At 59.1% G+C, this 51,846-nt stretch carries 66 protein-coding genes, 1 tRNA gene and 1 pseudogene; 28 read left to right on the top strand and 40 right to left on the bottom strand.

Annotated elements, in window-relative coordinates; all coding sequences use genetic code 11:
- The first annotated feature begins 98 nt into the window (after positions 1-98).
- Entirely contained in the window at positions 99-1,217 is a 1,119-nt protein-coding gene (gene ald / locus AC1DF8_RS26795; protein WP_112545185.1) for an alanine dehydrogenase, read from the top strand.
- Between the two features lie 16 nt (positions 1,218-1,233).
- On the opposite strand, the gene AC1DF8_RS26790 is transcribed toward ald, so the two are convergent.
- The 5 genes from AC1DF8_RS26790 to AC1DF8_RS26770 form a co-directional block, all read right to left on the bottom strand.
- The gene (locus AC1DF8_RS26790; protein WP_018115456.1) at positions 1,234-1,743 is read right to left on the bottom strand and encodes a DUF1203 domain-containing protein; all 510 of its coding nucleotides are present in this window, start codon (positions 1,741-1,743) and stop codon (positions 1,234-1,236) included.
- Positions 1,744-1,842: 99 nt separating this feature from the next.
- Positions 1,843-2,403, bottom strand: coding sequence for a GNAT family N-acetyltransferase (locus AC1DF8_RS26785; RefSeq protein ID WP_112968609.1), 561 nt, complete (start codon positions 2,401-2,403; stop codon positions 1,843-1,845).
- 4 nt (positions 2,404-2,407) lie between these two features.
- Positions 2,408-3,277 carry a 3-mercaptopyruvate sulfurtransferase gene (sseA, locus tag AC1DF8_RS26780; RefSeq protein WP_478155691.1) on the bottom strand — a complete coding sequence of 290 codons (870 nt, stop codon included), beginning with the start codon at positions 3,275-3,277 and terminating at the stop codon, positions 2,408-2,410.
- A gap of 26 nt (positions 3,278-3,303) precedes the next feature.
- On the bottom strand, positions 3,304-4,041 hold the full coding sequence (locus AC1DF8_RS26775; protein WP_113117181.1) for an alanyl-tRNA editing protein: 738 nt from the start codon (positions 4,039-4,041) through the stop codon (positions 3,304-3,306).
- A gap of 6 nt (positions 4,042-4,047) precedes the next feature.
- Positions 4,048-5,088, bottom strand: a complete 1,041-nt coding sequence (locus tag AC1DF8_RS26770) for a cysteine synthase A (protein WP_112545180.1) — start codon at positions 5,086-5,088, stop codon at positions 4,048-4,050.
- Between the two features lie 211 nt (positions 5,089-5,299).
- Here AC1DF8_RS26770 and AC1DF8_RS26765 point away from each other — a divergent pair, with 211 nt between their 5' ends.
- On the top strand, positions 5,300-5,959 hold the full coding sequence (locus tag AC1DF8_RS26765) for a ChrR family anti-sigma-E factor (RefSeq protein WP_478155690.1): 660 nt from the start codon (positions 5,300-5,302) through the stop codon (positions 5,957-5,959).
- A 98-nt stretch (positions 5,960-6,057) separates the two neighbouring features.
- Positions 6,058-6,891: an SDR family NAD(P)-dependent oxidoreductase gene (locus tag AC1DF8_RS26760; RefSeq protein WP_478155689.1), complete on the top strand. Its 834-nt coding sequence runs from the start codon at positions 6,058-6,060 to the stop codon at positions 6,889-6,891.
- Here the strand turns inward: AC1DF8_RS26760 and AC1DF8_RS26755 are convergent, their stop codons facing one another.
- From AC1DF8_RS26755 to AC1DF8_RS26735, 5 genes are all read right to left on the bottom strand, one after another.
- Positions 6,892-8,151, bottom strand: a complete 1,260-nt coding sequence (locus AC1DF8_RS26755) for a class I SAM-dependent methyltransferase (RefSeq protein ID WP_478155688.1) — start codon at positions 8,149-8,151, stop codon at positions 6,892-6,894.
- A 78-nt stretch (positions 8,152-8,229) separates the two neighbouring features.
- Positions 8,230-9,090, bottom strand: a complete 861-nt coding sequence (locus tag AC1DF8_RS26750) for a DUF1365 domain-containing protein (RefSeq protein WP_478155687.1) — start codon at positions 9,088-9,090, stop codon at positions 8,230-8,232.
- On the bottom strand, positions 9,087-10,424 hold the full coding sequence (locus AC1DF8_RS26745) for an NAD(P)/FAD-dependent oxidoreductase (protein WP_478155686.1): 1,338 nt from the start codon (positions 10,422-10,424) through the stop codon (positions 9,087-9,089). Before AC1DF8_RS26745 ends, AC1DF8_RS26750 begins: the two co-directional genes overlap by 4 nt.
- Positions 10,421-11,875 (bottom strand): cryptochrome/photolyase family protein, encoded by a 1,455-nt coding sequence (locus tag AC1DF8_RS26740; protein WP_478155685.1) that lies wholly within the window; start codon positions 11,873-11,875, stop codon positions 10,421-10,423. The genes AC1DF8_RS26745 and AC1DF8_RS26740 overlap by 4 nt, the downstream gene beginning before the upstream one ends.
- Before the next feature lie 129 nt (positions 11,876-12,004).
- Positions 12,005-12,328: a hypothetical protein gene (locus AC1DF8_RS26735; RefSeq protein ID WP_112545174.1), complete on the bottom strand. Its 324-nt coding sequence runs from the start codon at positions 12,326-12,328 to the stop codon at positions 12,005-12,007.
- A 198-nt stretch (positions 12,329-12,526) separates the two neighbouring features.
- Here AC1DF8_RS26735 and AC1DF8_RS26730 point away from each other — a divergent pair, with 198 nt between their 5' ends.
- The 4 genes from AC1DF8_RS26730 (at position 12,527) to AC1DF8_RS26715 (ending at position 14,655) form a co-directional block, all read left to right on the top strand.
- The gene (locus AC1DF8_RS26730) at positions 12,527-12,823 is read left to right on the top strand and encodes a hypothetical protein (protein WP_478155684.1); all 297 of its coding nucleotides are present in this window, start codon (positions 12,527-12,529) and stop codon (positions 12,821-12,823) included.
- Between the two features lie 127 nt (positions 12,824-12,950).
- A complete protein-coding gene (locus AC1DF8_RS26725; RefSeq protein WP_478155683.1) occupies positions 12,951-13,538 on the top strand; it encodes an RBBP9/YdeN family alpha/beta hydrolase in 588 nt (195 codons plus the stop codon).
- A gap of 88 nt (positions 13,539-13,626) precedes the next feature.
- On the top strand, positions 13,627-14,190 hold the full coding sequence (locus AC1DF8_RS26720; RefSeq protein WP_478155682.1) for a methylated-DNA--[protein]-cysteine S-methyltransferase: 564 nt from the start codon (positions 13,627-13,629) through the stop codon (positions 14,188-14,190).
- A 75-nt stretch (positions 14,191-14,265) separates the two neighbouring features.
- The gene (locus AC1DF8_RS26715; protein ID WP_112545171.1) at positions 14,266-14,655 is read left to right on the top strand and encodes a RidA family protein; all 390 of its coding nucleotides are present in this window, start codon (positions 14,266-14,268) and stop codon (positions 14,653-14,655) included.
- 155 nt (positions 14,656-14,810) lie between these two features.
- Here AC1DF8_RS26715 and AC1DF8_RS26710 read toward each other — a convergent pair whose 3' ends face one another.
- From AC1DF8_RS26710 to AC1DF8_RS26685, 6 genes are all read right to left on the bottom strand, one after another.
- On the bottom strand, positions 14,811-15,392 hold the full coding sequence (locus AC1DF8_RS26710; RefSeq protein ID WP_112545170.1) for an NAD(P)H-dependent oxidoreductase: 582 nt from the start codon (positions 15,390-15,392) through the stop codon (positions 14,811-14,813).
- Entirely contained in the window at positions 15,389-16,798 is a 1,410-nt protein-coding gene (locus tag AC1DF8_RS26705) for an FAD-binding oxidoreductase (protein ID WP_478155681.1), read from the bottom strand. Before AC1DF8_RS26705 ends, AC1DF8_RS26710 begins: the two co-directional genes overlap by 4 nt.
- 1 nt (position 16,799) lies before the next feature.
- The gene (locus AC1DF8_RS26700; RefSeq protein ID WP_478155680.1) at positions 16,800-18,113 is read right to left on the bottom strand and encodes a cytosine deaminase; all 1,314 of its coding nucleotides are present in this window, start codon (positions 18,111-18,113) and stop codon (positions 16,800-16,802) included.
- Positions 18,113-18,967 (bottom strand): ABC transporter permease, encoded by an 855-nt coding sequence (locus tag AC1DF8_RS26695; RefSeq protein WP_478155679.1) that lies wholly within the window; start codon positions 18,965-18,967, stop codon positions 18,113-18,115. The genes AC1DF8_RS26700 and AC1DF8_RS26695 overlap by 1 nt, the downstream gene beginning before the upstream one ends.
- Positions 18,967-19,791 carry an ABC transporter ATP-binding protein gene (locus tag AC1DF8_RS26690; protein WP_112545166.1) on the bottom strand — a complete coding sequence of 275 codons (825 nt, stop codon included), beginning with the start codon at positions 19,789-19,791 and terminating at the stop codon, positions 18,967-18,969. Before AC1DF8_RS26690 ends, AC1DF8_RS26695 begins: the two co-directional genes overlap by 1 nt.
- 67 nt (positions 19,792-19,858) lie before the next feature.
- On the bottom strand, positions 19,859-20,875 hold the full coding sequence (locus AC1DF8_RS26685; protein ID WP_112968593.1) for an ABC transporter substrate-binding protein: 1,017 nt from the start codon (positions 20,873-20,875) through the stop codon (positions 19,859-19,861).
- A gap of 183 nt (positions 20,876-21,058) precedes the next feature.
- On the opposite strand from AC1DF8_RS26685, the gene AC1DF8_RS26680 reads away from it, so the two are divergent.
- The gene (locus tag AC1DF8_RS26680) at positions 21,059-22,009 is read left to right on the top strand and encodes a LysR family transcriptional regulator (RefSeq protein ID WP_112545164.1); all 951 of its coding nucleotides are present in this window, start codon (positions 21,059-21,061) and stop codon (positions 22,007-22,009) included.
- Here the strand turns inward: AC1DF8_RS26680 and AC1DF8_RS26675 are convergent, their stop codons facing one another.
- On the bottom strand, positions 22,010-22,807 hold the full coding sequence (locus AC1DF8_RS26675; protein ID WP_478155678.1) for a creatininase family protein: 798 nt from the start codon (positions 22,805-22,807) through the stop codon (positions 22,010-22,012).
- Between the two features lie 277 nt (positions 22,808-23,084).
- On the opposite strand from AC1DF8_RS26675, the gene AC1DF8_RS26670 reads away from it, so the two are divergent.
- The 3 genes from AC1DF8_RS26670 (at position 23,085) to AC1DF8_RS26660 (ending at position 27,468) form a co-directional block, all read left to right on the top strand.
- Positions 23,085-23,744, top strand: a complete 660-nt coding sequence (locus AC1DF8_RS26670; protein WP_018114238.1) for a peroxiredoxin — start codon at positions 23,085-23,087, stop codon at positions 23,742-23,744.
- A 289-nt stretch (positions 23,745-24,033) separates the two neighbouring features.
- Entirely contained in the window at positions 24,034-24,549 is a 516-nt protein-coding gene (locus AC1DF8_RS26665; RefSeq protein ID WP_478155677.1) for a hypothetical protein, read from the top strand.
- A gap of 84 nt (positions 24,550-24,633) precedes the next feature.
- Positions 24,634-27,468, top strand: coding sequence for an AAA domain-containing protein (locus AC1DF8_RS26660; protein ID WP_478155676.1), 2,835 nt, complete (start codon positions 24,634-24,636; stop codon positions 27,466-27,468).
- A gap of 183 nt (positions 27,469-27,651) precedes the next feature.
- Here the strand turns inward: AC1DF8_RS26660 and AC1DF8_RS26655 are convergent, their stop codons facing one another.
- From AC1DF8_RS26655 to AC1DF8_RS26635, 5 genes are all read right to left on the bottom strand, one after another.
- Entirely contained in the window at positions 27,652-28,200 is a 549-nt protein-coding gene (locus AC1DF8_RS26655) for a nuclear transport factor 2 family protein (protein ID WP_478155675.1), read from the bottom strand.
- A gap of 78 nt (positions 28,201-28,278) precedes the next feature.
- Positions 28,279-29,088 carry an SDR family oxidoreductase gene (locus AC1DF8_RS26650; RefSeq protein WP_478155674.1) on the bottom strand — a complete coding sequence of 270 codons (810 nt, stop codon included), beginning with the start codon at positions 29,086-29,088 and terminating at the stop codon, positions 28,279-28,281.
- A 37-nt stretch (positions 29,089-29,125) separates the two neighbouring features.
- Positions 29,126-29,527, bottom strand: coding sequence for a GlcG/HbpS family heme-binding protein (locus AC1DF8_RS26645; RefSeq protein ID WP_478155673.1), 402 nt, complete (start codon positions 29,525-29,527; stop codon positions 29,126-29,128).
- A gap of 166 nt (positions 29,528-29,693) precedes the next feature.
- Positions 29,694-30,581: a helix-turn-helix domain-containing protein gene (locus AC1DF8_RS26640; protein ID WP_478155672.1), complete on the bottom strand. Its 888-nt coding sequence runs from the start codon at positions 30,579-30,581 to the stop codon at positions 29,694-29,696.
- A gap of 334 nt (positions 30,582-30,915) precedes the next feature.
- Positions 30,916-30,990 (bottom strand) — tRNA-Asn (locus tag AC1DF8_RS26635).
- A gap of 118 nt (positions 30,991-31,108) precedes the next feature.
- Between AC1DF8_RS26635 and AC1DF8_RS26630 the strand changes: the two genes are divergently transcribed.
- Complete coding sequence (locus AC1DF8_RS26630) at positions 31,109-31,402, top strand: hypothetical protein (RefSeq protein ID WP_478155704.1); 294 nt, start codon at positions 31,109-31,111, stop codon at positions 31,400-31,402.
- A 54-nt stretch (positions 31,403-31,456) separates the two neighbouring features.
- Here the strand turns inward: AC1DF8_RS26630 and AC1DF8_RS26625 are convergent, their stop codons facing one another.
- Both AC1DF8_RS26625 and AC1DF8_RS26620 read right to left on the bottom strand, forming a co-directional pair.
- Entirely contained in the window at positions 31,457-31,843 is a 387-nt protein-coding gene (locus tag AC1DF8_RS26625) for a KTSC domain-containing protein (RefSeq protein WP_478155671.1), read from the bottom strand.
- 550 nt (positions 31,844-32,393) lie between these two features.
- Entirely contained in the window at positions 32,394-33,659 is a 1,266-nt protein-coding gene (locus AC1DF8_RS26620) for a hypothetical protein (RefSeq protein WP_478155670.1), read from the bottom strand.
- Positions 33,660-34,044: 385 nt separating this feature from the next.
- Here AC1DF8_RS26620 and AC1DF8_RS26615 point away from each other — a divergent pair, with 385 nt between their 5' ends.
- Positions 34,045-34,326, top strand: a complete 282-nt coding sequence (locus AC1DF8_RS26615; RefSeq protein ID WP_478155669.1) for a hypothetical protein — start codon at positions 34,045-34,047, stop codon at positions 34,324-34,326.
- 233 nt (positions 34,327-34,559) lie between these two features.
- Here AC1DF8_RS26615 and AC1DF8_RS26610 read toward each other — a convergent pair whose 3' ends face one another.
- Genes AC1DF8_RS26610 through AC1DF8_RS26565 form a run of 10 tightly spaced genes read right to left on the bottom strand, consistent with a single transcriptional unit; the run spans position 34,560 to position 38,825 of the window.
- Positions 34,560-34,964 (bottom strand): hypothetical protein, encoded by a 405-nt coding sequence (locus AC1DF8_RS26610; RefSeq protein WP_478155668.1) that lies wholly within the window; start codon positions 34,962-34,964, stop codon positions 34,560-34,562.
- Entirely contained in the window at positions 34,961-35,254 is a 294-nt protein-coding gene (locus tag AC1DF8_RS26605; protein ID WP_478155667.1) for a hypothetical protein, read from the bottom strand. Before AC1DF8_RS26605 ends, AC1DF8_RS26610 begins: the two co-directional genes overlap by 4 nt.
- Positions 35,251-35,523, bottom strand: a complete 273-nt coding sequence (locus tag AC1DF8_RS26600) for a hypothetical protein (protein WP_478155666.1) — start codon at positions 35,521-35,523, stop codon at positions 35,251-35,253. Before AC1DF8_RS26600 ends, AC1DF8_RS26605 begins: the two co-directional genes overlap by 4 nt.
- A complete protein-coding gene (locus AC1DF8_RS26595) occupies positions 35,520-35,930 on the bottom strand; it encodes a recombination protein NinB (protein ID WP_478155665.1) in 411 nt (136 codons plus the stop codon). The genes AC1DF8_RS26600 and AC1DF8_RS26595 overlap by 4 nt, the downstream gene beginning before the upstream one ends.
- Position 35,931: 1 nt before the next feature.
- Positions 35,932-36,906 carry a recombinase family protein gene (locus AC1DF8_RS26590; protein WP_478155664.1) on the bottom strand — a complete coding sequence of 325 codons (975 nt, stop codon included), beginning with the start codon at positions 36,904-36,906 and terminating at the stop codon, positions 35,932-35,934.
- Positions 36,903-37,145: a primosomal protein N' family DNA-binding protein gene (locus tag AC1DF8_RS26585; RefSeq protein ID WP_478155663.1), complete on the bottom strand. Its 243-nt coding sequence runs from the start codon at positions 37,143-37,145 to the stop codon at positions 36,903-36,905. The genes AC1DF8_RS26590 and AC1DF8_RS26585 overlap by 4 nt, the downstream gene beginning before the upstream one ends.
- Positions 37,142-38,164: a hypothetical protein gene (locus tag AC1DF8_RS26580; protein ID WP_478155662.1), complete on the bottom strand. Its 1,023-nt coding sequence runs from the start codon at positions 38,162-38,164 to the stop codon at positions 37,142-37,144. Before AC1DF8_RS26580 ends, AC1DF8_RS26585 begins: the two co-directional genes overlap by 4 nt.
- Positions 38,148-38,360, bottom strand: a complete 213-nt coding sequence (locus tag AC1DF8_RS26575) for a hypothetical protein (RefSeq protein WP_478155661.1) — start codon at positions 38,358-38,360, stop codon at positions 38,148-38,150. The genes AC1DF8_RS26580 and AC1DF8_RS26575 overlap by 17 nt, the downstream gene beginning before the upstream one ends.
- A complete protein-coding gene (locus AC1DF8_RS26570; RefSeq protein WP_478155660.1) occupies positions 38,357-38,575 on the bottom strand; it encodes a hypothetical protein in 219 nt (72 codons plus the stop codon). Before AC1DF8_RS26570 ends, AC1DF8_RS26575 begins: the two co-directional genes overlap by 4 nt.
- Positions 38,568-38,825, bottom strand: coding sequence for a hypothetical protein (locus AC1DF8_RS26565; protein ID WP_478155659.1), 258 nt, complete (start codon positions 38,823-38,825; stop codon positions 38,568-38,570). Before AC1DF8_RS26565 ends, AC1DF8_RS26570 begins: the two co-directional genes overlap by 8 nt.
- 399 nt (positions 38,826-39,224) lie before the next feature.
- Between AC1DF8_RS26565 and AC1DF8_RS26560 the strand changes: the two genes are divergently transcribed.
- Positions 39,225-39,533, top strand: coding sequence for a hypothetical protein (locus AC1DF8_RS26560; RefSeq protein WP_478155658.1), 309 nt, complete (start codon positions 39,225-39,227; stop codon positions 39,531-39,533).
- Between the two features lie 7 nt (positions 39,534-39,540).
- Here AC1DF8_RS26560 and AC1DF8_RS26555 read toward each other — a convergent pair whose 3' ends face one another.
- On the bottom strand, positions 39,541-41,400 hold the full coding sequence (locus AC1DF8_RS26555; RefSeq protein ID WP_478155657.1) for an ATP-binding protein: 1,860 nt from the start codon (positions 41,398-41,400) through the stop codon (positions 39,541-39,543).
- A 1-nt stretch (position 41,401) separates the two neighbouring features.
- Positions 41,402-42,136, bottom strand: coding sequence for a peptidase S24 (locus AC1DF8_RS26550; protein WP_478155656.1), 735 nt, complete (start codon positions 42,134-42,136; stop codon positions 41,402-41,404).
- Positions 42,137-42,219: 83 nt separating this feature from the next.
- Between AC1DF8_RS26550 and AC1DF8_RS26545 the strand changes: the two genes are divergently transcribed.
- The 8 genes and pseudogenes from AC1DF8_RS26545 to AC1DF8_RS26510 all read left to right on the top strand — a co-directional run bounded on the left by AC1DF8_RS26545 (position 42,220) and on the right by AC1DF8_RS26510 (position 47,099).
- Positions 42,220-42,459: a hypothetical protein gene (locus AC1DF8_RS26545; protein WP_478155655.1), complete on the top strand. Its 240-nt coding sequence runs from the start codon at positions 42,220-42,222 to the stop codon at positions 42,457-42,459.
- Positions 42,456-42,707: pseudogene (locus tag AC1DF8_RS26540) on the top strand (DUF2312 domain-containing protein); the annotation flags it as partial. The gene AC1DF8_RS26545 and the pseudogene AC1DF8_RS26540, both read left to right, overlap by 4 nt.
- 644 nt (positions 42,708-43,351) lie before the next feature.
- Positions 43,352-43,672 carry a hypothetical protein gene (locus tag AC1DF8_RS26535; RefSeq protein ID WP_478155654.1) on the top strand — a complete coding sequence of 107 codons (321 nt, stop codon included), beginning with the start codon at positions 43,352-43,354 and terminating at the stop codon, positions 43,670-43,672.
- Between the two features lie 106 nt (positions 43,673-43,778).
- Positions 43,779-44,087: a hypothetical protein gene (locus AC1DF8_RS26530; RefSeq protein WP_478155653.1), complete on the top strand. Its 309-nt coding sequence runs from the start codon at positions 43,779-43,781 to the stop codon at positions 44,085-44,087.
- Between the two features lie 293 nt (positions 44,088-44,380).
- Positions 44,381-44,986, top strand: coding sequence for a hypothetical protein (locus AC1DF8_RS26525; protein ID WP_478155652.1), 606 nt, complete (start codon positions 44,381-44,383; stop codon positions 44,984-44,986).
- Between the two features lie 54 nt (positions 44,987-45,040).
- A complete protein-coding gene (locus tag AC1DF8_RS26520; RefSeq protein WP_478155703.1) occupies positions 45,041-45,775 on the top strand; it encodes a hypothetical protein in 735 nt (244 codons plus the stop codon).
- The gene (locus AC1DF8_RS26515; RefSeq protein WP_478155651.1) at positions 45,772-45,972 is read left to right on the top strand and encodes a hypothetical protein; all 201 of its coding nucleotides are present in this window, start codon (positions 45,772-45,774) and stop codon (positions 45,970-45,972) included. The genes AC1DF8_RS26520 and AC1DF8_RS26515 overlap by 4 nt, the downstream gene beginning before the upstream one ends.
- Entirely contained in the window at positions 45,969-47,099 is a 1,131-nt protein-coding gene (locus AC1DF8_RS26510) for a DNA-methyltransferase (RefSeq protein WP_478155650.1), read from the top strand. Before AC1DF8_RS26515 ends, AC1DF8_RS26510 begins: the two co-directional genes overlap by 4 nt.
- Before the next feature lie 20 nt (positions 47,100-47,119).
- On the opposite strand, the gene AC1DF8_RS26505 is transcribed toward AC1DF8_RS26510, so the two are convergent.
- The gene (locus AC1DF8_RS26505) at positions 47,120-47,365 is read right to left on the bottom strand and encodes a DUF982 domain-containing protein (protein ID WP_478155649.1); all 246 of its coding nucleotides are present in this window, start codon (positions 47,363-47,365) and stop codon (positions 47,120-47,122) included.
- A gap of 183 nt (positions 47,366-47,548) precedes the next feature.
- Positions 47,549-47,848: a DUF982 domain-containing protein gene (locus AC1DF8_RS26500; RefSeq protein ID WP_478155702.1), complete on the bottom strand. Its 300-nt coding sequence runs from the start codon at positions 47,846-47,848 to the stop codon at positions 47,549-47,551.
- Between the two features lie 128 nt (positions 47,849-47,976).
- Here AC1DF8_RS26500 and AC1DF8_RS26495 point away from each other — a divergent pair, with 128 nt between their 5' ends.
- The 6 genes from AC1DF8_RS26495 to AC1DF8_RS26470 are packed head-to-tail and all read left to right on the top strand — an operon-like array spanning position 47,977 to position 50,627.
- Entirely contained in the window at positions 47,977-48,132 is a 156-nt protein-coding gene (locus tag AC1DF8_RS26495) for a helix-turn-helix domain-containing protein (protein WP_478155648.1), read from the top strand.
- Positions 48,129-48,503, top strand: a complete 375-nt coding sequence (locus AC1DF8_RS26490) for a DUF1064 domain-containing protein (protein ID WP_478155647.1) — start codon at positions 48,129-48,131, stop codon at positions 48,501-48,503. Before AC1DF8_RS26495 ends, AC1DF8_RS26490 begins: the two co-directional genes overlap by 4 nt.
- On the top strand, positions 48,500-49,246 hold the full coding sequence (locus tag AC1DF8_RS26485; protein WP_478155646.1) for a YdaU family protein: 747 nt from the start codon (positions 48,500-48,502) through the stop codon (positions 49,244-49,246). The genes AC1DF8_RS26490 and AC1DF8_RS26485 overlap by 4 nt, the downstream gene beginning before the upstream one ends.
- Positions 49,243-49,698, top strand: coding sequence for a helix-turn-helix domain-containing protein (locus AC1DF8_RS26480; protein WP_478155645.1), 456 nt, complete (start codon positions 49,243-49,245; stop codon positions 49,696-49,698). The genes AC1DF8_RS26485 and AC1DF8_RS26480 overlap by 4 nt, the downstream gene beginning before the upstream one ends.
- Positions 49,695-49,997 (top strand): hypothetical protein, encoded by a 303-nt coding sequence (locus tag AC1DF8_RS26475; RefSeq protein WP_478155644.1) that lies wholly within the window; start codon positions 49,695-49,697, stop codon positions 49,995-49,997. Before AC1DF8_RS26480 ends, AC1DF8_RS26475 begins: the two co-directional genes overlap by 4 nt.
- Before the next feature lie 15 nt (positions 49,998-50,012).
- Positions 50,013-50,627 carry a hypothetical protein gene (locus AC1DF8_RS26470; RefSeq protein WP_478155643.1) on the top strand — a complete coding sequence of 205 codons (615 nt, stop codon included), beginning with the start codon at positions 50,013-50,015 and terminating at the stop codon, positions 50,625-50,627.
- A gap of 89 nt (positions 50,628-50,716) precedes the next feature.
- Here AC1DF8_RS26470 and AC1DF8_RS26465 read toward each other — a convergent pair whose 3' ends face one another.
- Together AC1DF8_RS26465 and AC1DF8_RS26460 are read right to left on the bottom strand one after the other, a co-directional pair.
- On the bottom strand, positions 50,717-51,208 hold the full coding sequence (locus AC1DF8_RS26465) for a helix-turn-helix domain-containing protein (RefSeq protein WP_478155642.1): 492 nt from the start codon (positions 51,206-51,208) through the stop codon (positions 50,717-50,719).
- A gap of 296 nt (positions 51,209-51,504) precedes the next feature.
- Positions 51,505-51,633, bottom strand: coding sequence for a hypothetical protein (locus tag AC1DF8_RS26460; RefSeq protein WP_478155641.1), 129 nt, complete (start codon positions 51,631-51,633; stop codon positions 51,505-51,507).
- Positions 51,634-51,846 lie beyond the last annotated feature (213 nt).

Below are 51,846 nucleotides of genomic sequence, written 5' to 3'. Positions count from 1 at the left end.
CAAATCCTCTTTGCAAGGACATTTCGTTGCAGCGGTGGGAGGATTTATCAGCAAGAAAACGCTCTGCGAAATGCAGACATAAAATGAGAGGAACGCGTATGCGTGTCGGTTGCCCGAAGGAAATCAAGAACCATGAATATCGCGTCGGCCTGACGCCGGCTTCGGTCAGAGAATATGTCGCCCATGGCCACGAGGTCTGGGTGGAAACGAAGGCAGGTGCCGGCATTGGTGCCGATGATGCCGCCTATGTGGCCGCTGGCGCGAAGATCGCCGCCTCCGCCAAGGATATTTTCGAAAAGTGCGACATGATCGTCAAGGTCAAGGAGCCGCAGCCCTCGGAATGGGCGCAACTCCGCGACGGTCAGCTCCTCTACACCTATCTGCATCTCGCGCCCGATCCGGAACAGACCAAGGGTCTGCTCGCATCCGGCGTTACGGCAATCGCCTATGAGACGGTGACCGACGATCGCGGTGGCCTGCCGCTCCTGGCGCCGATGTCCGAGGTCGCCGGTCGACTTTCCATCCAGGCCGGCGCCACCGCGCTGCAAAAGGCCAATGGCGGCCTTGGCATCCTGCTCGGCGGCGTTCCCGGCGTTCTCCCGGCCAAGGTTGCGATCATCGGCGGCGGCGTCGTCGGCCTGCATGCCGCCAAGATGGCTGCCGGTCTCGGCGCCGATGTCAGCATTCTCGACAAGTCGCTGCCGCGCCTGCGCCAGCTCGACGATATCTTCAATGGCCGTATTCACACGCGCTATTCCAGCATCCAGGCACTGGAAGAGGAAGTCTTTACTGCTGATCTGGTCATCGGTGCCGTGCTGATCCCCGGCGCTGCCGCACCAAAGCTTGTGACCCGCGAAATGCTCTCCGGCATGAAGAAGGGCTCCGTCATCGTCGACGTCGCCATCGACCAGGGTGGCTGCTTCGAAACCTCGCACGCAACGACGCATTCCGAACCGACCTATGTCGTCGACGGCGTCGTGCATTATTGCGTCGCCAACATGCCGGGCGCGGTTCCCGTCACATCAGCCCATGCGCTGAACAATGCGACGCTCGTCCACGGCCTCGCACTCGCCGATCGCGGCCTGCGCGCCATTGCCGAGGACAAGCACCTGCGCAACGGATTGAACGTCCACCGGGGCCGCATCACCAACAAGCCGGTCGCGGATGCGCTTGGTTACGAGGCAGTGGCTCCTGAAAGCGCACTGAACGTAGCGTAAACCAGCTGACTCAAGGTCAGGTAAGGGCGCCAGCTTCCGCAAGGGCTGGCGCCTTTATTTTGTCGATCCGGCACTGATAGCAATTGTTGCGCGCGGAGCGCACATGCACGTAGGCGATGTCAGGCCGTGCGAGCAATTCGGCCGCATAGGAAGGAATTCTGTCGATCGGCGTCACCGCGCCGGTGCCGTAGACGATCCTGTCGCTCTCGCCGTAGCCGCGGACAATGAAATCCGGGCTCGTAGTCAGGACGGGAGGCAGGACCTCGTCGGAAGAATAGCGCTGACAGGGCTGCTTGTGCAGGAAGACCGGCCCGGTTTCGGCATAGGGCTGCAGTTCCGGAAAGGGGCGATAGGCAAAGACGAACAGCTCTTCGCCAGCGCCAATATTGCGCAGGCAATGCCGGCACGGGTGGCCCGGACCATCGGAGATCATTGTTTCCGGCAGACGTCCGTAGGCATCGCGACCGCCGCTCCACAGCGCTTCTGCATCAGCTGTCGGCATGGCTGAAAATTGAATGTTGTTCATGGCAAATCTCCTCATGAGCTTTGCCATAGTGTCTGCCCTTGCGGCCGTCCAAACCACCCGATTCTTGCCTGAAACCGGGAAGCTTTGGGCGCTGCTCGATCAGCCGCGTCGGGCTATTTCCAGCAGTTCCTTGTCGCTCAATGGTCTGACGATCCCGGTGCCGGTGGAGACGGGAGAAAAACCGAACATCTGGTAGAGCTGCAATGCCCGCGGATGGTCGAGATTGTTGGTGGTCGTCGTGACCTTTTGCGGGTTCAGCGTCCAGATCGCGTAGAGAGCCTGGAGCAGGAACCATTTGCCGATGCCGAGGCCGAGCGCGTGCTCGAAGAGCCCGAAATGGCTGAGCTCGATCGTATCCTCGTCCTCGCAGAGATATTCATAGAAGCCGGCCGGCGCGCCATTGACGTAGAGCACGCTGATATTGTTGCGCTTGTCATGCAGGGCGACGGTCAATTCCTCGTCGCTCATCCGCAGACGGTCGACCCACTGCCAGCGCGCCCCGACCTGTCGATAGAGATAGCGATAGAAGGGTAGTGGAATGGCCGGTGCGCGCATGATCGCCGTCTGGATGTTGACGGGCACGGGCAGGCTTGCCTTCGGCGGCGCGACCATTTCAAGCCGCGTGATATGGGCCTTAAGCGAGGCGGGCGTCTTTCCCATGGCGTCAGGCTTTGACCGCTGCAGGAGGACCGGTAACGACAGGCGTATCCTCGCGGCTGCCCCATTCGCTCCAGGAGCCGTCATAGAGCTTGTTGTCGGTATGTCCGAGCGATTCCAGCGCCAGCGTGATGATTGCTGCGGTAATACCCGATCCGCAGGAGGTAACGACCGGCTTCGAAAGATCGATGCCGGCATCCTCGATCGTCTGCTTCAGTTCCGGCAGCGATTTGAAACGGCCCTGGTTTGCGAAAACGCCTGATGGCAGGCTGCGGGCACCTGGCATATGGCCGGAGCGCATGCCGGCGCGCGGTTCCGGTTCGCTGGCCGCGAAACGGCCGGCGCTGCGGGCATCGGCGATCTGCAGGGCGCCGCTTGAAACGATATCGCGCATCTGCTCGAGGTGAACGACGCGGTTGGAATCGTAATTCGTCTTGAAACTCGCCGGCGCATATTGTGGCGTTTCGGTTTCGAGTGGCCGGCCTTCAGCCTTCCATCCGTCCAGTCCGCCGTCGAGGACGAAGACATTCTTTGCGCCCATGACACGGAACAGCCACCACACGCGCGGCGAGGCGAACATGCCGATGCCGTCATAGACGACAATACGGTCATTCTCGCTGATGCCGAGTTTGCCGACTTCGGCGGCGAAATGATTGGGCGAGGGGATCGTGTGCGGCAGGTTCGTCGAGTGATCGGCGATTTTGTCCTGATCGAAGCGGATCGCACCCGGAATATGGCCGGCGGCATATTCTGCATCGGCATCGCGCTTCTGCGCCGGCAGATAGAAGGATGCGTCGAGCACGCGCAGATCGGATTTGCCGAGTTCAGCCTGTAGCCAGTCGGCCGAAACGACGAAACGGCTCTTGGTGTCGCTCATGATGATCTCCCCAAAAATATCGTCTATCAGGCTTCGTCGCCGGGCGTGCCGAAGCGAATGCGGAAGCGCCTGTTCTCTTTGCCCTTCTTCTCGATCTTGGCAATATGAATCTGGCCGACTTCCTGAGTTTCCGAAACATGCGTGCCGCCGCAGGGCTGGCTGTCAATAGCTGAATTCTCTCCGATACAGACGAGGCTGACACGGCCAAGACCAACAGGAGGACGCACATTCTTCGACTTGACGATGCCGGGATTGGCGGCGAGCTCCTCATCCGTGATCCACTGAACATAGACAGGATGGTTCTGGTTGACGAGGTCCATCAGCCTGGCCGTCACCTCGTCCTTGTCGATCGTGTCGCTCATGTCGAAATCGACGCGGCTTTCATCCTCGCCGACAGCAGCACCGGTAATCGGATAGGAGCAGACGACTGAAAGAAGATGGCAGGCCGTATGCATGCGCATCAGCCTGTAACGGCGCGGCCAGTCGATGTGCACAACCAGCTTTTCGCCGACCTCCGGCCGCGGCTCGCCCTCCTGCGGCACATGAATGACGATGTCTTTGGTGGCACCATGTTTCGCCTGGCCAAGCCCTATCCTGGAGCCGTCAGCCCGTTCGAAGAAGCCTGTGTCGCCCGGCTGCCCGCCAGACGTCGCGTAAAAGCAGGTCTGGTCCAGCTCGATGCCCCCGTCCTCGTGGACGGCCGTGACGACCGCTTCGCATGTGGAAAGGTAGAAGTCGTCACGGTAGAGGGCATTGACTGGCATGGAGGCTCACGCTGCGGGTTCGTAGGGTATTCTGATATCCGTCGAGCCGACCATCCAGGCAGGAATGGGAAGACCCTTGGACGAAAGGAAGTCCGGATTGAAAAGCTTGGACTGATAGCGGTTGCCATAATCGCAGAGGATTGTCACGACCGTATGGCCGGGACCGAGATCTTGGGCGAGGCGAACCGCACCGGCAATGTTGATCGCCGTGGAGCCGCCAAGGCAAAGCCCCTCATGTTCCACCAGATCGAAGAGGTAGGGGAGCGATTCGGCATCGGTGACGTGATAAGAGAAATCGGGCGTGAAGCCTTCAAGGTTGGCGGTGATGCGCCCCTGGCCGATACCTTCCGTGATCGACGATCCCTCCGACTTCAGCGCGCCGTTCGCGTAGAATTCGTAGAGCGCGGCACCCTCGGGATCTGCGATGCCGATCTTGATATCCCTGTTGAAGCCCCTGAGGCCTGCGGCAACACCGGCCAGCGTTCCGCCCGAACCGACCGAGCAGATGAAGCCGTCGACCTTGCCATCCGTATCTTTCCAGATCTCGGGTGCGGTGGTTTCGATATGAGCCTGGCGGTTGGCGACATTGTCGAACTGGTTCGCCCAGATCGCGCCGTTCGGCTCGCTCTTGGCAAGCTGTTCGGCAAGGCGACCCGAAACCTTCACATAGTTGTTCGGGTTCTTGTAGGGAACGGCCGGAACTTCGACGAGCTCGGCGCCGAGCAGGCGCAGCGCGTCCTTCTTTTCCTGGCTCTGCGTTTCCGGGATGACGATCACGGTACGATAGCCGAGCGCCTTGGCAACGAGCGTCAGGCCAATTCCGGTATTGCCCGCCGTACCCTCGACGATGACACCGCCGGGCTTCAGCAGGCCCTTCCTCTCGGCGTCGCGGATGATATAGAGCGCCGCTCGGTCCTTCACCGACTGGCCGGGATTGAGGAATTCGGCCTTGCCGAGAATGGTGCAGCCGGTTGCCTCGGAAACACCCTTGAGCTTGATGAGGGGCGTATTGCCGATAGCCTCGATTACGGAGGGGTGGAAGGTCATGGAATCTGCCTCGTTTACGCATAGTTTAGGAACGGTCTTTTCCCTTCACAAGGCGGCGTTGGCAAGAAATCCTATTCCATGCCTTTGAGGCGGGCGATAAAATTAGTCTTCGCGTTCCAGCCCATTGCCGTCTCCAGGCGCGCCGGTGATCCGAAGATTGACTTTCGGCGTATGGATGACGACAAAGCAAGCACGGGCGCAGGAACAAGGCGTGACCGAATCTGACATGGTTCACGAGCATATCGACACGATCGATGCATTGATGGCGCATTATGTTGCCGGCTCCCTCCCGGAGCCGGCCCGCGTACTCGTGGAATCCCATCTCGAAATGAAGGCGGACAATCGCGGCCTTGTGGCCGACCTTGAACGGCTGGCCGGAGACGCTCTGGAAAGCACGCCGGCAAGCCCGATCAGCGACCGGGATGCGAAGCTTGCGGCAATCTTCGGCTCGAAGGCTCCTGCGTCCCCTGCGAAGCCCCCGTCACGTCCGCGGGGCGCTCTTTTTCCGCGTGCCTTGCGCAATCTCGTCGGTTTCGAAGCCGACGACGTGCCGTGGCGCAAGCGCCTTCCGGGCTTCAAGGAATATGCGACCGATATCGACGGCTGCGAAGTCAGCCTGATGTGGATAAGGCCTGGCCGAGCGCTGCCTGCCCACACGCATGCGGGCATGGAACTAATCCTCATCCTCGATGGCGCCTTCCACGACGAGCGCGGCCGCTTTGGGCCGGGAGATATCTCGGTTGCGGATGCCACGATCGACCATCGCCCCGTCGCAGAAAAGGATCGGCCCTGCATCGCTTTCGCCGTTTCGGAGGGCCCGATCAAGCTCACCGGCTCCTTCCGGCAGATCATTGGCGATCTCATCGGCTGAAAGCAGCCACAATGCTGTGATAGAGCCATTGTCCCGGGAGAGATGGGGGAGCTTCCGGACTGTGTTCGTATTCAAATCGGCAGACCGGAGGAAGTGTCATGCGTAATTTCATCGCCCGCCCGGAGCATGGTATCGTCTGGATTTCCGGCGCGAGTTCCGGAATAGGCCGAGCGCTGGCGCTGAAGCTCGCAGGCGAGGGATACGGGGTTGCCGTCACCGCCCGCAATCACGAAAAACTGGTGGAATTGCAGGCCGAGGCATCCGGATTGCCCGGCAGCATCATCGTGCTCGACGGCGATGTGACCGATGCCGAAGACATGGAACATGTCATGGCCTCGATCGAATACGAGCATGGCGCGCTCGCCATGGCGATCCTCTGCGCAGGCGTCTATCAGCCCGTTCACGGCGAGGATCTAAACAGAGCCGATTTCGAGGAGACTTTTGCCGTCAACCTGTCAGGCGTCGTCAATTGCCTCCTGCCGGCGATCCGCCACATGAAGGCGAAGGGGCAGGGACAGGTCGCCATCGTTTCCTCGGTGACCGGCTACACGGGATTGCCGACCAGCGCCGCCTACGGCGCGACCAAGGCTGCCCTGATCAACATGGCCGAAAGCCTGAAATTCGACCTCGACAAGATCGGGATCCGTATCCAGCTCATCAATCCGGGTTTCGTTGACACGCCGGCAACGCGCAAGAATGCTTTTCCGATGCCGGCACTTATTTCGCCCGAGGCCGCTGCGGAGCGCATTGCGGCAGGCCTCAAGATGCAGGCTTTCGAGATCACTTTCCCGCGGCATTTCACCTATATGCTGAAGTTCCTGCGGATACTGCCTTACGGTCTCTATTTCCCTCTGGTCAACCGCTTCACAGGCTGGCGAGAGCGGCCTCTCGATAGAGGTCACCGGCCGGCGACACCGCATCCGGCTGAATGATCAGCGGCGCGAAAAAACCACCTGCCGCACATCGATATTGCGGGCGCGGAAGCCGGCCTCACAATAGAACAGGTAGAATTCCCAGAGCCGCTTGAACCGGTCGTCGAAACCCATCGGCCGGAGCTTATGCCACACGGACCAGAAGCGCTCGCGCCATTCCGCGAGCGTGCGGGCATAATCGAGGCCGAAGCCGAAGTCCCGGACCAGTGACAGGTCCATCTTCTTGCCGAGTTCGGCAAGGTGATGACGCGTCGGCAACATGCCGCCGGGGAAGACATATTTCTGGATGAAGTCCGGATTGCTGCGATATTGCTCGAAAGATTCGGGCCGGATAGTGATGATCTGCAGCCCTGCCTTGCCGCCCGGCTTCAGGCATTGTCTGAGTTTGGAAAAATAGGCCGGCCAGTATTTCTCGCCCACGGCCTCGAACATCTCGATGGAAACGATGCGATCGTAGACACCGGTCTCGTCGCGATAGTCCTGGAAGCGAAAATCAACCTTGTCGCTTAGCCCTGCCTTGCTGATGCGCTCCTGTGCGAAGGCAAGCTGCTCACGGCTGATGGTCAGTCCGGTCACCCGGCAGTTCAGTTCGCTGGCCGCGAATTCCGCAAAGCCACCCCACCCGCAACCGATCTCGAGCACATGATCACCGGGCTTGATGCCGGTCGCTTCCGCCAGCGCCCGATACTTGGCGCTCTGTGCCGATTGCAGGTCATTGGCACCGGTCGAATAAAGCGCTGACGAGTAGGTCATGCTCGGATCGAGCCATTGCTTGTAGAAGTCATTGCCGAGGTCGTAATGGGCCGAGATATTGCGCCTGGACCCGGCCTTGGTGTTGGCATTCATCCAATGGCGGATGCGTTCCACGAAGCGGCCGACACCGCTCGTGCCATAAGAATAACTGTATGCGGCCTCGCCGTTCACGAGAAACAGCTCGAGGAAGGCGGTGATATCGGGGCTATCCCAGTCGCCATCCATGTAGGTCTCTGCGATCCCGATGGTGCCGCTGGTCAGAGCCCGGTCGGGAAGGTTCCAATTCCGGAGCGTGAGCGCTGCATTCGGTCCGGCGGCCTCGCCCCTGATCAACACCTTGCGCCCGTCGGGCAGCGTGACGGCAAGGGACCCTTGCTGTATGCCCAGCAAACCGCGCAGCGCAAGCTTCGCCTTGAACGGCAGGTCTCTGACGATGCGCGAAATATTCTCCGCCGTCAGCGTTACCGCGTCCCGGGTAGCTTGGTTCAAGTCCTGTATATTGCTCACCGTCCGTCCTCCCGTATTTTGGGGCCGGTCAGGACAATGCTTGCGCCTCTCCTCCGGCGATTGCGACAAACGCTAAATTCATTCCGCAGCTTCTGCAAGCCGGCTTGCCGGCTTCACGCTGACAGGCGGAGGAGGTGGTGGCCGGCGAACGTAGATAGCGCCTTTCAGCCAGAGTTTCAGAGCCTCCCAGTGAATGCCGGCCATGATCTTGACGGTCAGGAAGGGAGTGGTTGTGAGAAGAAAACCGAGCGTCCGGCCAGTCAGCGGCTTTTTCCGGCCGGCGAACGTTGCGGCAAGAAGCGGTCCGTCCGCATCGGTTTCCAGGATGCGCCAGCGGATTTCCTGGCCGGGCGGCAGCATGCGGAAATGATAGCGCATTCCAATGCCAATGAAGGGAGAGACGTAAAAGAGCTTTTCGCAGGTCTGACGAAGACCGCTTTCGAAGATTTCGTCCTCCTCGACGGGGCAGACATAGCTATGCCGCTCGCCGAACGTGTTGCGCACCTCGTAGATCAGCGCAATAACTGAATCCTTCTCGTCATAAGCATAATAGACGGAAAGCGGATTGAAGACGTAGCCGAAGATCCGCGGATAGCAGACGAGCAGGATTTTGGCCGGTCGCTCGACACAGGCATCTGCAAGCAGGCGATCGGCATGGGAGCGCAGCTTCCCACCTGCTGCATGGTCTTCTTCATGGAACGAGACGAGATTGCTTCGGTTGACCGAAAACAGCGTCGATTGCCTGTCGGCTTCTTCCAAACGGTCGAGATCGATAGCAAGCGAAAACACCCGATACTGGAAGCGATGGCCGAACGGTTTCATGCGCTGATGCATGACATTGCCTACATAAAGCACTGCCGCTGCGTCCGGCGGACGACCGTTTCGCGTCACGCTGACGCCATATCTCGAAGCGTCGGGGCTTTTGCGCGATCCCATCATGCCATCGCTTCCAGCATCGTTTCACGAGGGGAGGGTCGGTCGGTTCGCCAGGGTGTGATACCGCCCAGAGCTTCCGCCGCCGCAAGGCCGGAGACAAGTCCATCTTCGTGGAAGCCATATCCGGTCCAGGCGCCTGCGAAATAGCAATTGTTCTTTCCCTGGATGACCGCGATCGCCTGCTGTGCTGTCATCGCTTCGGCGGAAAACTGCGGATGCTCATAGGTAAACTCGGCAAAGACCTTGCGACCATCCGGTTCGCGGTCCGGGTTCAGCGTAACGAAGAGCGGGAAGTTCGGATCGATGCCCTGCAGCCTGTTCATCCAGTAGGTAACAGCTACACCCGCCCTGCCGTCGCCATGGCTCGAGCGCAGATAGTTCCAGGAGGCCCATATCTTGCGCCGCGTCGGCATCAGGCTGGCATCACGGTGCAGGATAACGCGGTTGGGCTGATAGGGGACGGCAGCGAGCAGGCGCTTTTCCTGATCCGTCGCATCCATCAGCAGACGCGACGTCTGGTCGCTGTGGCAGGCGAAGATCACCTTGTCGAAGAAAGCCTCGCCGCCGGCTTCGTCGATGACGATGACGCCCTTTTCCTTGCGTATTACGCTGCGCACCCCGCAGCCAAGTCTTACCTTGTCGCCAAGCGGCGACAGAAGCCTTTTCAGATAGTTGTGGCTGCCGCCGGTGACGGTACGCCACTGATGCTGGTGGCGGTAGATCAGCCGGTGATTGTCGAAGAAATTGACGAAATGCTCGGCGGGAAATTGCAGCATGCGCGCTGATGGCGTCGACCAGATCGCCGCCGCCATGGGCACCAGATAGTTGTTGGTGAAACCGGGCGAGAAGCCGCGCCAGTCGAGATAATCGCCGATCGAGCGCGAGGCGAGATGTCCGGCTGCCCGATCTTCCAGGCAGGTCCGGTTGAAGCGCAGGATCTCGCGGATCATCCAGAGAAAGGAGGGGCTCAGCAGATTGCGCTTCTGCGCGAATATCGACGAGAGCCCACCGCCGCTCCACTCCAGCCTGCCCTGATCGAGTGACAGGGAAAAGCTCATGTCGCTGGCATGCGTGGCGACGCCGAGTTCCGCAAAGAGCGCGGTCAGATTGGGATAATTGTGCTCGTTGTAGACGATGAAGCCGGTGTCGACTGGAATGCTCAACCCGTCATAATCGACATCGACCGTTGCCGTATGGCCGCCCGGCCGGACATCCTTCTCATAAAGCGTCACGTCATGAACAGGATTGAGCGCCCAGGCAGCCGATGCACCCGATATGCCCGATCCTATGACCGCGACCTTGAGCCGGCGTGGCAGCGAAGGAACATGCGCGTTCATGCTGCATCCTTTATCGCGTTATAGACCTTCAGCGCCCGCCGGCGCGCCGTGGCATGATCGACGATGGGTTGGGGATAGGTTTCACCAAGCGTGATACCGGCTTTTTCAAGCACGCTCGCGGGTGCCTCGAACGGCCGGTGGATATATTTGTCCTCCAGATTTTCGAGCTCGGGCACGAACTGCCTGATATAGCTGCCGTCCGCATCGAATTTTTCGCCCTGCAGAACCGGGTTGAAGATGCGGAAGAAGGGAGAGGCATCGGCGCCTGAACCTGCCACCCATTGCCAGCTGGCCGCATTGTTGGCCGGGTCCGCATCGACGAGCGTATCGCGGAACCAGGCTTCGCCTCGACGCCAGTCGACCAGCAGGTCCTTGATGAGAAACGAGGCTGTGATCATCCGGACGCGGTTATGCATCCAGCCATGGCGCCAAAGCTGGCGCATGCCTGCGTCGATGATGGGATAGCCCGTCTGGCCGTTGCACCAGGCATGGAATCCGTCTTCATCCTGTCGCCAGCCGAAACCGTCGAAACTGTCGTTCCAGTTGGCGCTTGCAAGTTTGGGAAAATGGAAGAGCAGGTGGTAGGAAAACTCCCGCCATGCCAGTTCCTTGCGAAAGCGCACGATATCGTCGGATGGGATGCTGCGGGAGAGGCCCTTTGTCGCCTCCCAGATACGCGCTGGCGAAATCTCGCCGAGTGCCAGATGCGGAGAGAGCAGGGACGTTGCCGCCTTGCCGGGGAAATCCCGGTCAGCCGAGTAACCCGGAAGAGCGTTTTCGACGAACTCCCGGAGCTTTTGGTGGGCAGCGGCTTCCCCCGGCGTCCACATGTCGGGGAAGGACCTCGCCCAGTTCGGCTTGCGTGGCAGAAACTTGAAAGAGGCGAGCGTTTCAGATGCGGGAAACTCTTTGGGGAAGCGGAAGCGTTGAGGCATGTCGACAGGCGCTTCCGGCTCTCCATCTTCTTCGAGTGCCCGCCAGAACGGCGTATAGACGCGATAGGGCGTGCCGCCTGATGTCTTGAGTTTCGTCGGTTCATGCAGGAGCTGGCCGCCGAAGCTGCGCACCTCGATTGCCTGCTTTTCGAGTTCATGCTTGAGGCGCGTGTCGATCGCAATGCCGGGCGGATCGTAGCGACGGTTCCAGAATACCGCTTCCGCACCGCTTCGCCTGATGAAGTCGCCCAGCACGTTTCGGGCATGGCCGCTGGCCAGGACGAGCTTGCCGTCACGTTTTCTAAGGGCGCCATCGAGCGCATGCAGCGAATGGTGCAGCCACCATGCCTGAGCCGAACCGAGCGGCCCGGTGCCGTCTTCCCCGTGTTCGCGAATATAAAGTGGAATAACCGGCCGCCCCGATGCGCATGCCGCCTGGAGTGCCCTGTTGTCGTCAAGGCGCAGATCCTTGCGAAACCACACGATCACCGGTCTTGCAACAATATCCCGTGCCAATGTCTGCTCCCTGTCCTGCCTCTCCTGTCTGTTACGGAAGTACGGGGCAATCGGATCAGGAGTTTCATGAAGCACGCATGAAAAAGGCCGGTCGAGCCGGCCTCTCTCAACGAACGGGTCTTTGCCCGATCAGTTGTCGTATTCGCGGCATGCCTCACTGATCGAAGCGCCGCTTTCGCCGCCGCGCGTATCGACACCCGTGTTCTGCTGCGCCATGCCGGGGCAATCGATGGCCTGGCCGCCGATGCTCTGTGTCGTGGCCGGATCGACCGCGCTTGAGGGAACCGGATGAATGCCGTTGCTGTCACTCGTATAATCCGAGGAGTAATTGCCCGAGCCCGGGTCCGTGGAGCCGCCGTTGGTCGGGCCGATAGTGTCGGGATTGGACTGGGCAAATGCCGACGAAGCCATGCCGATGGCAAGCAACGAAGCGGCGATAAGGGATTTACGCATGGGAGCTATCCTCCTTCGATTTTCATCTTTGGTGACATGTGCCTAACCCGCGAGGCGATTGCTTGTTCCGAAATTTAAGCGGCGCGGTTGAAGTGATTGCGATGGTTACGCGTAAACCTTAACCGCGAAAGCCGCTTTGCCTCCGCCCTTCCTTGCCTTACCTGCGCAGTGAATCCCCGTTTACGGCATGAGGCCGCCATGTTCATTTCACTGCGCGAGGCAGGCGATCTCTGCCTTCAGATGGTACTTGCTCTCGCCTTGACCTTGGGCGGCATGGCGCTCGCTTCCACCGTTGTAAAGGCCACCGAGCAGCGGGTTGCCGCCATCGATGTCAACCGCCCGTTGCTCTGGTCTGCCGGCCCCGTCCGCGTCGAAAGCATTCAGCTTTTTGCTGGGCGAGAATTGGCTGCGGGCGACGGGACAGGCTGCCACGATGCCATCGGCCTCAGAATATCCTGCGACCTGGCGACTTTTTCGTCGAGCAGCAACTTCTGATCCAGCGATGGATTTTCCAGCTTTCTTCCGGGTTTTGGAGCTTCGTTTCTTTAGTCCATAAAATTTATGGATAATCTGGCCGAGATGCGTTGCAGCGGCCTTGCTGCGCCTGCGCCAGGAGACAGCAATGACAAAAATCTTGATCGTGCCGGGTCTGTTCGGTTCCGACGAGGGGCATTGGCAGCACTTTTGGCTTGATGATGTGCCGCAGAGCCGGCTGGTCGGCCAGGACGACTGGAACCACGCCCGTCTGGACCACTGGATGGAACGGCTGGAACAGGCACTCCTGGAAGCTGGAGAGGCCTATATCATTGCCCATAGCCTCGGCTGCATCCTGACGGCGAGGCTCGCCGACCGGCCAGTGGCACGCAGGATCAAGGGAGCGCTTCTGGTTGCCCCTTGCGATTTGCCGGCCACCGAACGGCTGCATCCCGGCTCGCTCGCTTTCGGCCCCATGCCGACTACCCCGCTTCCCTTTCCGAGCCTCACCGTCGGCAGTCTCGACGACAAATACATGTCGCTCGACCGACTGAGCTTCTACACTCGCCTGTGGAAAACCGAAGTTCGCAACATCGGCCTCGCAGGCCATATCAATATCGCCAGCGGTTTTGGCCGCTGGACCGGCGGCTATACGCTGTTTGATGTGGTGAAAGGCAAGGCGAAGGCAAAGAGGCCGCAGATATCCCCGCATACCACGACCGCGGCATCGGCCTGACATTTTATCGGGACACGCGCAAGAAACGGGTTGAACTTACACCTTCGCGATACGATTCTGATACCTGATGGAATGTGAGGGCTTCACCATGGCTCAGAAAGTGCATCAATACCTGATTTTTGAAACAGCAGGCGGCTTTTGCGGCATTGAATGGAGCGATGCCGGCGTGACGCGGTTCCAGCTGCCCACGAAAAGCGCCGATTCGACAGAACGATTGTTGCTGCGCCGTCTGCCGGCTGCCGAACCCGGCAAGCCGACGCCGCAGATTTTGGACGCTGTTGCTGCGGTGAAGCGTTACTTCGAAGGCGAAGAAATCGACTTCTCCACTGTCGCCGTTGACCTTGACGGCCAGGACGCATTCTTCCGCGATATCTATGCTGCCGCGCGCCGTATCGGCTGGGGTCGCACGACGACCTACGGCACCCTGGCGAAGGAGCTTGGGGTGGGGCCAGAGGCAGCGCGCGACGTCGGCCAGGCGATGGCAAAGAATCCTGTCGCGCTCATCATTCCCTGCCATCGGGTGCTGGCGGCAGGCGGAAAGATCGGTGGCTTTTCGGCGCCTGGTGGTTCGACGTCCAAGCTTCGCATGCTGGAGCTCGAAGGCGTGCATGTCGGTCCACCGCCTCCTGCCCAGCAATCCCTCGATTTCTGAGATCTATCGCAAGCAAGTGCTTGGAATACGGCGGAAAACCTCGCTATAAATCTCTGTCTATAGCGAGGTCTTTTCATGAAGAAGATTTTCAACCCGCCATCCGTCCGCCGTCCCTTCGGAAATTACAATCACGGTCTGCTCATACCGCCGGGCGCATCCTTGCTGGTCACGTCAGGTCAGCTCGGCATCGGCCTCGATGAAAAGATTCCTGAGGATGTGACGGCCCAGGCTGAGCTCTGCTTCGAAGCGATCAAGGCGATCCTCGCCGAGGCCGAGATGAGCTTTGCTGATGTCATCCGCATTTCAGGCTTTGTGACGAAACGGGAAGACTTCCCGGCCTATATGGCGGTGCGCGACCGCTTCACGCTCGACCCGAAACCCGTTTCGACGCTCATTATCATCAACGGCTTTACCCGGCCGGAATTCCTGGTGGAAGTGGAAGTAACGGCGGCGAAGGTTTTCTAGGATTTGATCGCAAGCTCCGCGGCGATTACGACGGGGCGGCTCACCGGCGCGGCAGCAGCGCCCATGGCGGTGCGCGCATGCTGGCCGATATCGGCGCCGAAGAGATCGACCACCATGCGGGGTGCGCCCGGTTAGGTGTACCGATGCAAGCCCCCCTAGAATCGCTCCATCGCGTCCTTCACTTTCGCCAGGAACGCTGCCCGTGTCTCGGGGGTGCAGTTGTTCATGTCGTAATGGGCGAGAAAGGTAACCGGCTTGAACGGGTCGATCTGCGCCCGCAAGACACGCTTCACGATCTTCTTTGGCGGATTGCCGGCAACGAAGGCGCGGAAAGGTGTCGCGCCATAGGTCAGCACCGCCCCAAGCTTCTTGATATGCCGCAGGCGGGATTCGACCTTGCCGTTCACGAGCGCGAAGGAAACGCCGGGAAGCCAGACCCGGTCGAAATAACCTTTCAGGATCGCCGGGAAGCCGAAATTCCAGACCGGTGTGCAGATGACCAGCGCCTCGGCCTGCTTCAGCCTGTCGACATAGGGTTTCACCAGCGAAATATTGTCGGGATAGTCGTGGTAGACGAGCCGATCATGTTGCGACAGGACGGGATCGAAATTCTCCGCATAGAGATCGCAGGCATCCACATCGTGCCCGGCCTTGGCGAGGCTCTCCAGGGTTTGTCTGTAGAGCGCCTTGCCGTAGCTTTCCTCGACCGGGTGCGAGTGGAGGACAAGAACCCTCATGAAGCCTCCATGACGGCGGCAAGACCCGGGAAAAGGTAGTTCTTGCCGGCATCGAAATCGAAATTGGGATTCTCCCAGGCGATCATCTTGCCAGGATTGAGCAGCCCCTTCGGATCGGTCTCATGCTTGAAGGCGAGCTGCACCTTGTCGGTGCGCTTCATGCCTCCCTCTTCGAGCGTATAGCGGTGCGGGTTGAAGATCGGGCAGCCATGATCCCGATGGATCTTGATGATCTCTTCCAGCCGCTCCTCTGTCGTATAGCGTACCAGCGGCAGGCCCGAGCACTGGATCTGCCCATCGAACTTGATGAATTCGAGATGACCCGGCACCTCATCGCCGAAGATCTCCACCATCTTTTTCACCTTGGCCACATGATCCGGTCCCGGATACTGCACCTGCAGATAGGTGAAGGTGGGATCGACCTTGAGCGCACGCAGCGTCGTATGGTTCCAGGCTAGCTCATAGGCGTGCGGAATGCCACGCATGCTCTCGACCTTGTCGGAGCGGAACATGATTTCGCCCTTCTGCGCTGCCGTGAAAGCCAGGAAAGCATCCATGGAATGCGGCGCGATCATCAGCACGACGATCGACTGGCCCTGGCGGATATAGGGCTTGTGGCGGGTGAAATAGTCATGCGGGATAGGGGCCGCGATTGGCGCGATTTCCTTGACGAGAATGCCGTTGCATTTCGCCAGCGCATCGGAGAAGCGCACTGCATCCATGAAGTCATCGTAGCCGACTAGCACATCCACCCAGTCATAGGCGGGTGCCAGTGGCATCTCGATTTCCGTGATGATGCCGTTGGTGCCATAGGCATGGCTGACCTTCTGCAGATCCCAGCCGGTGAGATCGAGCACGCGCGGCTCCGCTTCCATGGTCACGACACGCAGGCGCAGGATATTGCCGAGATCACGCAAGCCGCCCCAGGTGATCGAGCCGACACCGCCGGAACCGCCGGCGATGAATCCGCCGACCGTCGCCGTCTGGGCGGTCGAGGGGTGGAAGCGCAACTCCTGACCGGAATGTGCCTTGGTCTGCTTGTCGAGTTGGGCAATCACGATGCCGGGTTCGCAGATGACGCGACCCGGATGGATTTCCTTGATCTTGTCCATGGCGGCGAGGTTGAGCACGATACCGCCTGAGAGCGGCATGGCCTGACCGTAATTGCCCGTGCCGGCGCCGCGCGGGGTGACGGGCACGCCATGGGCGAAGGCGACCTTTAGCGTCTGGATGACTTCGGCCTCGTTTTTCGGCGTGACGACGATATCGGCGGTCACATTATCGAGCTGCGCCTTCAGGATTGGCGAATACCAGTAGAAGTCGCGGCTCTTCTGGCGAACGAGCGCCGGATTGTCCTCGATCGCGATACCTTCGAGTTCTTTTTTGATCTGCTGATAATCGGCCATGTCAGGCTCCAACGACGCTATCGAGTTCACGGTAATCCGGCAGGCTGCGGTCGATCACCTTGCCGCGACGAAGCACGACGCGGTCAGACTGCGGACGGGAAAGGAATTCGCTCCAGCGCCTGGCGCTGAAGAGCACGAGATCGGCGGGGCTGCCGACGGCAATGCGGCTCATCTGCGGCCTGCCGGCAATCTTGGCCGGTGACGTCGTGACGACGCGTGCCGCGGTGTCGAGCGGATGATCGAGATGCAGGATGCGCACTGCCTCACGAAACACTTCGACCGGATCGAGATCGCCATAGGCGTAGAAGGGATCGCGTGTATTGTCGGAAGAGACAGCCGTCTCGACACCGGCAGCCGCCAGTTCCTTGAACAGCGTGACACCGCGCCAGCGCGGCGTGCGGCCGGGATACCGATCCTGCAGGTACATGTTGCACATCGGCAGCGAGATGACCGAAACCCCGGCCTTTTGAACCAGTTCGACCGTCCGCCGCGCGATATCGTCATCGTGCCGCGCCAGCGAGCAGCAATGGCCTGCCGTCACCTTGCCTTCGAACCGGTTGCGCAGAACGGCTTCAGCGATCGCCTTCAATGTTTCTGCGCCTGGATCCTCGGTCTCGTCGACATGCAGATCGACATCGAGGCCGTTCTCCGCCGCCGCGCGCAAAAGCGTATCGAGCTGCCAGTCGAGCGCTGGTCCCATCTTGGTGACACCGCCAAGCAGCCCACCCTTGTCCTTTACGACAGCAACAAGATCAGCGAAAAAAGCCTCGTCGACCATGTTGTCCAGCGGGAAGAGAGCGACCGCCTGCAAGGCAATCTTGTCTCTCCATTCCTCCCGGATCGCGGCAAAGACCTCGAAGGAAATCCGGTGCTGGGGTGCCAGCGAATCCAGATGCGTGCGGATAAGCCCAGTGCCGTGTGCATAGGCTGAACGCAGCGAAAATTCCATGCGCTTGCGCACATCCGCCGCCGACCAGTTCGCCTCGCGGTCCCGGCCGACCGCCTCCAGCGCACCCATGAAGGTTCCGTCGGGATTGGGCTTGCGGGGCCAGATATGGCCCTTGTCCAGATGTGTATGGATATCTGCAAAGCAAGGCCACACCATGCCTTCCCGCATGTCGGACTTGGCGAATTCGGCCGGCGCTGTTCCGGGAGGCAGGATTGCCGAGATGAGACCGTCGGCTATCACGATATCCGCCTTGACGAGGCCTTCATTGGCGACGGCAGCAAAGCCGCTGATGGCGACAGCCGGAAGCGTTGCGTTGGCGAGCATGAAACGGCCCGCATTCGGGGGGGACATGAAGGAATAGGTCATCAATTTTCCCGCTTCAGGCTGCTCTCATGCCAGCGATGCAGACTGAGCCATGAAATGAAGGAGGTAATGGCGAAGATCGCGACGCCGAGCATGGACAGCATGAAGAGCGCGGCAAAAAGGCGGGGAATGTTCATGCGATATTGCGATTCCAGCAGACGGAAGGCGAGGCCGGAACCGGCACCCGCCGAACCTGCGGCGAATTCGGCAACCACGGCGGCAATCAGCGCTAGGCCGCCGCCGATGCGAAGCCCGGTCATGAAATAGGGCTGGGCGGCCGGGATCTTCAGGTAGATCAGCGTCTGCCAGCGCGAGGCGCCGTAGAGTTCGAAGAGGTTGATGAGATTATGATCGACGCTCTTCAGGCCCTGGACCATGTTGGACAGGATCGGGAAAAAGGCGACGAGGAAGGCGCAGATCAGGAGCGCCACCTGYGTCGACGGAGCGTAGATCAGGATCAGCGGTGAGATCGCCACGATCGGCGTGACCTGCAGGATGACGGCGAGCGGGTAGAAGGCGATTTCGATCCATCGCGATTGCACCAGGAAGATCGCAAATCCCACCCCCCCGATCAGTGCCAGGACAAGCGATATCAAGGTGATCTGCGTGGTGACCCAGAGGGCAGGGGCAAGTGTGCCCCAGTCATGGATGAAGGCCGCTGCCACAGCGCCAGGGCCGGGCAGGATATAAGGCGGAACACCCGAGAGCACGACGTAGAACTCCCAGATGACGATCAGCACGCCGATCACCAGAAAAGGCACAGCGATGCGAAGCGCCAGATCGCGCCTCTTTGCGTTGATCGGATTGGGAACGGACAGGGGCGCGGTCTCGCTTGTTTCGATGCTCTCGACGCTCATCAATGTTCCTCCGCTCCGCCTATTGCCTCGATCAGCGAACGCGATGCCGTCTCGCAGGCCCGACGGTATTCTTCCGAGGTCCGGTAATGCGAATCCCGCTCAAGGCTTGTTGTCAGCGGAAAATCCGCATGGACGCGGCCCGGCCGCGCCTTCATCACCACGATGCGGTTGGAAAGATAGGCAGACTCGAAGACGGAGTGCGTCACGAAGATCACGGTGATGCCCGTCGCTTTCCACAGCCGCAGAACGTCGTCATTGAGCTTCTGGCGCGTGATTTCGTCGAGCGCGGCAAAGGGCTCATCCATCAGCAGCAGTTTTGGCTTGGTCACCAGCGCGCGGGCAATCGACACACGCATCTTCATGCCGCCGGAGAGTTCCCGCGGATAGGCATCGGCGAAATCCTGCAGGCCGACGGTTGCAAGGACCTCCGTGATCCGATCCCTGGCCTGCGCCTTGGAAACGCCGCGCAGTTTCAGCGGCAGGTAGACATTGCCGAACACGGTCTTCCACGGCATCAGCGTCGGTTCCTGGAAGACGAAGCCGATATCGCCCTCCGGCAGGCCCTGCGAATTGATGCGCGAACTTGGCCAGTCGATCTTGCCCGACGTGGCGTCGCCGAGACCGGCGATGATGCGGAGTGCCGTGGATTTACCGCAGCCGGAAGGGCCGAGAAGGCTGATGAATTCGCCGCTCTCGACCGTCAGCGACATGCCCGAAAGCGCGATCGTGCCGCTGGAAAAGACCTTCGAGACCGACTGCATGACGACCAGCGGCCGCTTGCGAGTCTCCTTCGAAGGCGCCGCCTTGGTTTCCGCTAGGGACATTCTCTCGCTCTTTTATCGAAGGGGAAGCGGCCCGCCGCCGGGTGGCGACAGGCCCGCCTTGGGAGACTTATTTCTTCAGCGATGCGCCGACGTTCTTGCAGACGAATTTCGTCGTAAAGGCTTTGGTATAGTCGGTCTCAGGCTTGAAGACCTTGATCGCTACCATTTCGTCGAAGAACTTCTTGTAGTGAGCGTCGGTAATGCAGCCGATGCCCTTGTCCAGGCCGTCGCCGGACTCGATGATGCCGTATTCTTTCATCTTGGCGATCGAATAGGCGATCTGGCCATCCGTCATTTCCGGATTGTCCTTCTTGATCAGCGCATTGGCCTTGCTGTTGTCGCCGTAGAGATAGCTGTACCAGCCCTCGATAGAGGCATCGACGAAGCGCTGCACGACGTCAGGCTTGGTATCGACCATCTGCTGGGTCGTGGTGATCATCGTCGAATAGGGCGAATAGCCGTTGTCGGCGAGCAGGAAGACCTTCGGCTCCCAGCCGGTCTGATTCTGGATCTCGTAAGGCTCCGAGGTCAGGTAGCCCTGCTGGGCGGATTGCTTGTCGGCAAGAAACGGGCCTGGATTGAAGTTGTAGGGCTTGTACTGCTCGTCCTTGAACCCCGGAAAATTTGCTTTCATCCACTCGAAATAGGTGAGGTAGCCATCCTTGCTGAGGAACAGGCTCTTCAGTTTCGCAAGATCCCCGAACTTGTCGATGCCGACGTCAGGATGAGCGATCAGGATCTGCGGGTCCTTCTGAAAGATCGCGGCAACGTCGACAAGCGGAATACCCTGTTCGACGGCGGAGATTTCGCCCTGCGGCCCGCCCATGTAGAAGTCGATCTTGCCGGAGATCAGCAGCGCGTTGTTGGCGGCATTCGGCCCGCCCTGCACGATAGAGACATCAAGGCCGTATTTTGCATAGGTTCCGTCGGCGACGGCCTGATAGAAGCCGCCATGCTCTGCCTGTGCCAGCCAGTTGGTGCCATAGCTGACCTTGTCGAGCGCATGGCCCGGTGCACTGGCGACAAGCATGCCGCCAAGCCCAAGAAGGGCAGAAAATACGGATGTTTTCAATCTGTTGGACATGGCGGCGTTCCCCTTCTGGTGCCTTGGAAGCTCGTTTTCGGCCCCCGATTTTCTTCATTTGAGCGATTGCTTCGCTCTTTGAAAAGCATCAAAATTCGTGCGCAACGATGCCTTTTTGGCATCTCACATGATGTCTGTGCCTAATTTGGGCGCTGTGCTTAAAAACGATGCAACGAGGTCTCGATGCTGCACTCCAGAAAGCTTCTGTACATCAACGAGATCGCCCGCACCGGCTCGATCCGGAAGGCTGCCGCGCGTCTCAACGTCGCTTCTTCGGCGATCAACCGACAGATACTGGCTCTCGAAGAGGAAATGGGTGCGCCGCTCTTCGAGCGCCTGCCGCGCGGCTTGCGGCTGACGGCCGCCGGCGAACTCTGCATCGAGCATATCAGAGAGGTTCTGAAGAACTACGAGCGGCTGGAAGGTCGCATCAAAAGCCTGAAGATGCAGCAGGCCGGCAAGGTGCGATTGGTGACGACGGTCGGTCTTGCCGCGGGACCGCTGCCGGAAATCATCGCCCGCTTCCAGTCCGAGCATCCGCGCGTTTTCATCCATCTGCGCAACGATGCCGGCACGATGACCGTCAATCCGGTTCTGTCGGGTGAGGTGGATATCGGCCTCGGCTTCAATATTCAGGCCACACCCGGCATCCGCACGCTCGGCAATTTCGATATCCCGATCGGCGTCGTCCTTCCGCCTGGCCATCCCCTGATCGGGCCCGGTCCGATCAGCCTTGCCGATGTCGTGCAGGAGCGGCTGGTGCTTGCGCAGCAGGGCACCAGCCTGCGTGAGGTCATCAACCTCGCAATGGCGAGGCTCGATATTCCTGTCGAGCCGGTTCTGGAGACCAACGCTTCGGAAATGCTGAAGAAACTGGTCAAATGCGGGGCAGGGCTCTCCATGCTGAACCCGCTTGATGTCATCACCGAATGCCGCCAGGGCGAACTGGTATTCCGCCCGATTGCCGAGCCGCACAGCCGCCATCAGCCGATGAAGCTCTTTGCCCGTGCCCGGGCGCCGCTCGATTCCGCCACCAGCCTCTTCGTTGAATACTTGCTGGCCGAGCTTGCCGGCCTTGTTCAGGAACTGCAGGCCAAGGGACACATCCCGCTCGAGCGTCCTGTCGTTGCCTGACTATCGCGAATAGAGGTTGGAGAGCGGATAGCGCATGAGGTCACGGAGAAGCTCAATAAAGCCCTTCACCTGATGGCGGCAGATCGCTTCACCCTTTTCGGCCGTTCCCTTCGAGGCGTCGCCGACAACCCCGTTCGGATTGAGATCGTGCGCGATCCAGGCGAGCGAATGCGGCGGCAGCGGCTGGATATACTGCGATTGCTCGCGCATCCATTCAGCCTTCGATGTGAAATTCTCAGCCTTCTCCATCCGCACCAGTTCCGGCCGGAAATGCAGCATCAGCGAGGTTTCCACCTCGCCGCCATGAATGCCGTAGCGTGTCTCGTGCTCGCTGATCATGCCGTCAGGATTGCCGAAGCGGCCCCATTGTGTGGAAACGACGGCCATCTGGTGGCGCACGCGCAACTCGCGCGCGACGATGCTCATGATATCGACATTGCCACCATGCGAGTTGACGATGACGAGCTTGCGCAGCCCGGCCTCCGCCACCTTCGCGCCAATCGCCGTCCAGACGGGGATCAGCAGCTCGGCGCCGAGGGAAAGCGTGCCTGGACCATAGACATGCTCATTGGCCTTGCCGATTTCCTGGGTTGGCAAGACAAGGATATCGAGGTCGTCGGGCCGTTGTCGGCGCAGTTCCGCCAGCATGCCCTCGGCGATCGCCACATCGGTTGCTATGGGCAGATGCGGACCGTGTTGTTCTGTCGAAGCGATCGGCAGGATGGCGATGGTCGTATCGGCGGAAAGAGCGGCAAAATCATAAGTGTTCAGTTCATTCCAATAGAATGGTATCGCCATCGCCGCTTCCCTCTTTGTCATTCTTCGATAGTGAGTAGGGAATAACGCGGCATGCGAAAAGCATCGATTTGCGCGCGCGCCGCTGCCTTTTTGCGTGCATGATGCCGGTAGTCCAATGTCAGGTCATCTTTGGAGCTGGAAATAAATATTCCGCCGCTGGCCCATTCGAGGAAGGCTTTCGTTTGACCGCGCTCGGCGCAGGTCTGTAGATAGTCATCTGCACGCAGAACTGCCTGTGAGTGCTCAGATTTAACGATCCGCAATTGGAGGGCCGACCATGAGCCTACGTATCAACGATATTGCTCCCGATTTCACCGCCGACACCACCCAGGGCCCCGTTCAGTTCCATGACTGGATCGGCAGCGGCTGGGCGGTTCTCTTCTCGCATCCGAAGAACTTTACGCCGGTTTGCACGACCGAGCTCGGCACCATGGCTGGCCTCGAGGGTGAGTTCAAGAAGCGCGGCGTCAAGATCATCGGCATTTCCGTCGATCCGGTCGAAAGCCACGGCAAGTGGAAGAACGACATCAAGACGGCGACCGGCTTCGATGTCGAATATCCGCTGATCGGCGACAAGGACCTCAAGGTCGCCAAGCTCTATGACATGCTGCCGGCCGGTGCCGGTGAAAGTTCCGAAGGCCGCACGCCCGCAGACAACGCCACCGTGCGCTCCGTCTTCGTCATCGGCCCGGACAAGAAGATCAAGCTGATCCTCACCTACCCGATGACGACGGGCCGCAATTTCAACGAGATCCTGCGCGCCATCGACTCCATCCAGCTGACCGCCAAGCACCAGGTTGCGACGCCCGCCAACTGGAACCAGGGCGACGACGTCATCATCACCGCCGCCGTCTCCAACGAAGACGCCATCGCCCGCTTCGGCTCCTTCGATACGGTTCTGCCGTATCTCAGAAAGACCAAGCAGCCATCGGCGTAAGTTTGCTGCGCTGACGCTGGACCAATCAAAAGACGCCCTGGTCTGCCAGGGCGTTTTTTTATGTACTCCAGATTACCCAGGCGTATCCGGTTTGCGTTTCGTTCCGGCGCAGTTGCTTGCAAGAGTGGTAACTATACGTGTCCTCGGATCCATACCGTATAGCTTCATGCGCGAGCACGACACCGCGTATTAACGCAATCGTTGCAATGATGAAATCGACGCGTGCACTTGGTTCGACTTTGGTCAAGCCTGAGGCACCAAACGATAGATCATTTTCTGAGGCAATTTCATGAAAGCAAACCTGTCCGTCCTGAAATACTGGCGTGCCGCTATTGCTGATAGTACGTCGGGGGACGCATGCCTAACAAAAAGGGCTATGGAGGAGTTTAAGGTCGTCAGTTTCGAGGAAGGGAAAACGGGATGTCTTGACGATAAGACCGTCAAGATTCTTTTTGCCAATACCCCTTCGACTGTACAGCAAATCAGCGTGAGTTATCGACCTTTGCATATGCGCCGGCGATTCAGCAATGCGGTACAGCGTGGCGACGGCTTGCCGCTGGAGGTTGCGCCGATCATTTCCGAAGCGCTTTTGACGCGCAAAGGCCAGATCATTCCAGGCGCGACGCGAATAGCCCGCGATATCCTTGATCCGCTCTTGCTTGGCGCCTTTTCAGTCGGTGGCGTTGAAAACCTGGATCACTTCCTTACGGAACATCCGTTCGAAACAGATCCAGAAGATCCGAAACTATGGGAGAAGTATCGAGCCTACTGCAGCAAGCTAATGGGCGATGTTGCTCACAACTAGCCAGAAAATGATCCCGGATACCAGATGTTACCATCTGGCTTAATACGGGTTGCGGCGGGCACCTCGGCTGCTGTAGCCCGCATCATGTCTCTCATCGACGCCTTAATCGAAAAGCAACCGGATTCTCGCTTGCTTGCGAACGTTACAAGGACCGAAGTTCGGAAACTCGAGGCCACAATTCAGGCACCACATCTGTTGGCCGATCGCCTGGGACATTCGAACTCGGATTTTCCTCTTGCAGACCACCAGCGTGAGGTCCTCGCACACCTAGCTAGGGCCGACGCGGGAGATATTTTGGCTGTCAATGGGCCGCCCGGCACGGGCAAGACCACGTTGTTGCTATCAGCGATAGCCGGAGCATGGATTAAGTCGGCTCTTGAAGGTGGCGATCCAGCCTTGATCGTCGCAGCTTCGACCAACAATCAAGCCGTTACAAACATCATTGATGCTTTTGGAAAGGACTTTGGCCGCGGCGAGGGGCCCTTTGCTGGACGTTGGCTACCGGCCATTCGCAGTTTTGGGGTATTTCTTGCCTCTTTCACCAAGGAAGCGGAGGCTTCGAAGAAATATCAGACTGAGACGTTTTTTGCGGATATCGAAAACAGTGATTACCTTGCCAAAGCAAGTGTCGCTTATCTCCGTGCTGGTCACGTCGCCTTTCCTGCATTGAAGCAACCCACAGTGTCGATGATCGTCGATGCTCTGCGCCAGCTCATCCAAGCAGGCAATAGTCGTCTTTTACAGGCAGACGACGTTCACCAAAGGCTCGCGAGCGCCAGATCTGAGGTCGAGAAAAAACTTGGAGCAAATCCAGAATTGGTGGTCCAGGCGCGACTAGCTGCAAAAATCGAAAGCGAGGCCATCACAACGCGCACGAATGAGATGCTGCGCAAATGGGAAGGCTGGCTTGCTCAAGAGTCGTTGCTCGTCTCGCTCTTCAGTTTCCTGCCGCCCATTGCTCGAAAACGCACGTTGCGTGCTCGTTTGCTCCTCCGGGAGCTAGGGGTCGATGAGGTTGTGATTAATGGAGCACGTATAGAGCATATAGACGCCGACCTGAGGGCCTTTGTCCGTAGCAACACGTCGAAATCGCAAGAAGCGATGGCGAGTTACACAGAAGCAGATGTGGCCCTAAAGGAGCTGCGCAAGCAGGAGATCGCGTGGCAGGAATTGTATGCGAGTCTAGGTGGAAAAGTGGGCGTCGTCCCAGATATCATCGAGTTTGATCGTGTCGCGGATCGGAAGCTGCGTTTCCCACTATTCTTGTTGGCAACTCACTACTGGGAGGGGCGGTGGCTTCTTGAGATGGAGAAGACGCTCCCTGTGCTTCAACGTATTCGAAAAGACAAGAAAGGCGAAAATGACCGCGACATAGTCTTATCGATGTGGCGTCGTCGCATGATGCTCACGCCCTGTGCTGTATCGACTTTTGCAACTCTCCCCGGAAAAATGACCTGCCGTGACAACATCACGGGCAATTTTCAAACCAATTATCTTTTCAACAACATCGATCTCCTCATTGTTGATGAAGCTGGACAGGCATTGCCAGAAGTAGCCGGACCATCATTTGCGCTAGCGAAGAAAGCCATGGTGATCGGAGATACCCAGCAGATCGAGCCGATCACTTCCCTTCCGTCGTCGGTTGACGTCGGAAATTTAGTCGCCACGGGTCTACTATCATCCCCTGATGATTTCGCGACGCTTCGGCGATTTGATGCAGTTGGCATCAGGTCGAAAACCGGTAGTGCGATGAGACTGGCTCAATCGGCATCCCGCTTCCATCCATACCAAAGCTTGGAACGGGGCCTTTATCTCTTTGAGCACCGACGTTGCTATGACGATATCATCCGATATTGCAACGAACTCTGCTACAAGGGAACGCTTCAGCCGAAACGTGGCACGGTCGTCGGCGCCGCCATGCGACCTATGGCCTATCTTCATGTGGACGGTATTGCCCAGGAGGCCGGAGGCAGCAGGTTCAACGTTCTTGAAGCGCGCACAATAGCCGCTTGGTTGGCCGCGAATGCGGCAGACCTTGGACAACGATATGGGAAACCTATTGAGAAAACCGTCGGCATCATCACGCCGTTCGGTCGCCAAGTGTCAGAGATCCGTCGAGCTTGCGAAGAAATAGGCATCAACGTTGGAAAAGAAGACGGAATCACCATCGGTACGGTGCACGCTCTCCAGGGAGCTGAGCGACAGGTCGTGATTTTCTCGCCAGTCTATTCCAAACATGCCGATGGTGGATTTATCGACCTATCGCCGAGTATGTTGAATGTTGCAGTCTCCCGGGCAAAAGATTCATTTGTGGTCTTTGGCGATATGGATAACTTCGCCGGCGCGGCGGCGGGAACGCCGAGAGGTTTGTTGGCTCGCTTCTTATTTGACAGTCAGCAAAATGAACTCGCATTCGAAGCGCAGGTCCGTGCCGATTTGTCGCCAAATTCTGCGTCGATCGAAGTCCTTCGGGATGCCGCCGATCACGATGCGTTCATGCTGAAGGCACTTGCGGACGCAAAACGAAATCTGACGATAGTATCGCCATGGATTAATATAGCCACGATGGAGCAGGTCGGCTTTCTTCCCGCCATCCGAAGAGCTAGGGAACGTAGCGTTCAGGTTGAGATTTTCGCAGATCCGATCCTGACGCGCGGCGCGGCAAATCGAGACACTTTTGCGGAGGCAGGTGACCTGTTGTCTGCGCAGGGCGTTTCTCTGCAAGGTGTTGAGCAGCTTCACAGCAAACTCGTCTGGGCCGACGAAAATCTTCTCGCGGTCGGATCCTTCAACTGGTGCAGTGCTCATCGATCTGGGGGATACGCAAGGCACGAAACCTCGATTGTCTATAAAGGTGCCCATCTCGAGACCGAAATTTCAATCTTGAAAAACAGTCTGAGAAGCCGAATCGCTCGATGAGGCCACTACTGCTCAGTCGAGTGTCGTCGCAGCTCATACAAACAGATAATCGTCTCGGTTGGCATAGTAATCTCCGTTGATTTCCAAAGTAGATTACGTCGCTTTCGGGCCCTGTCCGAGCGAGATCAAGTCCTGTTTGGACGTTTCTGATTGCGCCACTTTGGAACTGCGGTCGGTCCCTGCCTATTCTGAAGGCGTCACACGCGTCCAGAAGTCGTTGAACGCGACGGAATCGAAGAAGGCCGAGGCGCGTACGATACGGTCGTCGCGCATGTCGAGGAACCAGGCATAGGTATTGACGTAAGGTTTCCCGTCCCGGGCGATACCGCGGGCATCGAAAAAGACGATCACGGTGTCGCCGTCGGCATAGACGTTGCGGATCACGGGTTTCAGCGGGGCCTTCATGCGCGCGTTGAACGGCCGGATCACCTCGCGCAGGAACGCCTCGCGGCTCGGATAGGTCTTCGATGCCAGCGAGTAGCCCTCGATCGTCCAGCGGGCGTCGTCGGCGAGAAGGTCGTAAGGGCTGCCTGTGCCTGATGCCCATGCCTCAAAGCCGGCCTCGACCGCCGCCTTGTTGCGGCGCTCGGTTTCGGTGAGCGTCTGCGAGGCGGCGCGGGCTTCGAGCCCGATCAGGGCCAGGATCGCGGCTGCGATGCCGAGGGCAGCGTTGAAGATACGACGAACAAAGGGTGCCGGGCTGTGGAGCGTTGCGCTTGCGGTGATGGACATGCCTTCCTCCTGAGTTGGATCGACGACGCGGCACCCACTGGCAGGTGCCGCTTGCGGCGCTTGCCGCCGGTGATCTGCTTAGATCCGGTTTTCCCAGGCCTTGAGCTGATGCTCCTTAAGCATGTCCTCGATGACCTTCGGGACGACGTTGCGGAACTTGCCGGTATCGGCCGGGACGATCTCGATCATACGGTCGATCATTTCCGCCGGGTCCATCTTGCCTTCGGGGGTGGCAAAGAAGTCGTCGAAGCCGCTGCGCAGTTCGGCCCGCTTGGTAAAGTTCTTGCTGTCATCGAGCCAGCGGAACGGATTGTCGGCCATCGTTTCGTTGTAGCCGGTGTAATAGGCACCCGGATTGATCGTCTGGATCTTGATGCCGTAGGGGCCGAGTTCCTGCTGCAGCGCTTCGGCGATCGATTCCAGAGCGTGCTTGGTAGAGACATAGGTCCCCCAGTTGGCCGGAGTGAAAAGGCCGCCCATCGAGGAGGTAAAGACCACCTTCTTGCCATGGTTCTTGCCTTCGCGGATCCAGCGCTGAACGACGCCCTGGGTCAGTACCAGCGGCAGGAAGACGTTGACTTCGTAGTTCTTGCGCACGAGCTCGACCGGGATTTCCCAGACCGGACCGGCTTCGCCCATGCCGGCATTGTTCCAGAGAACGTCAAAATCCCAACGTTGCGCCTGCTTGATATCGTAGGGGTCGGTGAGGTCGAGGCGTTCGACGTGGAAGTTTTCCAGGCCGAGGGCGGCGGCTTCTTCGCGCAGCGGCGTGACCTGCGAGGAGACCTGCGCCGTCGCGATGATGGTGTGGCCGTTCCTGGCCATGCCGAGGGCGGCAGCCTTGCCGAAGCCTGAGCCTGCGCCAGTGATGAGAATGGTCTTCGTCATGATGACTTCCTTCGATGCGCTTGGGGTTGAAAATACTTCAGACGGCGATGGCGGCTGCTGCAGCCTGGGCAATGTCGAGGTCCTGGGCGACTGCCCCTCCGGACACGCCGACGGCGCCGACCACGATGTTGCGTCCATCGGTAAGGGGGATGCCGCCTGCGAAGACGACGAGGCCGCCATTGGTCTGCTCCAACCCGAACGATGTACCGCCGGGTTTGCAGAATTCGCCGATCGTTTCCGTGGGCATGGAAAATAGCGCAGCAGTCCGGGCCTTGTTGACGGCGATGTCGATGGAGCCGAGCAGGGCGCCGTCCATGCGTGCAAACGCCTTTATGTGGGCGCTCGCATCGAGGACCGCGATATTGGCGGGAACGCCGATTTCCCTTGCCCGCGCCTCACCGGCAGCGATGACTCTGCGGGCCTCTTCGATGGTGATCATGTCCCTGTCTCCTCTCATCGTTCAGGGGCGGCCCCGTTCGATGCGACAGGTTTAGGCTGGAAGTCGCGTGCCGTATTTCCATCTCTTGCTGCACTATGTGCAAATCTTGCGCCTGACGGACGCGCAAGGGGAACAGGCAAGCGCCTCAGGAAGGTGGATGGGTCGCTTATGAGGTGAAAAGCGCGCGGTACTGGCCCGGCGTCAGCCCCGTCATCTTGCGGAAGACGCGGGTGAAGTTTGCCTGCGAGCCGAAGCCGGTATCGATGGCGATCTCCACCAGCGAAGACTGCGCGAGCCGCAGCTTCTCCTTGGCTGCCTCGATCCGTCGCTCGGTGACATAGCGATGCGGCGCAAGGCCGGTGGCTGCGCGAAACACGCGGGAAAAGTGGAAGGGGCTGAGGCAGGCCTCGGCCGCAAGGTCCTCCAGCGATATCTCCGCCGCGATGCGCGCCTCGATGAAATCGAGGACGCGCCTCAGCCTCTTCGGATCGATGGTGGGTGTCCGCGTCGGCGGATGCCAGCGGGCGGACGAATAGGTCCCGAGCAAATGCGCCGCCAGCGCCAGCTGGATCCCATCGAGAAACAGCCGGTCCGTTGCTTCCAGTTTGCGATTCAGCACGCCACGAAAGAGCTCGCCCAGTTGCAAGATTACCGGATCGGGGACGCCGCCCGCGTACGCGATTTGCGCCCTGGCCGGGTCGATATCAAAGTTTGAAAATGCACTCTCGGCTACGAGTGATGGCGGCAGGAAGATGTGCAGGGACTCGGGCATGGTGCCGACAATCTCAACAGCGCTCTCATTGACGCCAGCTGGACATACCCAGGCAACGCCCGGTCGGGCGATAGCCTCCCGCCGGTGACCGTCGCCTGTCCATCTGATCTTCGACTGACCCGACAAAAGGACGGCTATCTCCGTGCATTCGAGCGTAAGGTCGACCTGCCAGCCCGGATCGAAACGCCGGAGCTCGACCTGCAGGCCCGAACATTCAACAAGCCCGCCCACCTGCTGACTGGTCGGATATTTTCTGTCGCCTTGCGATGCGTCGAAATCCATGTCGCATCCTCGTCGTGAAGATAGGCTGGAAATTTGGACTGATAAGCGCGAGGGGCTGAGTGCCGCCACTACGTTGCGATCTGCAATTCTTTTTTTGATTTATGAATGAAAATTTCGGGCACAGGCGCGCTGATATCGGGAGCCCGCGCACTGCAATCAGGATTTTGACGAAAATTCAGGCGAGCGCAAGTGCGATAGCCGAAAGGGCTGCTGTCAGCATGTCGGCGACGGACGTCGAGATTTTATCGGCTGATCGGCGAAAACTGACGGGAGAGGTATCGAGAAAGCGCCTGCTTCGGAATGATCTACGAAAACAGGCGCTTATCTCTGAAACTGGCTCCCCGGGCCGGATTCGAACCGGCGACCTGTCGATTAACAGTCGAATGCTCTACCGCTGAGCTACCAGGGATCACCGCTTGGCCGCGGCGTGAGCGGGGTAATACAAATGCTTTCCCGATTTGCCAAGCAGTTTTTTCAAAAAAATGAAATCAGCTTGTATTTGCAGCGCTTGGGCCCATCTCTTGTGGATGACTAGCAGCAAAAATGGGCCGAAAAAGGCCGGAGAAAAGCGTTTCGGCATCGATCACAGGGATGGCAAGCTTGTTCTCGGCTCGCTGCGGGTGCCGATGCCGCGCTCGCRTATCGCACGCATGATGACTGGAATGGTCCTCATTTTCGGCGGTTTCCTTGGCTTTTTGCCTATTCTGGGATTCTGGATGCTGCCGCTGGGCTTCATCGTCCTGTCTCACGACTTGCCGATAGCACGCAGATGGCGGCGCCGTTTGGCCGTCTGGTGGCATCGCCGGAAGCGGCCCGCGTAAGTTCGTATGCGGCTATGCCGAGAGAATCAGCGCCGCAGCGCAGCCTTGGATCCGTCAGTGCGGTGAGACAGCAGGGCTTGCAGTCGGAGCTGGAGAGATTGCTCCTGTTTCTGTAATCTCCGACAGGTGAGTTGGCAGTTCGCCATTCTCCTCGAGCGCCGTCGCCGTTATCGCGAGCACGCCGATGAGAATGATCAGCAGCTTTACCGCGTGGGAGCTGAGATTGGCTTTCTGCCAGCCGCTCTCGATACGCGAAGGCTCCAGATAATATTTATAGTAAAATTCCGGGTCGCTGGTTTCGACGAGGTTGTCATAAATATGCGGCGGCACCCCGACATGCCGCACTGAGCTGCGGCCGGCGAATTTGGCATGAAGAACCTGAGTCTCTGGGTCGTAGGAGACAGCGCGAATCTGCTTGGAATTCAAAGGCACCCAATTCATTTCAACTCCTGTCTCTCCCAGAGGTAGGATGGAATGACGATTCTGAAAGTCAAGTTAAGAGTTTGTTACTAATGTTTGAAGTTAAATTTCGGTTTAGCTAATATAGTGAAGGTGAAGGCGATCATTGTGATCGCAGATCGTTCCCTAGGGATAAATATAGGCGACAGGCTAATCTCGCTAAGATCTGTCTCTTGCGCGGCCGATAGACTTATGGTTGCGGACTGGGCAGCTGTTAGCCTAATTGTTGTTCAGCGCCGCCCGAATTTCCATCACGATGGACCTTTTATCATCAGCTGCGCCTGCGGCTGTCGCGGCGTCCTCAGACACCGGATCGGTCCTTGATCACTACGAGCCTTATGTGGCCGGAGTTTGAAATTGCAGGAAATGTTTTTGGAAAGCCCTCTTGCGATTTCCTTACGATCATTCTAAACGCTCGCCACGGCTAGCATGACAGCCTGTGAGGCCTCGTGGCGGAGTGGTGACGCAGAGGACTGCAAATCCCCGATAAAGTCAACAGAATCAATGGTCGTTCTGAATAAGAGCGCCGAAATCACGCCTTTTTCCCGTTTTTACCACCATTGATTTTGTTCATAAATTTCGGCTGTTCAGAATGACCGAAACGCTTCTTCGTGGCCTCCAGGACACGCTTTTCCGTCTCCTTCGCATAGCCCCGATAGGCCGCTGCCGTCTTGTGCTTTGATAGCACTCGACCCTGTCCTTCGGTCAGCCCGCTCTCTTCCAATTCCGTCATCCCGCCATGCCGGCATTTGTCCAGGCTGAACCCGACCGGAATCGATTCGCCGTCGTCGCGGAGCTTGTCGGCCATCTCTCGAACCTCGTGGGCGAGGTAGGTCCCATCCCCGAAAAGTTGGCCATTCTTCTTGCACACGATCGACGTGCCGTAGCGCGGCGTCTGGGCGAGGATCTTCTCTGCATCTTCGTAGAGCTTGATGAGCTCTCCCGTCTCTTCGTCGAGATATTCGAGCGGGTGCAGGGCGAGCTCGTCCGTCTTCCGATGCTTTAGGCGAATCTTGTCCGGGTGATCAGAAGCCCGGTATCCGGTCCATGGCGCGTAGCCGGCGCCGATCGAGGAGGGCCGCATGAGCCACTCGAAGGCCAGCACGGCAGCTGCGGCCAATTCCCCGCGATCGTGTGTGATGGCGCCGTTCGCGAAGGCGTAGACGGTCTCGCGGTCAACGTGGCCCTTGGTGGTCTTCTTCCGCCGCTTGAGGGTAACGCCTTCCCACGGGTTCGGTGTGTCGGCTCTGAACAGCTCAGGATGATGTGGCTTCATTCGCTTCCACATCGCCTTGCAGTACGTGACGACCTTTTCCCCTGTCCGATTGCCTCCATCGCCGGAAAACGCGTGGTAGATCTTCTCTGCCGTGCTTACGGCTATGTTCATGATCTTGATGTCACCGACGCGGAGTTCTTCGCCGGTCGACTCTCGCTTGATCTTCGCATCGCAGACGCGATCGAGCACGCGCTTGTAATCTGGACGACTGAACTCTGACACGCGTTCGAGGAAGGAATCGTGCTTCAGGTAGGCGTTCTGAAGCCACTCGACGGTGCCGTATTTTGATAGCGTCTCAACCGGCTCCATGGGGTTCCGCTCGGCTTTCCAAGCGTCGAGGCGGTCATTCCAGACTTTCGCGGCTGCGATTAATTCGTTTTGGGGAAGGTTTTCGCCGAGCGCGGCGCTCAGATAGGGGCAGCCGGCTTTGCGGTACAGGCTAGGGCAGGTCCAGTAATAGCCGGTCGAGCCACTGGCGAGCGTCTTGAAGGACGTGTACCGCGGCATTTCCACRGGCACCATCARTATGCCTCCGGCACGCCGCTTACGCTTCCYGGGTCGATYGCCCTGTCCAGATCGATCTTCCGCCACGCSCTGAACTTCCCTTTGYCTGTGCCGGTGTCAATGAACGGCTTCGGCCATATCGTTCCCACACGGCTCAGGAAGGCGTCAACCGTCTTCTCGCCAGCGTAGGCGGCCGCATGCTCGTCCCTGAGGACAGCAGGCCAGCAGCCGGTGGGGATTTCAGCGTGCTTAGTCATTGTCTCCCCGGTTTCCACAGGGGTTGTCCACAGGTGCGCCGATGGTCTGGCGTCTCTTCAGACTGAAGTCCGAGGTGAGTTTTTTGGTGGAACCCAAAGACCAGGCAATCATTTAACCGCGGTCCAATAACTCGAGGTAAAGCCCAATGAAAAAAATCATTCTTGCTGTAGCTCTGGCTTTTTCGTCCGTCATTGCCGCCCCGGCCGCTTCCTATGCGGACAGCATCATCATTCGTACTGATGACGGTCCGGGCCTGCATCGCGGCTGGGAACGTGGCGAGCACCGTGGCTGGCATAACGGTCACCGTGGGATGAGAGCACGAATGGTCCGCGAAGAATACCGGCGCCACCCGTCTTGCTTCACCAAACAGGTAACGACGTATCGGTATGGTGAGCGAGTCACGCGCACGACCAATGTCTGCCGCTAACTGAACCCAATTTCGCCCCATGGAGCCGGAGGGTAAGCCACTCTCCGGCTCCTGCCGTTTCGGCGGTTCGGTATAAGCGTCAGATCTGGGCCACTTGATGTTGACTCTGCCCTCACCGGGGAAGATACTTACACCATCATAAGCAGACGGATCGTTGGCGCTTGTGGCTGAGTGTTTATACGTGCACCCGCTGACCAACAGCAGTTGTGAAACGGGGGGTGGGGTGACAGCAGTCATCGGCGCGTAGCCTCCACGATGATCTCGATCGCAGCCTGTGTGTCGCCTGACACGCGCCAGAGCCGATCGGCTAGGGTGTTGGCGTCGATGCCGTGGTATTCCCACCAAGCCTGCTCGTGGCCTGTTTTGTGCTGGGCGTCGGGGCCGGTGCGATGCTCTTCGGGGAGAAGAGGGAGCGTCCAGTTGTCGCCGGCCTTCGTGCCTTTCCCGCRCATGTGCTTTCCGAAGCGCTTGTCTGGGAAGTTGACGTGAGCTGCCTCGCAGCCGAAGGCGCCCGAAATGACAGAGGGAAGCGAGGCCATCCAAGCCAGGTGGCGAGGGTCGCGGATTTCTGTCACTTCCTTTGCGCGGCGAGTGTCGGCGAAGGCTGTAGGTAGTCGGCGGATTGCGTAGGCCATCACTGAAGCGCTCCAATCCAGTCCCGTCCAAGGAACCTTTCGAGGTGGATCAGCGCTTCGTGGCGGTTGCCGCGGCGAAGGTGGTCGCCCGCTTCCAAAAGCTCATCGGCGTCAGTGCTGTTGAAGACGTTTGCCTTCTCCTTGGTCGCAGCGCGCTTTTGGATGACTGAAGCTTCACCTTCGGTGATCCACTTCGCGTCGATAAGCGCCTGTAACAGCTGCAGCTCGTCGAAGTCGTCGAGGTTGGCATCGACATCAATTCGCTGTGACGTTCTCTGGACCTTCCAGGTCATGAATGCCTCCCGATGCTCTTCGCCATCAGCCGCTCAAGCGGCGACATTTGATCTTCGACGGTCTTCGCCTTCAGAGGCGGCAGGCCAAATTTCTCGAGGTATTTGCGGGAGTGCTTCGCCCAGACCTTCCGGCCCCAGCTCGTCGAGGCGAACTCCCATGGGCGAGCGGCGCGCAGGGCTTTCTTGCGGGTGGCGAGATCGGCATCTGCCGGCAGGTTACGGTGAACCTCGCCGATGGTGTGAGAGGCGGTCTTCTGCCAGTCGATCATGCCGCTTTTCCTTTAGGCTCAGACCACTCGACGCCATGCTGCGCGCCGAAGGCGAAGATGATTTCAATGAGGTCGGTCATCTCTTCCTTCGAAAGGTCGGATGACGAAGTGCCGAGCGGCACGAAGCCGCTCCCGTCGATGTTCGGGACCATTCGGACTTGCTCGGACCTTTCCCGACGCAGCGCGTCGAGCATCACGAACTTCCAATCGTCAGGCGTGAGCTGTTGGCCGTACCAGGCGAGCTGGAGAGAAAGGTCGGTGAGCATCGCCCACATACGGTCATTCTGGGGGGTGGTGCGCTTCGGTCCCTTGAACTCGACACGGGTGTCTCTGGGCGCGCGCTGAATCCAGTCGATTGCCTTCTGACGAAAGTGGTCGTTCGCGAGGACGAGAAGCGCTCTGCCCATCTCAGCCTCCATTGAGCGGAGACAGCGCGGCAAGGCGGCGCGACTTGATCGCGAAGGCGGCTTCGATCATGTCTGCGTGGCCTTCGCTTTCCAGCACGGCCGGCGCGTCGAAGTCGGTCCAGACTTCCTCGACGCTGGTCTCGTCCTTTGCGCCGGCGAGGGCGGTCTCGATCTCGTCGAGGAAGTCACCGAGCGAAAACTCGCTTGCAGGTTCGTCCATGGGCTGCTGCTCTGGCTCGGCTTTGGCCTCGATCGTCTTGGAGGGAGGAGCGGGCGGCTTTGGAGGCTTGGGCGGTGTCGACTTGCTCTCGACCGGTTCAGCGGCCGGGGTGATATCGCGCATCTCTTCGGCGTCGGCGATCTCACGGACTTCGAACTCGTCGCGGATACCGCCAAGCACGTCGCCGAACAGTTCGCGGAGGCAGTAGCCAGCAGCGCGCCACGCCAGCATGCGCTGCGGGAACCGATACCAAGGGCTGTCGTTCGGCTTCTCCTCGTTCTTCTTGTCCCACTTGTTCCACTTCACGACCGTGGCCTTGGTCTGCCACAGTCCGGCCCGTTCGGCATCGGCCTGACTGAACTCGACGCGCTTCTCTTCGCTGGTGTCGAGCCGCTTGGCCTCGCAGAAGCCAACCATCTTGCCGCTGCGCTCTTCGCAACCGGTCCGGAGATAGGCGACCTTGCCAGACATGCGGACGACATTGATCAGACCATCGCCGTATAGGGCAGGTCGACCGTTGATCACGGTGAAGCTGCGAAGGCTCACCATTGGCTTTAGGCCGAGCTCGGCTCCGGACATGATAGCCACAGCGACAGCGGCCGCCGCATCATCGCCCTCCAGCTTGCCGATCAGTGCCGACGGTGCCAGACCGGAGGCGCACACAGCTCGTGCGATGCGCAGCGTCTCCTCGAAGGTCTGAGGGACGATGGCGAGGACATTGCCGCCGCCGGTGAGGGTTGGGACATGGCTATTCATGCCTTTTCTCCTGCGGCTTCGGGCTCGACGAGGCGAACGATCTTCTTCTGCGCCATCTCGGATTCGGGCTTAATAGCCATGACCTCGACGGTGGTTTCCCCGCGACCGGTCTCGACGACGACCTTGTCGCCGACGTTGACCGTGAGCTCGGCCGGGATGAAGTAGTCGTAGGTTTTGTCGTCCTTCTGCCATTTGAACTTCACGGCGGCGACGAGGAGTGCGGGTGCTTCGGTCATCATGCAGCCCTCTGTTCCGAACGGATCGCCATGCCGGCGAGCTCAACGCCCGAGCGGGCGGCGCGGTTGGCGAGTGTCTCGACGACTTCCTTGATTTCGGCCCGATCCTTCAGAGCCATGAGCAGCGCGTCGAAATCGGTGATCTCGGCAAAGACGAAGGTGCGGAGCGAAACCTTGGCGCCCGTCCGACCGGCGCTGGCGTTGCGGGCCTGCGCATCGCGCTCGGCTGCCGCCGCCTGCTGGGCAAGGCGCTCGGCTTCGGCGATGGCGTTGTTCTGCGCAGCGATAGCTGCCGCGTCGTTGTCGTTCTTCGCCGCAGCCTTCTCCGCTGCGACGCGTGCAGCGTCGGCCTCGCGCTGAATGCGGTCGGCTTCGGCACGGGCCGCAGCCTGGCGCTCGCGCTCCTTGCGGGCCTCCTCCTGCAGGAAGGCGTCCATATGGCGCTTCAGCTTCTTGCTGATCGCGTCGGGCTCATCCTTGAGGGCGCGCCACTTGTCGTCGACCGATCGGCCGGCGTCGAGGTGAGGCTGCTTCTCGACCTTGTGCAGGTCGGTGGCTTTCTTAGCGATCGTCGACAGACGCTTCGACCAGATCGCGGCCCGGTCGGCCCCAGCCTGCGTCGTGATCGGCTTCTTCAGGAAGGCTTCTGCCTGCTCGCGCTCTGCGGCGAACTCGACCTGCAAAGCTTCGAGAGGATCGGTCGGCAGGTTGTGGCCGATCGCCGGCGTTTCCGGCTCATCATCCCAGCCCGCGCCCTCGATCGCCTTGGTATAGGCTTCGTAGCTGATCGGGTTGCGGCAGCACCACGTCCAAATGTCAGAAGCATCAACCTGACGCTCACCGCGCATCGCATGCCACTTGCCGTCTTCGAACCAGATGGCGACGGGCTCCCACGGCTTGTCCTTGAAGCGGGTGCGATAGTACCCCTGCTGCGGGTCGCCGTCGTGGATCGGGCCGACGCGACTTTCCAGAGCCTCCTGCCACCAGTGCCACAGGTTCGCATTATCAACGGCTGCTGACATTCACATTCTCCTGGTTGGCGAGCTGCTGGCGGCGAAGGCCTTCGTTGCAGCTGGGGATCGATACGAAGAGGAAGAGGCCGCCCAAGATCACCAGCATGTGGTAGGAGACGAGGGCGTAGAACTGCCGGTCGCGTGCAGCCTGAGCGGCGGCGGCGCGGGCGTTGATGTCTGCCAAACGGGCTTGGATGTCGCTCATGGAAGCCGTGCCCCCTCGACGAGAGCAGACTGAAGCGCCGGAACCTCGCCGCGGAAGTCGGACAGACGGCTCGGCAGTGCCTCGACGAGGGCGTCAAGCTGGAAGCAAATCTGGCGCAGCTGGCGCTTGCCGTCTTCGGTCGGGCAGGACTTGGCCGCGTCGTAGGCCAGGTTGTTCAGGGCGCGCAGCGCCTCGGCATAAGAGACGTTACGCATAGAACTGATCCTTGTCGGTGATGCCCATGATCTGGCGGGCATAGTCGTAGTGACCGCGACGGGCGGAGATCGCCCCACGGACCCACAACGGGCCTTTCCAGGCATTGGCTTCGATGTACGGCGCGGCGAGGGCGCCCATGCGCTGGGCTTCGATCGCCATGTAGGCGTTGCAGTCGGCAATGGTGCGCGCTGCGTTCCAGCGAGCGTCACGCTTGGATTGTTCCGTTGAGATGTTCGGGAAGTGCTGCATTGCTCATCCTCGTCGCCGTGGCGTTTTGCCGATGAGTGAACGTACGTTATGTACGATATCAAAGCAAGTACATTTTGTACGATTTTGAGCGGTGCAAAAACTTTTCCGATCCAAGAGAATCGATTCGACTCTCGAAACCGCTTCTGCTTTCATAAGAACGAAAGGAGAACGGAATGGGGTTGGCGGCACTCAAGGGATCGGCATGGTTCATGCTCCATATCCGGTGCGAGAACTGCATGAGAGACAGCGAAAGAACGGTGGAGTTGCCAGTCGGCGACGACGTGCCGCGAGACGCAGAAGAGTTGATCGAGAGCGCTTTCCTCGGACAGCTCACATTCAGGTGCCAGCCGTGCGGAAGCGTCATCGGCCGGCTAGTAGGGATTACAGGAGCTAACGCTTATGACGACTGAGCGAGAAGTACTCGAATTCATCATCGTCCCGCCGTTTGAGCGGCGGGCGGCAGTTGCGGCGGTCAAGGAGCGTCTAGAGCATCACTTGATCTGCCGCTTCCCCGGCTATGGCTTCAAAGTCGGGCCGTTCGCGCCGGTCGGGGATGACGAGGAGTTCTGTGTTCTACCGATCATGAACTTCCTTGGCGATGACGGCAGAAGCTACATGTGCTTGCCGCCAAAGCGTTGGTTTGTGCAGGAGATCGCCGATGCGTGCCGTGAATTCGATGTCAACGGTTTAAGGCACTTCGCTGCGTGAGAGACCGTTATTTTGCGGTGTACTGCTGATGAGGATGCTGAACCATTTCAGGGTACGTGTACTGCAGGCGCCCTTCCGCGACGAGCGATTGAACATATTTCGTCGAAACGTGCGCAGAAGACTTATCAAGGAGCCTAGCGATCTCCGCCAGTGACAATGCTCTCCACTTGCACAGGCGAACAATCAGGTCCATCGCAGTCTCTGGCTTTAGGCGCGCTTGAAGTTGCGCCAGAAGCACATCCTTTCTGAGCTTGTCGGGCATTTCCGACATGATGACTTGTAAGAACCTGTTTGGCTCCACGTCATCTGTCTTAGCATCCATGGTAGCGATGCTCTTAGTAGTTGAACCATCCTTGTTAGCGAGCTTGGCGAACGCAGGACCTGGCACGTAGGTGTTTTTAGACCCTGTAAGGGGCTCCACGATCAAATCCAGAGTGCGTAGTTTTCTTAGGCTCTTCGAAGCTGTCAGCGTGTCTACAGAATTCAATCCCCGGTAAATCGAGTTGCTGATAGCACCAACCTCGCGAAGGAAAATCATTCCCTTCATCTGGTCTTGCGTGAGGTCTAGCGATTTGAAGTTAGATAGCCACGCAACATCCTTTTCGTCCAGAAAATGATGGAACAAGAAGGTCGCCGTAAATTCGTCGAGCGTCCTGTCGGAATCAAAAGTGGGAGAGGCCAGCCCGCTTTGCTCCATCAATCTCTTCATCACGCGGATGCCACTACCTTTAGTTTCCGCGTAGCGAGTTTCGTGGAGTACTTCGGCCACCACCGGATTTCTTATTGCAGATCCGGATTCATCAAACCTTTCCTCAGCTTTCAATGAATATCCAGGGTTTTTGATAACTAGGCGGTTTGGGTATCTCAGAATTTGGACCGGCTTGTTGACCCGATAGTTTCTGTGCATCAAGGCGTTCACCACCGCCTCGCGGATAACACGAAATGGCAAGACCGAGGTTTCTGTGCGCTGGCCGCTCTGGTGATTTTCAATCTTGAATGCTTTCGGCAGGTCGTCTGCTATAGCAGCCATGATCTTCTGCGCGACAAGAAGCAGTGACCCACGCATCTCCAAAGCTTCGAAAGGCATATCGGTGTCCTCAGCCCATCCTAGAGAGGGGACACGGATATAATCGAACCGCATGCTGGGAAATTGTCGTCGTAACGCGGCTTGGGTTCCGAACAGCAAAAGTCCCGCGAGAGTGCAACGAATTCTCCCATCGCGGATCCTGACAGCACCAAGTGCTTCCAACATGTCTTCGTCGCTCATTTCCAGCTCGGCTGCTGCTGGATAGGCTTCTTTCCGAAATCTGCGGTAAGCTTGTATGGCGTTTTTATCCAGATCGTTCCACGACGCGTCCTTAACGATCTGGCTATCAGCTGACTCATGACTCTGATCGATGAAGAATGCCGTGAGATCTTCATCGGTACAGCGGACATCTGTTGGTCCAGACCGCCGAAATGCGCCTTTAGGCAAACCCGTGGCTTTGAAGTAAACAGGTTTTTGCGCCTTGCCGGATTCGGGGACGGCGATCTTCAGAACTATCTTTTTGCCAACTTTTTCCGGAGTAATGCTGACACGGACTGGCGAATTGAACAGCGAATTGCAGGCGGAGGCGATATCACTGCTAAGCTTATCGGGATCTCTGACGCCCGTGGCAGTGTATAACGGGAACAGTCCCATTTCCCGCGAGACGCCGAGCAGAACAACGCCACCGCCCAGCTCGGGCTCGTTCGCCATGGCACATATTGTTTCGTATAGGGATTTCCCTGGGTCGGCCCCGCTTATCGCCTTAGCTTCAAGATCTTCAGATTCGTCAACCTCGTTAAGCCTTTTGATGAGATCTGAGGCGGATCCTGGCAGTATCATCTCAGAATCCTGGCATTTCGTTCATCACGCGTCTTACAATGGCTATGACCTGGACCGTCACGCCGTCATCAGTATCATGTTTCCGCTGGACGATAATCGGCTTGTGCTTTGGGTTTGTTGAGCGCGGATGGAACTCTGCTCGATCAGGGAACAGCTCAAGTTGCTTTACCGACCATTCGCGGAAGTGCCCGCTGTCTCGCGTTCGTTCGACTACCACCACCATCCCAGAGCGCAGTTCGACCTGGTGCTCGATATCCTCGTAGGACAGACATACCAGACGGTCGCCTGAAAATATGGGGCGAGGGCGCAGGTCATTCATGCTGTCGCCGCTGCAATCGAAGACCAACTGGCGCGCATTTGGAAACCTTTCGTCGCGGGGAAGCATCACCTCAATGGATTCCGATTGGTCGAACTCGTCGATCTCACGGAAGGTGCCAGCCTCGACGACGCCGGCTACGCGGCCAGCGACCATGCCAACGCGGCTTAACGTGATCTCGCTGATGACGGGCGGAGATCCTTCCTCGCCACTGTCCCCGAACAGAATCCAGCCTGCTTTTACCCCAAAGAGCTCGCCGTATTTCTCCGCCGCTTTCTTCGAGATAGCGCGGTTCCCGTTTTCATTGCTGATCAGGGTGTTCTTGTTGATTTCACGGGGAAACGCGTTGGCCGCGTCGGTCGGGCTTTGAAAGCCTGCCGCCTCGCGTGCGCGCTTCAATCTGTCCTTCGGTAGTTCCATTCGTACATTATGGCCGAAAATTATCGTGCAATGTGTACGATCTACTCTTGTCAATACGTCGTACCTTTTGTACGATATCGGTCATGAGTAAAACACCTTCTTCCATTTCAGCCCTTATTGACGAGTGGGAAACCATCGGCGAGTTCGCAGCTGACGTCGGCTGCGGGTACGAGGCGGCCCGACAGATGAGGCTGCGAGAAAGCATATCGCCCCGGCACTGGGATGGCGTCATTGCCGCCGCGAGCCGGAAAGCCATCAAGGGCATCGATTGGAAGTGGCTTGCCAATCGTCACACCTCTTCCAGGAAGGCTGTTTCAGCATGACCGAAGCACGCGGCGTAGCTCGTGACCAACTCCGCGCCTTCATTGAGCGCATCGAACGTCTCGAAGAAGAAAAGAAGACGATCGCCGACGACATCAAGGATGTCTATGCGGAAGCCAAGGGCATGGGCTTCATCCCTGCCATGATGAAAAAGGTGATTGCGCTCCGGAAGAAAGACGAGATGGAGCGGATGGAAGAGGAGGCGATCCTCGATACCTATCTGCACGCCCTCGGCATGATCTCGCAGCCGGATCTGTTTGAAGAGCCGCATCCTCCGGAAACCGGAGAGCTGATCGATCCCAAGCTCGCCCAGACCATCGTCACCGGCATGCAGACCGAGATCGGTCGCAAGGCACTTATCGCCGCCGTCGATATCATGATTGCCCGCGAAGAGGCGGAAGAAGAATTCCACACGAACCTCGAAGAGGAAGGCGAGGCCAAGGGGAGGTCTTCTGTTGAGGCGGAGGATCGGACCGAAGGAGATGCAGACCGTCAGCGGTCTCCCAAGGCCGGAACGACTGACGGCGGGCGGCAGGGCGACCGAGAGCAGGTAGATTCGTCTCCTGTCCCTGCATCCAATCCTGAGAAAGACACGGCTCTCGATGCGAGTGCCGGACGCCACAGCCTCGACGCGGAAATGATTGGCACTGTAGCCAGTGATGGAAGCGTCGGCGCCAACACAGGAGGCGACGATGTAGACCGCAGCGTAGAGCGCGCGTCCGGGCGACAGCAGGACACCCATACCTTGAACAACCGGCTGGATGGTGTGCCCGTCCAGTCGGTCAAGAAGCCCCTTCGGCCTCTCTGCCGGAACCCCGGCGACAACTGCGGCGGCTACGGCAGTACGCACTGTGCCTCCTGCCTTCGGGCATCCAAGCAAGTTGAGGTGGCAGCATGATCACCGCTCCGCACATCAAATCCCGCGCCGCGCTGACGTCGATGATTATCGACTTCACTTCGAGGGGCGGCGAAATCCGCAAGTTCGATCGCGGCTTCACCAGCGACTGGATCTATCTCCGAGATGTTTTCAAGAGCTTCGGCTACGAGCTCCGGACGGACCGAAAGCTCTACATCGTCCACAAGATCGGATCGAAGGGCAGGCCGAAGCGTCTGGGCCGAGTGCAGGCCATCCGCGAGATCGACCGCGTTCTCGTCGAGAACGGCATGCAGCCGTTCATGATCACCAAGCATGAGTTTCGGGAGGCGCACCCATGACGCCGATCCTCCATCCAACCTCCATCGATGCACTGGCCCAACGCGCCATTGAACGCGGCGTCGGGCTCGACCGAAAGCAAGTTTCAAGACCGGGAGCGAAATAGCCATGTGCAATTTCCGAGTAGAGCAGAAGGTTGTTTGCGTCAGGGACGACTTCGCGAGGGATAGATACGCCGGGGTCGGATATCCTGAACAGGGCAAGGTCTACACTCTCCGGACCGTTGAGTTTGACGATCGCTATAAGCTGACGTTCGTCAGGCTCGCGGAGATCCGCAACCCTGTCCTCATGTACCAGGGCGGGATGACCGAGGTGTCGTTCGATGCGGAAGCGTTCCGGCCTGTGGCCGAGCGCAAGACCGACATCTCCATCTTCAAGGCGTTGCTGACGCCGAAGACTGAGCAGGTGCCGGCATGAGCGCTCTTGGCCCGATATTCCTCGCCCTTGTCATCTTCGGATTCCTCTTCTGCGCGGCGATGGCGATCGCTCCCGCTCTTCTGTCGGGAAAGATCCGCCACGAAGAGAACGCGGGTTTGCACCGTAGCCGGCACCCCGCGAACACGAACTGACGGGCACCTCCTCCCGCCCGTCACGACTGGTCCAGGTTACCCCCACTCTCCCGAGCGCCTGGACCAGTCACCTTTATGCGGACCCTCTTATTCGCCAGACGCAAGACGACGGCGTCAGTGACTGAGACAAGAGGTTCCCAATTGTCAGGTGGCGAAGGCGGATCGCCACCTGCAGCAGAACCGGACGCGGCGGATGTGTCGGTTCTGCGGAATGGAATGACGGCATGCCCACGCGGCGGGCCGGCGACCGAGGGCGAAGGCCCGGCAAGGCTTTCTCCTCTGTCGTTTTCAGAATCGGTCCTGCGCATCGGTGCCTCCTTGAACAAGAGCAACTTTGCACAGGGCGAGAACCACATGTCGGAAAAGTCACCCGGGAATCCGGGGAAACGAAAACAGGGCGTGAGTAGGCAGATGGATGACGTAGCAACAGCGAACTTCTTGATCGCGGAAATCGGAGCGAGGCGCCACATCGGCGACATGTTCCGCTCCGCTTGCCGGGAATTGCGAGCGCGGTTCCCTCATCGAGACGATCCCGAAAACCAATGGACCGAGCGCCGCCTGAGAGGGTGGTGGAACAACGAGAGCCGCACCGTGAAGCACTTCCAGATGGTCGAGCTCTACGAGACGGCGGAAGCACTGCGCAAGGCGAGGAACGAGCATGCTGAATACATCAAGAAAACCGCCGCTCTTCGTCAGATGGCTCAGCTTCGATCGGCGGCACTCGATCGCGATGTGGCTCAGGGATAAGGCCGCTGGCCTGGCCGAGTGGGTATGCCCGGAACTGAAGGAAGAGGGAAAGTGATGCAGCGCTCTCTTCCACTGGTGTTTCCGAGAACAAGTGCCACCCGGTCGCTCCGCGTGCTCGTGGGGTGCGAGTTCACTGGGACCGTCCGGAACGCGTTTCTCGATCGCGGCCACGATGCATGGTCATGCGACCTTTTGCCGGCAGAGAACGGCAGCAACCGACATATCCGCGGTGACGTGCGAGACTTCCTCGCCGACGGCTGGGATCTCCTCATCGTCGCTCATCCTCCATGCACGCGTCTATGCCGTTCCGGCCGCCGCTGGCTATCCGGTCCCGGTAACATGACACCCCCCAAGAAGCTGCCGAACGGGCGCACGTGGGAAAGTATGAAGGCTGAGTTCGAAGACGGCGTTGACCTCTTCGTCTCTTGCTGGCGGGCGCCGATCGATCGCGTTGCTATCGAAAATCCGGAAATGCACGATCTCGCCAAAGCCAGAATGCCTGAGGACCTTCCGCGTCCGCAGATCGTCCAGCCGTTTTGGTTCGGACACCCAGAATACAAGGGGACGGGCTGGTATCTCCGAAATCTTCCTTCGCTTCAGGAAACCGATCGCCTCCGCGAGCCGGAGAAGCATACGGAGGAATGGAAGGCATGGAACCGGGTCTGGCGCATGTCGCCCGCCGCTGATCGAGGCAAGGAGCGCAGCCGGTTCTTTCCCGGCATGGCGTCGGCGATGGCCGATCAGTGGGGCGGCTATGCCTTCGATCAGTTCCAATTGGAGGCAGCATGACCGAACCCTCCGAGATGATCGCCTGGCTCGATCGCCGCATCGCCTCCGCCATCACCTGGCTGGATGACCACGGCAAAGGCTCAAAGAAGCCCCGTCCAGACCACGAGATAGAAACCAAGGAATACGACATCGCCCGCTTTGAGGAGATCAAGGCGGCGTATGTGAAGGCATTGGCGAAGAGGGAGCAGGCGGCATGATCGAAACCCGCTCCATTCTCGACGGCCGCTGCACGATCTACGTTGGTGATTGCATCGAAGCGATGCGCGCAATGCCGGCGAACTCGGTCGATTGCGTTGTGACGTCGCCACCCTATTGGGGGCTGCGCGATTACGACGTGTCCGGTCAGATAGGCTTAGAGCCGACGCTCGGCGAGCACCTGGAAAAGCTCGTCGAGGTGTTCCGTGAAGTGTGGCGCATCCTGAAGCCGACCGGAACGCTCTGGCTTAACTACGGCGACTGCTATGCCACGAAGCCGAACGGCAAGTCGGCAGAAGCCTACAAGGCAGACGGCAGCGACGACCGAACCTTCCGCGACAAGCCTTTTTCGACCGTCGGGCCGATCCATCCATCGTCTGGCGCATCCATCAACCGCGGCAAGCGCACAAGCAATCGCGCGGGACAGGGTGGACGATGGGGAGGCGGGAACAACCCTGCGACGGGTTATCTGAAGCCTAAGGATCTTTGCATGATCCCGAACAGGTTGGCGATCGCCCTGCAGGATGACGGTTGGTGGGTTCGTTCCGAAATCATCTGGAGCAAGACAAACCCGAAGCCCGAGTCGATCGACGATCGTCCGGCGGCGGTTCACGAGAAAATCTGGCTTCTGACCAAGAGCGAGCGCTATTTCTTCGACCCGGAAACGCTGAAGGAGCCAACGACCGGCAACGCTCACGCGCGGCGCAAGGATGGCCAATACAAGCCAGCCAAGGGTAGCACGGCCGGCCAGAACCGCGAGGGCACGTGGGTCGAGACCTATGTTCCGGAGCTTCGCAACGGGCGGAATGTATGGACTTTCAATATCGAAGGGTATCGCGGCGCGCACTTCGCCACATTCCCGCGTGAGCTCGCTCGCCGATGCATTCTGGCCGGCACGCCTAAGACGGTCTGCGGGTGCTGCGGCGCGGCCGAAGGCTGCGGCCCCATCTGCGCTGGCTTCGAGCGCGTCCCTGGCGTTGTCCTAGACCCGTTCGGCGGCTCCGGAACCGTCGGCCTGGTCGCGGAACAGCACGGCTACCGCTCTGTGCTGATCGAGCTCAACCCTGAATACGCCGAGATAGCCGAGCGCCGTGTTGCTCCTCCTCGAGCAAATAAGGAGGCAGCATGATCGTCGATGTTCAACCTCAATCAAGGTCTCAGGATTCCGGCCTCCTCGGCCGCGCGAATGAAGGCGAGCTTGGCCTTGGCGCTGTCGACCTTTCCGTCCATGGCGCCGAGACAGGCGCGCCGAGCAGCGGAAAAGGACTTGCCACCTTTTGTTGGCCAAGAGGTCATCAGGCAAGCCATGGCATCGCGCGTGCTACCGACGCTTCGGAAATGATCGGAGTTGTCTATCATCAACTCTATTGGCTTGTCCCAAAGATCATCGCTCATGTTGTCACCTCCAACGTGCTCACCGCAGGAGAAATTCGCAGCCGACGTGCTCGTTCCAGTGATCGGACTAAGGTCGGGGGTGTACCTGCGACTAAAGGCCCACGTGCAGGCACCATAAACTCATGTGCGCTTTTCCGCACAGAGAGAGGCCGCAATTGCAGCCTCTCCACTTACGCGAGACTATCAGGCAGAGACACGCCCGCCGCCGGTCGGGGTCTTGATCATCCACGGCTGGATCGCGGGCTGCTTCATCAAGATTCCCTTTTTATTTCCGAACGCTCGGATGGCGTCGCGAGCTACCTCAAGCGGCTTATGTCCGTCGTGGGCCATATAGCAGGTCTTAAGGGCTGCCTCATGGGCGAGGTCCCGGTCGCGCTCGGGCCAATCTTCAAGGAAGTCAATCGCGTCTGCCAGGGAGACTATCTCCCGAACCAGTCCGTCCCGCTCCTTCAGATAGACGGGGCGAATGAAGTTTGCATTCATAGCTACCTCACTGAAAACGTTGGTGATCAACAAGGATGGCGCCGAATCTCGACGCCGGCGAAAAATGTATTTTTGCGGTTTTTCGGTTTCAATACGTGCCGCGTGAAATTTTTGCGGGAGGCTGGCCGATGACCTTCCTCGAAGCCTTCACCAAGTACGGCCCCGACGTCGAACGTATCGCCGAAGCCCTCGGCATCACCCCACCCGAAGCGGACCGCCTCATCAACGACCTCATGGATCGCCGGTACCAGAAGCGCGCCCAATATAGCCGGAGGCCGGCATGACAGAGCGCATGACCGCCCAGCAGTATCGGGATGATATCGCCAAGCCGAAGCGCGGCAATAAGTTCGGCGCCAAGAAGACAGTATTAGATGGCATTACCTTCGATAGCCAGTGCGAGGCGGAAGTTTATCGAGACCTGAAGCTGCTTGAGCAGGCCGGCCGCATCAGCGGGTTCGACCGCCAGCGTAAATTCGAACTGATCGTCAACGGCGAGATCATCGGTACCGCGAAGATCAACTTCGCATTCATAGACCACGACCAGGACGGAAAGCTTCGCGTCGTCGACGTGAAGGGCGTTGTTACCCGCGAATTCAAGCGGACGCAGAAGATCATCAAGGCTGCCTACAACATCGATGTCGAGGTGTGGAAATGACCGATTGGTTCCGCTCCTGGCATGGCGCTCCGACAGATCCGAAGTGGCTTGGCATTGCCAGGCGTGCTGGCGTTGCGCCTGGTATCGCTGTGGCAGTCGCGTGGGCGCTGATGGACCGAGCGTCACAGGCTGCGGATCGAGGCTCGATCCACGGCTATGACGCCGAGGGCTTAGCCTATTTCTACGGCTGCGAGCCGGAGAACGTAGAGGCGATCATTGCCGCCATGGTCGACAAGGGCATGATCACCGACGGCCGGTTCACCAGCTGGGAAAAGAGGCAGCCAAATCGCGAAGACGGTTCTGCCGAACGCGCCAAGGCATGGCGCGAACGCAGGCGAACGCAAGCGAACGCAGAAAAACGCCCAGATACAGAGACAGACACAGATCCTTCGGAAGACGCGAGCGCGCCCGAGGCTGAAATCCTGTTCGAAGAATTTTGGGAAGCCTACCCGAACAAGACCGGCAGGCCGTCGGCGGAGAAGGCTTTCTCCCAAGCCATCAAGCGCGCGAGCCTCGACGAGATCATGACCGGTGTCAGGGCCTACGCCCTCAAGACCGACGATCGACAGTGGTGCTCGCCGGTCCGCTGGCTATCCGATGACCGCTGGAAGGACCAGCCGGCCAAGCCTCCCGACAAGCAGCCTCCAAAGCCCAGTGGCCTATCCCACCTGCAGAAACCACAGACCCGAGAAGAATACCTCGCTCAGGAGCGAGCCAGATCCGAGAGGAGCTTCAAACGATGATCGTAGCAGCCAGAGAATTCACCAGCGCAGCCGAGATGCGCGCCCACTATGCGGCGGTGCATCAGCGCTGCTTCAATCCGGTAGTGCAGGTGAAGCCTGAGCCGGTCGTCATCGAGGCGGCGGCAAGGTTCGTATTCAGGCAAGCCCCGCTCTGGAAGGTGAAGGATATCCACTTCGACGCTCACATGGTCGAGTGGTGGGATCGAGCTGGAAACCAGCCCAAAACGTATCTGAAGGATCGGTGCCTGGAACTCGATGTGCAGTACCGCGGCATTATCGGCCGCAGCCAGTGCCACCCGATCGTGAAGGTGCGTCAGGAGCTCATGTGGGAGCTGCGGGACAAATTCGGTTTGAGCTTCCCGGCGATCGGCCGGCTGTTCGGTGGACGCGATCACACGACGGTTCTCTTTGCCGTCCGGAAGGTCGAAGCGATCAAGCGAGGTGAGGCATGAATCGATACAGCGCATATCCTCGGCGGGTTCCGGGCGGTTTCGGCTACTGGGCCATGATCAGGCTTTGCCGCGATAGCGAGCCGTCACCGGTCATGGACACTGGCGACAAGCCGAAGGTGTTCAGCAGCAAAGGCGAAGCTGCCGAGGAGTGCCTCAAGCACATGGTCGCCTTCATGAACGGCCGCGAGATCCGCGGCGAGACATTCGACGTCATCGTGAAACCATCGGTGGCGGCGCGGGCGAGGGCAGAGAAGCTCTTCATCGGTGGCGGCCGAACAGTCGAAATCGAACGGGTATAGGCGAGGGAAACGGAAATGGCGGAACCGAAAAAAGCGCGCAAACGGCCGGCGCGGACATTCAAAGGCCTGACCGTCGCGAACGTCGACGAATTTAGCGGCCTCGGCAGCCAGCATGCGAAGGTGAAGGTCGTCGAGATTGATAACCCGCATTACAGCAAGGTCCACGCCGGGGCCTCTGGCAATCCCAAGACCATCACGGCAGCAATGAACCTGCGCGAGAGCCCGATCGCCATGATGGCGGCCAAGGGTCATCTCGAAGCCCACCAGGTCGAAGCCGCTATCAAGTTCCGCCGCTTGTGGGAATCGCTCGGTGGATCTGGTGCGGGGTCGTTTGATTATTCCCGTGAGCCTGTCGACGGCGGTGGAGCGAGGGAGCCCATCACCGATCGCCAGATTGACGCTGGGTTCAAGCTTCAGGAGTGCCGGGAGCTGCTCGGCCGCCGGCATTACGATGTCGTCAGCCGCGTTGCAGGCGAGGGGTGCACGATCGCCGAGCTCGGGGCGTCGAAGCGCGCTCGGCACACACTCGCCGACTACCTGAAGGATGCCCTAGAGGATTTGGCTGTGCATTGGGGCTTCCAGAAGCGAAAAACACCACAGAATTCACCATCGGTAGTGTTGCCAAGGTAAACCTTGCAGGGTATTTAGTGATTAGTGTGGTGATTTGCGCAAAGCGGTCGCCGAATCAGCCGCCTCTCGGGCGGCTTTTTGATTCTGGGTCAGTCTCCCTTCAGGTGATACGAAGAGATCATCGGGACATCGTCGCTAGCAGGGGAGATCTTCGATTTCGCATATGCCAATGCTCTGAAGCGGACGATCCGTGTCGCATTGCGCCACATCGCTTCGGCTGTTCCGCTGATACGGTAAGTTCCGCAGTTTTCGCAGGCGTATTCGCTATAATCTCCGCCGGTCCTCGCCGCCGTTCTTACGCCGGGCCGGCCGCAAACCGGGCACGAATCGTGAAGTGCAACAGTTTGAAGCGCGCGTGACGCGACATCGATCACCTCTTCTGGAATGTACATGCCCTTGAGATTATTCTGGGCTGCCTCAAGAACCGCCCATTTCGCGGCGTTCACATGAATGTTGCGGACGTTCGATTGGCCGGACTCCAGATCCTGGAGCGTACGGAATGGAACGCCCATCAGCTCCGCGAAGGCCGCCTGTGTCAGCGCAACCGAACTGCGCAGGCTCTTGATCTTGTTCAAGGTCATTGAAGATGCTCCGGACTGTTGCTACATTTCTGGGAACCGGAGAGGTTGCAGCCCCTCCGGCCCCCAGTTACCGGCCGATGGAGATCGTTACTCTCCACTTGCCGAACCGGACTTGAAGGGTGAGCTTGACGCTCATGGTGGCCTCCAGTCCTCCCGAAGCGGGATTGCTTCGGTAAGACCGTTATGCACGAAAACCGTGCTTTGCGCAACCCAAAAAGCACGAAAACCGTGTAAAATATTAAAGCCGCCTGGAGTGATCCGGGCGGCTTGTAGATTCCGGAGATCGGGCTTCCGGTTCAGGGCTTCTTCTGCTTGCTGGACTCCACGGGCTTGGCTCCCAGAGTAGCCGGTGCTGCAGCTGGGGCGGCCTTGTCCTTCTTCGGCTTGCGGACCTCTTTGTTGCTTTTAGCTTGACCCTTAGCCATCGATTCCTCCTGGTTGAGATAACGGCGCATTACCGAGCAGCGCGTGAGAGAATGCAAGCTGTATCTTGCCCCTCGCGGTACGTGCCCTCGGAGTGCCATCCGTACAGAGCCCGCCCCGGTCGCCGAGGCGGGTTTTTCTTTGGAGAGCGATATGAGACGAACCGTGATTGCTGTCCTGTTCGGCATAGCCGTCGCCTGCATGGCCGCCGCTTT

The sequence above is a fragment of the Rhizobium sp. 05N49 genome (genome assembly GCF_056396805.1).
Note: the sequence above shows the minus strand (reverse complement) of the source record. Positions and strands in the feature narration are given on the sequence as shown.

What these genes read in the sequence shown, in the direction of transcription:
- ald (WP_112545185.1), top strand. Translation starts at nt 99, where the DNA reads ATGCGTGTCGGTTGCCCGAAGGAAATCAAGAACCATGAATATCGCGTC.
- AC1DF8_RS26790 (WP_018115456.1), bottom strand. Translation starts at nt 1,743, where the DNA reads ATGAACAACATTCAATTTTCAGCCATGCCGACAGCTGATGCAGAAGCG.
- AC1DF8_RS26785 (WP_112968609.1), bottom strand. Translation starts at nt 2,403, where the DNA reads ATGGGAAAGACGCCCGCCTCGCTTAAGGCCCATATCACGCGGCTTGAA.
- sseA (WP_478155691.1), bottom strand. Translation starts at nt 3,277, where the DNA reads ATGAGCGACACCAAGAGCCGTTTCGTCGTTTCGGCCGACTGGCTACAG.
- AC1DF8_RS26775 (WP_113117181.1), bottom strand. Translation starts at nt 4,041, where the DNA reads ATGCCAGTCAATGCCCTCTACCGTGACGACTTCTACCTTTCCACATGC.
- AC1DF8_RS26770 (WP_112545180.1), bottom strand. Translation starts at nt 5,088, where the DNA reads ATGACCTTCCACCCCTCCGTAATCGAGGCTATCGGCAATACGCCCCTC.
- AC1DF8_RS26760 (WP_478155689.1), top strand. Translation starts at nt 6,058, where the DNA reads ATGCGTAATTTCATCGCCCGCCCGGAGCATGGTATCGTCTGGATTTCC.
- AC1DF8_RS26750 (WP_478155687.1), bottom strand. Translation starts at nt 9,090, where the DNA reads ATGATGGGATCGCGCAAAAGCCCCGACGCTTCGAGATATGGCGTCAGC.
- AC1DF8_RS26745 (WP_478155686.1), bottom strand. Translation starts at nt 10,424, where the DNA reads ATGAACGCGCATGTTCCTTCGCTGCCACGCCGGCTCAAGGTCGCGGTC.
- AC1DF8_RS26735 (WP_112545174.1), bottom strand. Translation starts at nt 12,328, where the DNA reads ATGCGTAAATCCCTTATCGCCGCTTCGTTGCTTGCCATCGGCATGGCT.
- AC1DF8_RS26730 (WP_478155684.1), top strand. Translation starts at nt 12,527, where the DNA reads ATGTTCATTTCACTGCGCGAGGCAGGCGATCTCTGCCTTCAGATGGTA.
- AC1DF8_RS26725 (WP_478155683.1), top strand. Translation starts at nt 12,951, where the DNA reads ATGACAAAAATCTTGATCGTGCCGGGTCTGTTCGGTTCCGACGAGGGG.
- AC1DF8_RS26720 (WP_478155682.1), top strand. Translation starts at nt 13,627, where the DNA reads ATGGCTCAGAAAGTGCATCAATACCTGATTTTTGAAACAGCAGGCGGC.
- AC1DF8_RS26715 (WP_112545171.1), top strand. Translation starts at nt 14,266, where the DNA reads ATGAAGAAGATTTTCAACCCGCCATCCGTCCGCCGTCCCTTCGGAAAT.
- AC1DF8_RS26710 (WP_112545170.1), bottom strand. Translation starts at nt 15,392, where the DNA reads ATGAGGGTTCTTGTCCTCCACTCGCACCCGGTCGAGGAAAGCTACGGC.
- AC1DF8_RS26705 (WP_478155681.1), bottom strand. Translation starts at nt 16,798, where the DNA reads ATGGCCGATTATCAGCAGATCAAAAAAGAACTCGAAGGTATCGCGATC.
- AC1DF8_RS26700 (WP_478155680.1), bottom strand. Translation starts at nt 18,113, where the DNA reads ATGACCTATTCCTTCATGTCCCCCCCGAATGCGGGCCGTTTCATGCTC.
- AC1DF8_RS26690 (WP_112545166.1), bottom strand. Translation starts at nt 19,791, where the DNA reads ATGTCCCTAGCGGAAACCAAGGCGGCGCCTTCGAAGGAGACTCGCAAG.
- AC1DF8_RS26685 (WP_112968593.1), bottom strand. Translation starts at nt 20,875, where the DNA reads ATGTCCAACAGATTGAAAACATCCGTATTTTCTGCCCTTCTTGGGCTT.
- AC1DF8_RS26680 (WP_112545164.1), top strand. Translation starts at nt 21,059, where the DNA reads ATGCTGCACTCCAGAAAGCTTCTGTACATCAACGAGATCGCCCGCACC.
- AC1DF8_RS26675 (WP_478155678.1), bottom strand. Translation starts at nt 22,807, where the DNA reads ATGGCGATACCATTCTATTGGAATGAACTGAACACTTATGATTTTGCC.
- AC1DF8_RS26670 (WP_018114238.1), top strand. Translation starts at nt 23,085, where the DNA reads ATGAGCCTACGTATCAACGATATTGCTCCCGATTTCACCGCCGACACC.
- AC1DF8_RS26665 (WP_478155677.1), top strand. Translation starts at nt 24,034, where the DNA reads ATGAAAGCAAACCTGTCCGTCCTGAAATACTGGCGTGCCGCTATTGCT.
- AC1DF8_RS26660 (WP_478155676.1), top strand. Translation starts at nt 24,634, where the DNA reads ATGTCTCTCATCGACGCCTTAATCGAAAAGCAACCGGATTCTCGCTTG.
- AC1DF8_RS26655 (WP_478155675.1), bottom strand. Translation starts at nt 28,200, where the DNA reads ATGTCCATCACCGCAAGCGCAACGCTCCACAGCCCGGCACCCTTTGTT.
- AC1DF8_RS26650 (WP_478155674.1), bottom strand. Translation starts at nt 29,088, where the DNA reads ATGACGAAGACCATTCTCATCACTGGCGCAGGCTCAGGCTTCGGCAAG.
- AC1DF8_RS26645 (WP_478155673.1), bottom strand. Translation starts at nt 29,527, where the DNA reads ATGATCACCATCGAAGAGGCCCGCAGAGTCATCGCTGCCGGTGAGGCG.
- AC1DF8_RS26640 (WP_478155672.1), bottom strand. Translation starts at nt 30,581, where the DNA reads ATGGATTTCGACGCATCGCAAGGCGACAGAAAATATCCGACCAGTCAG.
- AC1DF8_RS26625 (WP_478155671.1), bottom strand. Translation starts at nt 31,843, where the DNA reads ATGAATTGGGTGCCTTTGAATTCCAAGCAGATTCGCGCTGTCTCCTAC.
- AC1DF8_RS26615 (WP_478155669.1), top strand. Translation starts at nt 34,045, where the DNA reads ATGAAAAAAATCATTCTTGCTGTAGCTCTGGCTTTTTCGTCCGTCATT.
- AC1DF8_RS26605 (WP_478155667.1), bottom strand. Translation starts at nt 35,254, where the DNA reads ATGACCTGGAAGGTCCAGAGAACGTCACAGCGAATTGATGTCGATGCC.
- AC1DF8_RS26600 (WP_478155666.1), bottom strand. Translation starts at nt 35,523, where the DNA reads ATGATCGACTGGCAGAAGACCGCCTCTCACACCATCGGCGAGGTTCAC.
- AC1DF8_RS26595 (WP_478155665.1), bottom strand. Translation starts at nt 35,930, where the DNA reads ATGGGCAGAGCGCTTCTCGTCCTCGCGAACGACCACTTTCGTCAGAAG.
- AC1DF8_RS26590 (WP_478155664.1), bottom strand. Translation starts at nt 36,906, where the DNA reads ATGAATAGCCATGTCCCAACCCTCACCGGCGGCGGCAATGTCCTCGCC.
- AC1DF8_RS26585 (WP_478155663.1), bottom strand. Translation starts at nt 37,145, where the DNA reads ATGATGACCGAAGCACCCGCACTCCTCGTCGCCGCCGTGAAGTTCAAA.
- AC1DF8_RS26580 (WP_478155662.1), bottom strand. Translation starts at nt 38,164, where the DNA reads ATGTCAGCAGCCGTTGATAATGCGAACCTGTGGCACTGGTGGCAGGAG.
- AC1DF8_RS26575 (WP_478155661.1), bottom strand. Translation starts at nt 38,360, where the DNA reads ATGAGCGACATCCAAGCCCGTTTGGCAGACATCAACGCCCGCGCCGCC.
- AC1DF8_RS26570 (WP_478155660.1), bottom strand. Translation starts at nt 38,575, where the DNA reads ATGCGTAACGTCTCTTATGCCGAGGCGCTGCGCGCCCTGAACAACCTG.
- AC1DF8_RS26565 (WP_478155659.1), bottom strand. Translation starts at nt 38,825, where the DNA reads ATGCAGCACTTCCCGAACATCTCAACGGAACAATCCAAGCGTGACGCT.
- AC1DF8_RS26560 (WP_478155658.1), top strand. Translation starts at nt 39,225, where the DNA reads ATGACGACTGAGCGAGAAGTACTCGAATTCATCATCGTCCCGCCGTTT.
- AC1DF8_RS26555 (WP_478155657.1), bottom strand. Translation starts at nt 41,400, where the DNA reads ATGATACTGCCAGGATCCGCCTCAGATCTCATCAAAAGGCTTAACGAG.
- AC1DF8_RS26550 (WP_478155656.1), bottom strand. Translation starts at nt 42,136, where the DNA reads ATGGAACTACCGAAGGACAGATTGAAGCGCGCACGCGAGGCGGCAGGC.
- AC1DF8_RS26545 (WP_478155655.1), top strand. Translation starts at nt 42,220, where the DNA reads ATGAGTAAAACACCTTCTTCCATTTCAGCCCTTATTGACGAGTGGGAA.
- AC1DF8_RS26535 (WP_478155654.1), top strand. Translation starts at nt 43,352, where the DNA reads ATGATCACCGCTCCGCACATCAAATCCCGCGCCGCGCTGACGTCGATG.
- AC1DF8_RS26530 (WP_478155653.1), top strand. Translation starts at nt 43,779, where the DNA reads ATGTGCAATTTCCGAGTAGAGCAGAAGGTTGTTTGCGTCAGGGACGAC.
- AC1DF8_RS26520 (WP_478155703.1), top strand. Translation starts at nt 45,041, where the DNA reads ATGCAGCGCTCTCTTCCACTGGTGTTTCCGAGAACAAGTGCCACCCGG.
- AC1DF8_RS26515 (WP_478155651.1), top strand. Translation starts at nt 45,772, where the DNA reads ATGACCGAACCCTCCGAGATGATCGCCTGGCTCGATCGCCGCATCGCC.
- AC1DF8_RS26510 (WP_478155650.1), top strand. Translation starts at nt 45,969, where the DNA reads ATGATCGAAACCCGCTCCATTCTCGACGGCCGCTGCACGATCTACGTT.
- AC1DF8_RS26505 (WP_478155649.1), bottom strand. Translation starts at nt 47,365, where the DNA reads ATGAGCGATGATCTTTGGGACAAGCCAATAGAGTTGATGATAGACAAC.
- AC1DF8_RS26500 (WP_478155702.1), bottom strand. Translation starts at nt 47,848, where the DNA reads ATGAATGCAAACTTCATTCGCCCCGTCTATCTGAAGGAGCGGGACGGA.
- AC1DF8_RS26495 (WP_478155648.1), top strand. Translation starts at nt 47,977, where the DNA reads ATGACCTTCCTCGAAGCCTTCACCAAGTACGGCCCCGACGTCGAACGT.
- AC1DF8_RS26490 (WP_478155647.1), top strand. Translation starts at nt 48,129, where the DNA reads ATGACAGAGCGCATGACCGCCCAGCAGTATCGGGATGATATCGCCAAG.
- AC1DF8_RS26485 (WP_478155646.1), top strand. Translation starts at nt 48,500, where the DNA reads ATGACCGATTGGTTCCGCTCCTGGCATGGCGCTCCGACAGATCCGAAG.
- AC1DF8_RS26480 (WP_478155645.1), top strand. Translation starts at nt 49,243, where the DNA reads ATGATCGTAGCAGCCAGAGAATTCACCAGCGCAGCCGAGATGCGCGCC.
- AC1DF8_RS26475 (WP_478155644.1), top strand. Translation starts at nt 49,695, where the DNA reads ATGAATCGATACAGCGCATATCCTCGGCGGGTTCCGGGCGGTTTCGGC.
- AC1DF8_RS26470 (WP_478155643.1), top strand. Translation starts at nt 50,013, where the DNA reads ATGGCGGAACCGAAAAAAGCGCGCAAACGGCCGGCGCGGACATTCAAA.
- AC1DF8_RS26465 (WP_478155642.1), bottom strand. Translation starts at nt 51,208, where the DNA reads ATGACCTTGAACAAGATCAAGAGCCTGCGCAGTTCGGTTGCGCTGACA.
- AC1DF8_RS26460 (WP_478155641.1), bottom strand. Translation starts at nt 51,633, where the DNA reads ATGGCTAAGGGTCAAGCTAAAAGCAACAAAGAGGTCCGCAAGCCGAAG.